General features: G+C 70.6%; 52 protein-coding genes and 2 tRNA genes (2 of these 54 running past the window's edge). 16 read left to right on the top strand and 38 right to left on the bottom strand.

Annotation, left to right across the window (positions count from 1 at the left end):
• Positions 1–618, top strand: the 3' portion of a protein-coding gene (locus tag ACQYVW_RS11945) for an inositol monophosphatase family protein (RefSeq protein ID WP_434947124.1). It extends 213 nt beyond the left edge of the window; 618 of the gene's 831 nt are visible here — the last part of the coding sequence; the start codon falls outside the window, past its left edge; it ends in the stop codon at positions 616–618.
• 1105 nt (positions 619–1723) lie between these two features.
• Here the strand turns inward: ACQYVW_RS11945 and secF are convergent.
• From secF to ACQYVW_RS11900, 9 genes are all read right to left on the bottom strand, one after another.
• Positions 1724–2689 carry a protein translocase subunit SecF gene (gene secF, locus ACQYVW_RS11940; protein ID WP_434947123.1) on the bottom strand — a complete coding sequence of 322 codons (966 nt, stop codon included), beginning with the start codon at positions 2687–2689 and terminating at the stop codon, positions 1724–1726.
• A 23-nt stretch (positions 2690–2712) separates the two neighbouring features.
• Positions 2713–4599 carry a protein translocase subunit SecD gene (gene secD / locus ACQYVW_RS11935; protein ID WP_434934202.1) on the bottom strand — a complete coding sequence of 629 codons (1887 nt, stop codon included), beginning with the start codon at positions 4597–4599 and terminating at the stop codon, positions 2713–2715.
• Positions 4600–4715: 116 nt separating this feature from the next.
• Complete coding sequence (yajC, locus tag ACQYVW_RS11930) at positions 4716–5057, bottom strand: preprotein translocase subunit YajC (RefSeq protein ID WP_434934201.1); 342 nt, start codon at positions 5055–5057, stop codon at positions 4716–4718.
• A gap of 149 nt (positions 5058–5206) precedes the next feature.
• Entirely contained in the window at positions 5207–6334 is a 1128-nt protein-coding gene (gene tgt / locus ACQYVW_RS11925) for a tRNA guanosine(34) transglycosylase Tgt (RefSeq protein ID WP_434947122.1), read from the bottom strand.
• 218 nt (positions 6335–6552) lie between these two features.
• Entirely contained in the window at positions 6553–7560 is a 1008-nt protein-coding gene (locus ACQYVW_RS11920) for an ABC transporter ATP-binding protein (protein WP_434947121.1), read from the bottom strand.
• On the bottom strand, positions 7557–9257 hold the full coding sequence (locus tag ACQYVW_RS11915) for an ABC transporter permease (protein ID WP_434947120.1): 1701 nt from the start codon (positions 9255–9257) through the stop codon (positions 7557–7559). The genes ACQYVW_RS11920 and ACQYVW_RS11915 overlap by 4 nt, the downstream gene beginning before the upstream one ends.
• 173 nt (positions 9258–9430) lie before the next feature.
• Entirely contained in the window at positions 9431–10513 is a 1083-nt protein-coding gene (locus tag ACQYVW_RS11910) for a Fe(3+) ABC transporter substrate-binding protein (RefSeq protein WP_434947119.1), read from the bottom strand.
• Positions 10514–10630: 117 nt separating this feature from the next.
• Positions 10631–11668 carry a tRNA preQ1(34) S-adenosylmethionine ribosyltransferase-isomerase QueA gene (gene queA / locus ACQYVW_RS11905; RefSeq protein WP_434947118.1) on the bottom strand — a complete coding sequence of 346 codons (1038 nt, stop codon included), beginning with the start codon at positions 11666–11668 and terminating at the stop codon, positions 10631–10633.
• Positions 11669–12105: 437 nt separating this feature from the next.
• On the bottom strand, positions 12106–12537 hold the full coding sequence (locus tag ACQYVW_RS11900; RefSeq protein WP_434936233.1) for an Lrp/AsnC family transcriptional regulator: 432 nt from the start codon (positions 12535–12537) through the stop codon (positions 12106–12108).
• Between the two features lie 177 nt (positions 12538–12714).
• Here ACQYVW_RS11900 and ACQYVW_RS11895 point away from each other — a divergent pair, with 177 nt between their 5' ends.
• Positions 12715–14211, top strand: a complete 1497-nt coding sequence (locus ACQYVW_RS11895) for an aminotransferase class III-fold pyridoxal phosphate-dependent enzyme (protein WP_434936235.1) — start codon at positions 12715–12717, stop codon at positions 14209–14211.
• Between the two features lie 120 nt (positions 14212–14331).
• Here ACQYVW_RS11895 and ACQYVW_RS11890 read toward each other — a convergent pair whose 3' ends face one another.
• The 4 genes from ACQYVW_RS11890 to ACQYVW_RS11875 all read right to left on the bottom strand — a co-directional run bounded on the left by ACQYVW_RS11890 (position 14332) and on the right by ACQYVW_RS11875 (position 20086).
• Complete coding sequence (locus tag ACQYVW_RS11890) at positions 14332–14964, bottom strand: inorganic diphosphatase (RefSeq protein ID WP_434935057.1); 633 nt, start codon at positions 14962–14964, stop codon at positions 14332–14334.
• On the bottom strand, positions 14961–16283 hold the full coding sequence (locus tag ACQYVW_RS11885) for a purple acid phosphatase family protein (protein WP_434935085.1): 1323 nt from the start codon (positions 16281–16283) through the stop codon (positions 14961–14963). The genes ACQYVW_RS11890 and ACQYVW_RS11885 overlap by 4 nt, the downstream gene beginning before the upstream one ends.
• A gap of 69 nt (positions 16284–16352) precedes the next feature.
• Positions 16353–17522, bottom strand: coding sequence for an NHL repeat-containing protein (locus ACQYVW_RS11880; protein ID WP_434935059.1), 1170 nt, complete (start codon positions 17520–17522; stop codon positions 16353–16355).
• 8 nt (positions 17523–17530) lie between these two features.
• A complete protein-coding gene (locus ACQYVW_RS11875; RefSeq protein ID WP_434935061.1) occupies positions 17531–20086 on the bottom strand; it encodes a TonB-dependent receptor in 2556 nt (851 codons plus the stop codon).
• A gap of 125 nt (positions 20087–20211) precedes the next feature.
• Between ACQYVW_RS11875 and upp the strand changes: the two genes are divergently transcribed.
• Positions 20212–20844 (top strand): uracil phosphoribosyltransferase, encoded by a 633-nt coding sequence (gene upp / locus ACQYVW_RS11870; protein WP_434947117.1) that lies wholly within the window; start codon positions 20212–20214, stop codon positions 20842–20844.
• Positions 20845–20913: 69 nt separating this feature from the next.
• Here the strand turns inward: upp and ACQYVW_RS11865 are convergent, their stop codons facing one another.
• Positions 20914–22680, bottom strand: coding sequence for a glycoside hydrolase family 9 protein (locus ACQYVW_RS11865; protein WP_434935065.1), 1767 nt, complete (start codon positions 22678–22680; stop codon positions 20914–20916).
• Between the two features lie 396 nt (positions 22681–23076).
• Here ACQYVW_RS11865 and ACQYVW_RS11860 point away from each other — a divergent pair, with 396 nt between their 5' ends.
• Positions 23077–23463 (top strand): helix-turn-helix transcriptional regulator, encoded by a 387-nt coding sequence (locus ACQYVW_RS11860; RefSeq protein WP_434935067.1) that lies wholly within the window; start codon positions 23077–23079, stop codon positions 23461–23463.
• Positions 23464–23473: 10 nt separating this feature from the next.
• Here the strand turns inward: ACQYVW_RS11860 and ACQYVW_RS11855 are convergent, their stop codons facing one another.
• From ACQYVW_RS11855 to ACQYVW_RS11820, 8 genes are all read right to left on the bottom strand, one after another.
• Positions 23474–23875, bottom strand: coding sequence for an MAPEG family protein (locus ACQYVW_RS11855; protein ID WP_434935069.1), 402 nt, complete (start codon positions 23873–23875; stop codon positions 23474–23476).
• A complete protein-coding gene (locus ACQYVW_RS11850; protein ID WP_434935071.1) occupies positions 23872–24774 on the bottom strand; it encodes an MBL fold metallo-hydrolase in 903 nt (300 codons plus the stop codon). The genes ACQYVW_RS11855 and ACQYVW_RS11850 overlap by 4 nt, the downstream gene beginning before the upstream one ends.
• A 130-nt stretch (positions 24775–24904) precedes the next feature.
• Entirely contained in the window at positions 24905–26641 is a 1737-nt protein-coding gene (gene ggt, locus ACQYVW_RS11845; RefSeq protein WP_434935073.1) for a gamma-glutamyltransferase, read from the bottom strand.
• On the bottom strand, positions 26638–26919 hold the full coding sequence (locus ACQYVW_RS11840; protein WP_434935075.1) for a YfhL family 4Fe-4S dicluster ferredoxin: 282 nt from the start codon (positions 26917–26919) through the stop codon (positions 26638–26640). The genes ggt and ACQYVW_RS11840 overlap by 4 nt, the downstream gene beginning before the upstream one ends.
• A gap of 377 nt (positions 26920–27296) precedes the next feature.
• Positions 27297–27782, bottom strand: a complete 486-nt coding sequence (locus ACQYVW_RS11835) for a hypothetical protein (RefSeq protein ID WP_434947116.1) — start codon at positions 27780–27782, stop codon at positions 27297–27299.
• 36 nt (positions 27783–27818) lie between these two features.
• Positions 27819–28322, bottom strand: a complete 504-nt coding sequence (gene coaD / locus ACQYVW_RS11830) for a pantetheine-phosphate adenylyltransferase (RefSeq protein WP_434935079.1) — start codon at positions 28320–28322, stop codon at positions 27819–27821.
• Positions 28323–28389: 67 nt separating this feature from the next.
• Positions 28390–28947, bottom strand: coding sequence for a 16S rRNA (guanine(966)-N(2))-methyltransferase RsmD (gene rsmD, locus ACQYVW_RS11825; protein ID WP_434947115.1), 558 nt, complete (start codon positions 28945–28947; stop codon positions 28390–28392).
• Complete coding sequence (locus ACQYVW_RS11820) at positions 28944–30734, bottom strand: DUF885 domain-containing protein (RefSeq protein ID WP_434935083.1); 1791 nt, start codon at positions 30732–30734, stop codon at positions 28944–28946. The genes rsmD and ACQYVW_RS11820 overlap by 4 nt, the downstream gene beginning before the upstream one ends.
• A gap of 148 nt (positions 30735–30882) precedes the next feature.
• Here ACQYVW_RS11820 and ftsY point away from each other — a divergent pair, with 148 nt between their 5' ends.
• The 4 genes from ftsY (at position 30883) to ACQYVW_RS11800 (ending at position 34956) form a co-directional block, all read left to right on the top strand.
• Entirely contained in the window at positions 30883–32220 is a 1338-nt protein-coding gene (ftsY, locus tag ACQYVW_RS11815) for a signal recognition particle-docking protein FtsY (RefSeq protein ID WP_434947114.1), read from the top strand.
• Entirely contained in the window at positions 32217–33503 is a 1287-nt protein-coding gene (locus tag ACQYVW_RS11810; protein ID WP_434947224.1) for an AsmA family protein, read from the top strand. The genes ftsY and ACQYVW_RS11810 overlap by 4 nt, the downstream gene beginning before the upstream one ends.
• Complete coding sequence (mutY, locus tag ACQYVW_RS11805; protein ID WP_434947113.1) at positions 33500–34588, top strand: A/G-specific adenine glycosylase; 1089 nt, start codon at positions 33500–33502, stop codon at positions 34586–34588. Before ACQYVW_RS11810 ends, mutY begins: the two co-directional genes overlap by 4 nt.
• Positions 34589–34686: 98 nt before the next feature.
• Positions 34687–34956: an oxidative damage protection protein gene (locus ACQYVW_RS11800; RefSeq protein ID WP_434935778.1), complete on the top strand. Its 270-nt coding sequence runs from the start codon at positions 34687–34689 to the stop codon at positions 34954–34956.
• Between the two features lie 36 nt (positions 34957–34992).
• Here ACQYVW_RS11800 and ACQYVW_RS11795 read toward each other — a convergent pair whose 3' ends face one another.
• The gene (locus ACQYVW_RS11795) at positions 34993–35454 is read right to left on the bottom strand and encodes a DUF6491 family protein (RefSeq protein ID WP_434935785.1); all 462 of its coding nucleotides are present in this window, start codon (positions 35452–35454) and stop codon (positions 34993–34995) included.
• Positions 35455–35619: 165 nt separating this feature from the next.
• On the opposite strand from ACQYVW_RS11795, the gene ACQYVW_RS11790 reads away from it, so the two are divergent.
• Positions 35620–37002 carry an FAD/NAD(P)-binding protein gene (locus tag ACQYVW_RS11790; protein WP_434947112.1) on the top strand — a complete coding sequence of 461 codons (1383 nt, stop codon included), beginning with the start codon at positions 35620–35622 and terminating at the stop codon, positions 37000–37002.
• Positions 37003–37143: 141 nt separating this feature from the next.
• Here the strand turns inward: ACQYVW_RS11790 and ACQYVW_RS11785 are convergent, their stop codons facing one another.
• On the bottom strand, positions 37144–37365 hold the full coding sequence (locus tag ACQYVW_RS11785) for a hypothetical protein (protein ID WP_434947111.1): 222 nt from the start codon (positions 37363–37365) through the stop codon (positions 37144–37146).
• A 242-nt stretch (positions 37366–37607) separates the two neighbouring features.
• A tRNA-Phe gene (locus ACQYVW_RS11780) sits at positions 37608–37683 on the bottom strand.
• Positions 37684–37894: 211 nt separating this feature from the next.
• Between ACQYVW_RS11780 and ACQYVW_RS11775 the strand changes: the two genes are divergently transcribed.
• The 7 genes from ACQYVW_RS11775 (at position 37895) to ACQYVW_RS11745 (ending at position 45468) form a co-directional block, all read left to right on the top strand.
• A complete protein-coding gene (locus ACQYVW_RS11775; RefSeq protein WP_434947110.1) occupies positions 37895–38371 on the top strand; it encodes an LEA/WHy family protein in 477 nt (158 codons plus the stop codon).
• Positions 38372–38402: 31 nt separating this feature from the next.
• Positions 38403–40193: an acyl-CoA dehydrogenase C-terminal domain-containing protein gene (locus ACQYVW_RS11770; RefSeq protein WP_434947109.1), complete on the top strand. Its 1791-nt coding sequence runs from the start codon at positions 38403–38405 to the stop codon at positions 40191–40193.
• A gap of 61 nt (positions 40194–40254) precedes the next feature.
• Complete coding sequence (locus tag ACQYVW_RS11765) at positions 40255–40422, top strand: hypothetical protein (RefSeq protein ID WP_434935769.1); 168 nt, start codon at positions 40255–40257, stop codon at positions 40420–40422.
• Between the two features lie 85 nt (positions 40423–40507).
• Positions 40508–41182: an HNH endonuclease gene (locus ACQYVW_RS11760; protein WP_434947108.1), complete on the top strand. Its 675-nt coding sequence runs from the start codon at positions 40508–40510 to the stop codon at positions 41180–41182.
• A gap of 120 nt (positions 41183–41302) precedes the next feature.
• Positions 41303–42349 (top strand): hypothetical protein, encoded by a 1047-nt coding sequence (locus ACQYVW_RS11755; protein ID WP_434947107.1) that lies wholly within the window; start codon positions 41303–41305, stop codon positions 42347–42349.
• Positions 42350–42398: 49 nt separating this feature from the next.
• Entirely contained in the window at positions 42399–44321 is a 1923-nt protein-coding gene (dxs, locus tag ACQYVW_RS11750; protein ID WP_434947106.1) for a 1-deoxy-D-xylulose-5-phosphate synthase, read from the top strand.
• Positions 44322–44400: 79 nt separating this feature from the next.
• The gene (locus ACQYVW_RS11745; protein ID WP_434934251.1) at positions 44401–45468 is read left to right on the top strand and encodes a GGDEF domain-containing protein; all 1068 of its coding nucleotides are present in this window, start codon (positions 44401–44403) and stop codon (positions 45466–45468) included.
• A gap of 7 nt (positions 45469–45475) precedes the next feature.
• Here ACQYVW_RS11745 and ACQYVW_RS11740 read toward each other — a convergent pair whose 3' ends face one another.
• The 13 genes from ACQYVW_RS11740 to thrS form a co-directional block, all read right to left on the bottom strand.
• Positions 45476–46504 carry a TraB/GumN family protein gene (locus ACQYVW_RS11740; protein ID WP_434947105.1) on the bottom strand — a complete coding sequence of 343 codons (1029 nt, stop codon included), beginning with the start codon at positions 46502–46504 and terminating at the stop codon, positions 45476–45478.
• 32 nt (positions 46505–46536) lie between these two features.
• Positions 46537–47004, bottom strand: a complete 468-nt coding sequence (locus ACQYVW_RS11735; RefSeq protein WP_434947104.1) for a cupin domain-containing protein — start codon at positions 47002–47004, stop codon at positions 46537–46539.
• A gap of 52 nt (positions 47005–47056) precedes the next feature.
• Entirely contained in the window at positions 47057–47251 is a 195-nt protein-coding gene (locus ACQYVW_RS11730; RefSeq protein ID WP_434934254.1) for a hypothetical protein, read from the bottom strand.
• Positions 47252–47320: 69 nt separating this feature from the next.
• Positions 47321–48259 (bottom strand): manganese catalase family protein, encoded by a 939-nt coding sequence (locus ACQYVW_RS11725; RefSeq protein WP_434947103.1) that lies wholly within the window; start codon positions 48257–48259, stop codon positions 47321–47323.
• 428 nt (positions 48260–48687) lie between these two features.
• Positions 48688–48764: transfer RNA gene (locus ACQYVW_RS11720), tRNA-Pro, on the bottom strand.
• Between the two features lie 82 nt (positions 48765–48846).
• On the bottom strand, positions 48847–49203 hold the full coding sequence (locus ACQYVW_RS11715; protein WP_434934256.1) for a MerR family transcriptional regulator: 357 nt from the start codon (positions 49201–49203) through the stop codon (positions 48847–48849).
• Positions 49196–49498: an integration host factor subunit alpha gene (locus ACQYVW_RS11710; protein ID WP_280942356.1), complete on the bottom strand. Its 303-nt coding sequence runs from the start codon at positions 49496–49498 to the stop codon at positions 49196–49198. Before ACQYVW_RS11710 ends, ACQYVW_RS11715 begins: the two co-directional genes overlap by 8 nt.
• Before the next feature lie 20 nt (positions 49499–49518).
• Positions 49519–51903 carry a phenylalanine--tRNA ligase subunit beta gene (gene pheT, locus ACQYVW_RS11705; RefSeq protein ID WP_434947102.1) on the bottom strand — a complete coding sequence of 795 codons (2385 nt, stop codon included), beginning with the start codon at positions 51901–51903 and terminating at the stop codon, positions 49519–49521.
• Positions 51904–52041: 138 nt separating this feature from the next.
• Positions 52042–53037 (bottom strand): phenylalanine--tRNA ligase subunit alpha, encoded by a 996-nt coding sequence (pheS, locus tag ACQYVW_RS11700; RefSeq protein WP_434934258.1) that lies wholly within the window; start codon positions 53035–53037, stop codon positions 52042–52044.
• Positions 53038–53248: 211 nt separating this feature from the next.
• Complete coding sequence (gene rplT, locus ACQYVW_RS11695; protein ID WP_434934259.1) at positions 53249–53608, bottom strand: 50S ribosomal protein L20; 360 nt, start codon at positions 53606–53608, stop codon at positions 53249–53251.
• 13 nt (positions 53609–53621) lie between these two features.
• Complete coding sequence (rpmI, locus tag ACQYVW_RS11690; RefSeq protein WP_280942360.1) at positions 53622–53825, bottom strand: 50S ribosomal protein L35; 204 nt, start codon at positions 53823–53825, stop codon at positions 53622–53624.
• 468 nt (positions 53826–54293) lie between these two features.
• Positions 54294–54830, bottom strand: coding sequence for a translation initiation factor IF-3 (infC, locus tag ACQYVW_RS11685; protein ID WP_434934266.1), 537 nt, complete (start codon positions 54828–54830; stop codon positions 54294–54296).
• A 78-nt stretch (positions 54831–54908) separates the two neighbouring features.
• On the bottom strand, positions 54909–55462 hold the end of the coding sequence (gene thrS, locus ACQYVW_RS11680) for a threonine--tRNA ligase (protein ID WP_434947101.1). 1348 nt of this gene lie beyond the right edge of the window; only the last 554 of its 1902 coding nucleotides appear in the window; its start codon lies beyond the right edge, outside the window — the gene reads right to left on this strand; it ends in the stop codon at positions 54909–54911.

Below are 55462 nucleotides of genomic sequence, written 5' to 3'. Positions count from 1 at the left end.
GCACAGAAGGGCAACCGCGGCCCCAGCCGCTACACCTGGGTCATCGATCCGCTCGACGGCACCAGCAACTACCTGCACGGAATCCCGCACTGGTGCGTTTCGATCGCGCTGTGCGAAGGGCCTGAGCCGCTGCACGCGGTGGTGTTCGATCCGCTGCGCAACGAACTGTTCACCGCGTCCCGCGGCGCCGGCGCCCAGCTCAACGAGAAGCGCGTGCGCGTCTCCGAGCGCAAGGAGCTGTCCGGCGCCATGCTGGTCACCGGCTTCCCGCCGCGCGAACGCAAGCGCGCCGATGCGCAGCTGGACTGCCTGAAGGTGCTGCTGCGCGAGGCCGAGGACGTGCGCCGCACCGGCTCGGCCGCCCTCGACCTGGCGTGGGTGGCCGCAGGCCGCTGCGACGCCTATTTCGAAGCCGGGGTCCAGCCCTGGGACATCGCCGCGGGCGTGCTGCTGGTGCGCGAGGCAGGCGGCCGCGTAACCGACTTCCGCGGTGCGCCGACCGGGCCGATGCACGTGGCGATGGGCACGGGCCGGCCGCTGATGGCCGGCAACCTCCGGGTCACCGAGGCGCTGCAGAAGGTCATCGTGTCCTCCGGCTACGCGGCGACGTTCGACTGAGGTTTGCTGCGGCGAAGACCAGGCGATCGGGCCGCCCTGCAACCTGCGTCCAGGTCGGCGCCCGTCGCCCCGGCCTGAGCGGAACAGCCTTTCGCCTTGTCCGACATGGGTGGGATCGACGTGCTCCCGCCGCGCATTGCAGACCGGGCAGAAGACACAAGCGTCTGGCTCTGCCGGGCGTCGGCTACGGACATCCCCAGCTGCGAATGTCCTCCGGCAACGGCCTTCGGCCGTCGCCTCCCCCTTGATTTCGCAGCTGGGGGTGTCCGCATCCGCCTGTGGAGTCCTCGGACTCCTTGCTGATCGCTGCGCCAGGTCCGCATGGCGACTGCCGCATCCGAAGCCCGATGCCGACGCCCTCAGTGAGCGTCTTCCTCTTGATTTCACAGGCGGGGCATTCGCATCCGCCCGCAAACACCCCAGGCGCGTCGTAGATCGTCCAGCCGCGCCGGAGCGGCAACCACTGCCTCCGGAGTCATGTGACGCTGCGGCCGGCAAGCCTGCGCAGCGAAATCAAGGAGGAGGCATCCGCCGCAGGCGGATGGCGGGGGACATTCGCGGAGCAGGCCTGCCGGTCGCAGCGGCTCCCAAGTTCGCGACGCCGTGTGGCGAAGCGCTCCGCGGATTGACGAACCCACTGGCCAACCGAGACAGCAGGAATGAGCAAGAATGTCCTCAAGCAACGGTCTTAGGTGTTCGCCGCCCCTTGATTTCGCAGCCGGGGGTATCCGCATCCGCCTGCAAACACCACAGGCGCGTTGGAAATCGTCCAGCCGCGCCGGTGCGGCAACCACTGGCTCCGGAGCCATGTGACGCTGCGCCCGGCAGGCCTGCGCAGCGAAATCAAGGAGAAGGCATCCGCCGCAGGCGGATGCCGGGGGACATTCGCGGAGCAGGCCTGCCGGCTGCAGCGGCTCCCCGAGTTCGCAACGCCACGCGACCAAGCGGCCCACGACGGACTCGCGAACGCCCACCACGCCGCCCGCAAGAACAGTTCATACGAACAGGAAGGCCGCGCAATGCGCGGCCTTCTGCGTTGCGGCGTCCGGTCGCAGTGCCCCGCCCTTCCGGATCACCCATCACGGACCGCCATCCGCACCGGCCCTCACGGCCTGCGCGCGAGCGCCTCCTCGTCGCGGGCCTTGGGCAGCAGGTCCTGCTTGCTCACTCGCAGCACGCCGAAGGTGAGCAACGGACAGGCCACCAGGATCGAGGACGCGGTGCCGATCACGATGCCGATCATCATCGCCTCGGACATGCCCTCCAGCGAACCGCCGCCGTAGATGTACAGCGCCAGCACGGTCAGGAACGCCACCACCGAGGTGATGATCGTGCGCGACAGGGTCTGGTTGATCGACATGTTGAGAATCTCCAGCGACTCGCCGCGCATGCCCCGGAAGTTCTCGCGCACGCGGTCGAAGACCACGATGGTGTCGTTGATCGAGAAGCCCATCACCGTCAGCAGGCCCGCCAGCAGGGTCAGGTCGAACTCGCGGCCCGCCAGCGAGAACCAGCCGGCCACGATCACCACGTCGCCCAGCGTGGTGACGATCGCCGACACCGCGAACTTCCATTCGAAGCGGAAGGCGATGTAGATCAGGAAACCCAGCACCACGAACACGATCGCGTAGATGCCCTTCTTCGCCAGGTCCTGGCCTACCTGCGGACCGACGAACGAACGTCCCTTGATCGTGGCCGGGTTGTCCTCGGTGCCGGCGGCGCGAAGCACGTCGTCCGCGGTCCGGTTGATCGCCTCCGCGTCGCTGCCACCGTCCTTGGGCTGCAGCCGGATCATCAGGTCCGAGCCGGTGCCCATGGTCTGCACCTGCGCGCCGGGATAGCCGGCGGCCTCCAGGCGCTCGCGCACCGCGTCCACGTCGGCCGGCTTCTCGAACAGCAGCTCTACCGAGGTGCCGCCGGTGAAGTCCAGCGCGTAGTTGAAGCCGTTGACCGCGATCTGCACGATCGAGGCGACCATCATCACCAGCATGAAGATGACCGTAATCCAGCGCCAGCGCATGAAGTCGATGCGGGTGTTGGCCGGGATGAGCTGAATCGGGAAAAGTGCCATGTGTCTTCCAGTGGGTCCGGCGATCAGATGGCGATCGACTTGAGCTTGCGACGGCCGCCGTAGAGCAGCGTGGCCACGCCCCGGGAAACGGTGACCGCGGTGAACACCGAGGTCAGGATGCCGATCAACATCGTCACCGCGAAGCCGCGCAGCGGGCCGGTGCCGAAGGCGTACAGCGCCACGCCCGCCAGCAGCGCGGTCATGTTGGAGTCGAAGATGGTGCCCGAGGCCTTGTCGTAGCCGGTGGCGATGGCGGTGCGTGGCGGCAGACCGGCGCGCAACTCCTCGCGGATACGCTCGTTGATGAGCACGTTCGCATCCACCGACATGCCGATCGACAGCGCCAGGCCGGCAAAGCCCGGCAGGGTCATGGTGGCGCCGAACATCGACATCACCGCCACCACCATCAGCAGGTTGAGCAGCAGCGCCACGCAGGTGATCAGGCCGAACATGCGGTAGTACAGCGCGAAGAACACCAGGGTGAACATGAATGCGTACATCACCGCCTGGGTGCCGCGCGCCACGTTCTCGGCGCCGAGCGTCGGCCCGATCACGCCTTCCTCCACGAAGTCCATCGGCGCGGCCAGCGCACCGGCCTTGAGCTGCTTGGCCAGCGCGGCGGCTTCCTCGCGGCTCAGGCCGGTGGTCTGGAAGTCCTTGCCGAACACGCCGCGGATGGTCGAGGAGCTGATCACGCGCTCCTCGGTGCGCGACGAGCGCACCTCCTCGCCGTTGACCATGGTCACGGTCGGGATGCGCTCGACGTAGACGATACCGAGGCGATTGCCCACGTTCTCGAGGGTGTGGTCGAGCATCCGCTTGCCGCCCGCCGCATTGAGCGTGATCGAGACCGCAGGCATGCCGGTCTGCGGATCGACCTGCGGCTGCGCGTTGACCAGTTCGTCGCCGGCCACCAGCAGGCGCCGCGACAGCAGCAGCGGCTGCCCGTTCTGGTCGTAGTAGATGCGCGAGCCGGCCGGCACGTTGTTGTCGGCCAGGGCCGCCGCGGCCTGGTTCTCGTCGCCGGTGACGGCGCGGAACTCCAGGGTGGCGGTGGCGCCGATCAGGCGCTTGGCCTCCGCGGTGTCCTGCAGGCCCGGCAGCTGGATCACCAGGCGGTCCTCGCCCTGGCGCTGCAGCGAGGGCTCGGCCACGCCGATGGCGTTGATGCGGTTGGCGATGACGTTGCGGTTCTGCTCGATGGCGTCGGTGGCGATACGGTTCAACTCGCCCTCCGACAGGCGCACGCTGATGCGGTTGCCGTCGACGTCCAGGGTCGGGCCGCTGGTGGCCAGCGCCGCGCCGCCGCCGAGGCCGCCCATCGCCGTGACGATCTCGCTGCGCGCGCGCGCGGCATCGGCGGCGTTGGCCAGGGTGACCAGGATGCTGCCGTCCGGCCGCCGGTCGGCGCCGGTGTAGCCGATCCGGGCCTCGCGCAGCGCCGTGCGGATGGCGTCGGCGTAGCCGTCGAGGCGCTTTTCCAGCGCCGCCTTCTGGTCGACCTGCATCATGAAGTGCACGCCGCCCTGCAGGTCCAAGCCCAGCGACATCGGCCGTGCGCCCAGCTTTTCGAGCCAGGCCGGCGTGGTCGGCACCAGGTTCAGCGCGGCCGAGTAGTCCTGCCCCAGCGCAGGGCGCAGCACGTCGGAGGCGCGGGTCTGGGTGGACGCATCGGGCAGGCGCACCAGTACCTGGTCGCCCTCCAGCGTGATCGAGCGAGCGCTCACGCCGGCTTCGGTCAGCAGCCCTTCCACGCGCTGTACCAGGGCCTCGTCCACCACCGCCGCCGGGCGGTTCTTGGTGACCTGCACCGAGGGATCCTTCTGGTAAAGGTTCGGCAGCGCATAGAGCGCGCTGAACAGCACCACGATCAGGATGAGGGCGTATTTCCAGCGGGGAAATTCAAGCATTGCAGGTATCGCCTGGCGAAAGGGGGCGCACCCCCGGGGGCCGGTCCCCGACGCATCGGGGAACCGTCACGGCATCGCGCCGTCCGCGGGACTGCCGCGGTGATGGGTCCTCGGCCTCAGGCCGACTTGAGCGTGCCCTTGGGCAGCACGTTGCCGATGGCGCCGCGCTGCAGGCGGATCTCGACGCGATCGGCGATCTCCACGGTCACGAAGCTCTCGCCCAGCGCGCGCACCACGCCTGCGATGCCGCCGCTGGTGATCACCTCGTCGCCGACCGCCAGCTTGTCGATCATGGCGCGGTGTTCCTTCTGCTTCTTCATCTGCGGGCGGATCATCAGGAAGTACATGACCGCGAACAGGATCAGGAACGGCAGCACGGCGCCCATCAGGCTCGGGGCGGCGGGCGCACCGGCGGCCTGGGCGTGGGCCGGGGCGATGAGCAGGTCAAGCAGGTTCATGGCGACATCCGTCGGAAAAATAGCGGGGAATTATGCCACGGCCCCGGCGCGCCCCGACGCGGGACCCGGGCGGCCGGCGGCCGGCGGCCGGCGGACCTGCGGCCCGGGGCCGGGCGCCGCGGCGCAGGCCGGGACGGTCCCGGCAGCCGCTAGCGCGGCAGCCGCAGCGCGTGGAAGGACTCGCGGAAGGCGGAGAAGGTTCCCGCCGCGATGGCCGCGCGCATGTCGGCCATGAGCTTCTGGTAGTGCCACAGGTTGTGCAGGGTGCCCAGGATCGGGCCGAGCATCTCGTTGCAGCGATCCAGGTGCCGCAGGTAGGCGCGGCTGTAGCCGCCGGCGCAGGCCGGGCAGCCGCAGCCCTCCTCGATCGGCCGCAGGTCCCGCTCGTACTTCGCGTTGCGCACCCGCACCACGCCGGTGGACGTGAAATAGTGGCCGTTGCGCGCGTTGCGGGTCGGCATCACGCAGTCGAACATGTCCACCCCGCGGGCCACGGCCTCGACCAGGTCCTCCGGCCGCCCCACGCCCATCAGGTAGCGCGGGCGGTCGCTCGGCAGCTGCGGACAGGTGTGCTCGAGCATGGCGTTGCGCTCGTCCTCGGTCTCGCCCACCGCCAGGCCGCCGATGGCGTAACCGTCGAAACCGATCCGCTGCAGGCCCTCGGCCGAGCGCGTGCGCAGATCGTGGTGCACGCCGCCCTGCACGATCCCGAACAGGGCCGCGTCATTGCCCTCGTGGGCACGTCGGGACCGCTCCGCCCAGCGCAGCGACAGCTCCATCGAGCGCTCGATCACGCGCTTGTCGACCGGCTTGCCGTCGACGTTCACCGGCGGGCACTCGTCGAAGATCATGACGATGTCGCTGCCCAGCACCTTCTGGATGTGCATCGACTCCTCGGGACCGAGGAAGACCTTCGAGCCATCGGTCGGCGCCGCGAAGGTGGCGCCGGCCTCGGTGATCTTGCGCCGGTGCGCCAGCGAGAACACCTGGAAGCCGCCGGAGTCGGTCAGGATCGGGCCATCCCAGCGCGCGAATCCATGCAGGCCGCCATGCGCCTGGATCACCTCCAGGCCGGGGCGCAGGAACAGGTGGAAGGTGTTGCCCAGGATGATCTGCGCGCCGGTCTCGCGCACCTGCTCCGGCAGCATGCCCTTGACCGTCCCATAGGTGCCCACCGGCATGAAGGCCGGCGTCTCCACCACCCCGCGCGGAAACGTGAGCCGGCCGCGGCGCGCGGCGCCGTCGGTGCTGAGGAGATCGAACTGGAGGCGGGACATGGGCTGGGCAGGGTTCAATGGGTGATGGACGCAGGGCGCGCGGCACCCCGCGGCCGGCTTGCGCCGGCGCCTCCGTGCGGCGGCGAGCCGCGACCGGCGTCGCGGCACGGGGGCGGCGCAGGCCGTGCGCTGGAAGATGAGGGGGGCGACGCCCCGGCACGGGCGATGTGCACGGCAGGGGGGCGCATATTGTAGGCGCAGCACCGCGACCGCCGCGGCTACGCGAATCGCACCAGCCCGTCCTGCAGCAGCCGCAGCGCCAGCCGGGCCCCGGCCGGATGCGTGATGCCCTCCGGCAGGTCGGCCTCGACCGTCTGCCCGCCCGCCAGGCGCAGCAGCGCCACCCGGCCCGGTCCACGGAAGGAGACCGCCACCACCTCGGCCTCGATCGTGCCGTCCGGATCGGGCAGCAGCCGATCCGGACGCAGCAGCACCCGGCCGCCGCCCGCCAGGCCCAGCGCGGACGCCGGAACCACGCAGCCGCGCCCGATGAAACCGGCCACGAACGGATCGACTGGCCGGGCGTACAGCGTGGCCGCGTCGGCCCACTGCAGGATGCGTCCCCGGTCCATCACGCCGATCGCATCGGCCATCGCGAAGGCCTCGGCCTGGTCATGCGTGACCAGCAGCGCGGTGGTCCCGGTACGGCGCAGGATCGCGCGCAGCTCCGCGGCCAGGTGCTCGCGGGTATCGATGTCCAGGTTGGAGAAGGGCTCGTCGAGCAGCAGCAGCGCGGGCGACGGGGCCAGCGCGCGCGCCAGCGCCACGCGCTGCTGCTGGCCACCGGACAGCTCGTGCGGCCAGGCGCCTGCACGATCGGGCAGGCCCACCAGCGCCAACATCTCGGCCACGCGCGCCTCGCGTTCGCGGTGCGGCCACCGCACCAGCCCGAAGCCGACGTTGCGCGCCACGTCTAGGTGCGGGAACAGCGCATAGTCCTGGAACATCATGCCGACCCCGCGCCGTTCCGGCGCCAAGGTCAGTCCGACTGCCGACAGCACCGTTCCGTCCAGCGCGAGCTCGCCGGCCTGCAGGGGTTCGAATCCTGCGATCGCGCGCAGCACCGTGGTCTTGCCGCAGCCCGAGGGGCCGAGCAGGCACCCGACCTCGCCCCGCGCCAGGTCCAGCGACAGCCCGTCGACCACGGTCCTGGGGCCGGCCGGCGTCGGGTACGCCACGCGGATATCGCGCAGTTCAAGCAGCGCCGCGCCTGCCGCTCCGCTCATCGCACCGCCCCCTCGCGCGCGTAGGCCAGGCCGGTGCGCGCCAGCAGGATGACCGGCAGCAGGCCGGCCAGCACGATCAGCAGGGCGGCCACCGCGCCGTCCTCGTAGGCGCCGCGGGCGGCATCGGCGTAGAGCCAGGTGGCCAGGGTTTCGAAGTTCAGCGGCCTCAGCAGGAGGGTGGCCGGCAGCTCCTTCATCGCGTCGACGAACACCAGCAGCGCCGCCGCCGCGAGCGCCGGACGCAGCAGCGGCAGGTGCACGTGCCACAGCATCGCCGCAGGCGCATGGCCCAGGCCGCGCGCGGCCTGGTCGAGCGATACCGGAATCCGCGCGAGGCCGGCCTCGGTGCCGCCGGCGGCGATGATCGCGAAACGCAGCGCATAGGCCAGCACCAGGGCCGACACCGAGCCCATCAGCAGCATCCGCGGCGGGATCCCGGCCCATTCCAGCAACTGGTTGCCGCCTGCGTCGAACCAGGCCAGCGGCGCCAGCAGACCGATCGCCAGCACCGTGCCCGGCACCGCATATCCCAGGCTGCCCGCACGCAGCGCAAGCTCGGCCAGGCGCGGCGCGCGGCGCGCCTGCGCCAGGCGCAGCGCCCAGGCCAGCACCAGGCCGGCGCCCACGGTCAGGGCGGTGGCCAGCGCCGCCACCCGCAGCGTGTTCCATGCGCTGGACCACAGCATCGGCGAGACGCCGCCGCCCTGCCCCAGCCGCTGCCAGGTTTCGGCCAGCAGGTAGGCGGTGGGCGCGACGAAGCCGACCAGGACCGGCAGCACCGCCAGGGCCAACGCCAGCCAGGCCGCGGCCCCATCCAGGCGCTGGCGCTGCATCGGCCTCGGCCGTAGCGTGCTGGCATAGCGCTGGCGGCTGCGTCCATGCCGTTCCAGCGCGATCAGCGCCATCACCAGCAGCAGCATGGCCAGCGCGATCTGGGCCGCGCCCGGCAGGTCGCTGCGCGTGATCCAGGTGGTGTAGACCGAGACGGTGAGCGTCTGCACGCCGAGGAACTCCGAGGCGCCGATGTCGTTGAGCGTCTCCAGCAGGGCCAGCGCCGCGCCGATCGCGATCGCCGGCCGCGCCAGGGGCAGCGCCACCCGCCCGAACAGCGCCACCCGCCCGGCGCCGAGCGTGCGCGCCGCTTCCAGCAGGCTGGCCGCCTGGGTCATGAACATCGCGCGGGTGGTCATGTACACGTAGGGATAAAGCACGAAGCCCAGCAGCACGATGCAGCCAGCCAGGCCGCGGATGTCGGGCAGGCGGAAGTCGCGCGGGCTGTCCACGCCCAGCAGCGTGCGCAGCAGCGACTGCACCGGCCCTAGCGGGTGCAGCAGGTCGAGGTAGGCGTAGGCGACGATGTAGGTCGGCACCGCGAGCGGCAGCAGCAGCGCCCAGGCCATGGTCGCGCGGCCGGGAAATTCGTAGGCGGTCACCAGCCAGGCCGCACCGGTGCCCAGCGCCACCACCAGCGTGCCCACGCCCAGCAGCAGCAGCAGCGTGTTCCAGGCCGCGCGGGGCAGCACATTGGCCGCGATATGGGACCAGAGTCCCTCGCTGCCCTGCGCCGCGGTCCAGGCCAGCGCCAGCAGCGGCAGCAGGACCCCGAGAGCGATCAGCACCGCCGCCAGCAGCCAGCCGTCCACGCGCGGGCGGGCGCGCGGGACGCGGGAGGGCACGGCGACGGCCAGGGCGGTCATTGCGGCACTACGGCGGGGTGGTGGCGGTCAGGTCGATAGCGGGAGGAGGCAGCGGCCGCCGGGCTGGCGCGTCATCGACGAGACCGCGCGGGCTTGGGCAGTCCGGGCACCGCACGGACTGCCGCCACCGGCCGCAGGGCACGCCCGGCTTGGCCGCGAGCCACCATCAGGCATCAATTGTCGAACCCGACACGGTCCACCAGCTCGCTGGCCTGCTTGCGGTAGCGCGCGACCTCGGTCAACGGCAGCGCGTCGATCTTCATCTCGCCGAAGCTGGCCACCACTGGATCGAGTTCCACGCCGGCCTTCACCGGATACTCGTAGTTGGCCTTCGCATACAGGCTCTGCGCCTCGTCCGAGACCAGGTATTCGAGCAGCTTCACCGCGTTGTCGCGGTTGGGTGCGTGCGCCGCCACCGCAGCGCCGCTGATGTTGACATGGGTTCCGCCATCGGCAGCACTGGCGAACACCGGGCGGACCACCTGGATCGCCTCGCCCCACTGGTGCTGCTCGCTGCCGGGCTCGGCGTTCTTCATGCGGCCGACGTAGTAGGCGTTGGCGATGCCGATGTCGCAGATCCCGGCCAGGATGTCGCGGGCCACGTCGCGGTCGCCGCCGGCGGCCTTGCGCGCCAGGTTGTCCTTGACTCCGCGCAGCCATTCCTCGGTCTTTTCCGCGCCGGCGTGGGCGATCATCGCCGCGATCAGGCTGGTGTTGTACGGGTGCTGGCCGGAACGGATGCACACGCGGCCCTTCCACTGCGGATCGGCCAGCTGCTCGTAGCTGAAGCCGTCGAGCTGCAGGTCCTTGTCGGCGTACAGGATGCGGTCGCGCAGCGACAGCGCGAACCACTGTCCTTCGGCGCCGCGCAGGTGGGCGGGCACCGCGTCGGCAAGAACCTGCGACTGCACCGGCTGGGTCTGGCCGTTGTCCACCAGGTCCAGCAGGTTGCCGGTGTCGACCGTCATCAGCACGTCGGCCGGCGAACGCTGCCCTTCCGCGCGTACGCGCTCGAGCAGGCCATCGCGCACGAACACGGTATTGACCTTGACCCCCGAGGATGCGGTAAAAGCGTCCAGCAGCGGCTGGATCAGGCCCGGCTCGCGGGTGGTGTAGAGGTTGACCTCGCCGGGCGCGGCCTGGGCGGCATCGGCCGCCGGTGCCGATGCAGGCGCCTGGGGCTCGCGCTGCCCGCAGGCGGCCAGCAGGACCAGGGCCGCGAGTGCGGGTACGCGGACGGCAAAGGCAGGACGCATCATCGACTCCTCAGTGTTCGGGGGCGCAGGGCCGAGGGGCCGCCGCGGAAATGAGAATTGTACTCATCCGCTTCCTTCACGGCACCCTGCCCGGCCCTGGCACGGACAATCCGTCCATCAGGCGGCGAAGCGGTGCCCCAGCAACAGCATCGCGTCGCCGTAGGAGAAGAACCGGTACCGCTCGCGTACCGCGTGCGCATACGTGGCCAGGATCCGTTCGCGCCCGGCGAAGGCCGACACCAGCATCAGCAGGGTCGATTCCGGCAGGTGGAAGTTGGTCAGCAGCGCGTCCACGCTGCGGATCCGGTAGCCGGGGAAGATGAAGATGTTGGTCTCGCCCGAGTGCGGATGCAGTTCACCATCGACCGAGGCGCTCTCCAGCGCGCGCACCACGGTGGTGCCGACCGCGACCACCCTGCCACCTGCCTCGCGCGTGCGCCGCACCTGCGCCACCAGGCCGGCCCCGACGTTGATCCATTCGCTGTGCATCGCGTGCTGGCGCAGGTCGTCGGCGCGCACCGGCTGGAAGGTGCCGGCGCCGACGTGCAGGGTCACGTGGCCCGCTTCGATCCCGCGTGCGCGCAGGTCGGCCAGCAGCGCATCGTCGAAATGCAGCCCAGCGGTCGGCGCCGCCACCGCGCCGACCTCGCGCGCGAACACGGTCTGGTAGCGCTCGGCATCGTCCCGGCCCGGCGCGCGACGGATGTAGGGCGGCAGGGGCAGCCGTCCGGCGCCCAGCAGCCAGGATTCCAGCGCGCCCTCCACCTCGAACTGCAGCTGGTAAAAGCCGCCGTCGCGCTCGAGCACTACCGCCGTGCCGCCAGCATCCAGCGCGATGCGCGCACCCGGCCGGGGCGGCTTGCTCACGCCCAGCTGGGCGCGCGCCCGGTTGCCCGGCAGCAGGCGCTCGATCAGGATCTCGACCCGCCCACCGGTCTCCTTCTGCCCGAACAGCCGCGCCGGGATCACCCGGGTGTCGTTGAACACGAGCAGGTCGCCGGGGCGCAGCCAGTCGCCCAGCTGGCGGATCGTCGCGTCCAGCAGCGGCGCTTCGCCCGGCGGCACCACCAGCATGCGGCTGGCCGAGCGTTCCGGCAGCGGCTCCTGCGCGATCAGTTCGGGCGGCAGGTCGTAGTGGAAGTCGGATTTCTTCATCGGGGAATTGTAGGGCCCGGACTGCACCGCGATTGTCTGGTCCGATCCGGCGCGGTCGGGTTTTCCTTTGCTGGATCGTGCCTTCGCATCGCAAGGAAGGCCGGGCTCCGGACGCCGCGTGGCCGCCTGGGGGGCGCTGCGACCGGCGGGCCTGCTCCGCGAATGTCCCCCGGCATCCGCCTGCAGGCGGATGCCTCCTCCTTGATTTCGCTGCGCAGGCCCACCTGTCGCAGCGCAGGGCTTCGGACACCAGGGTCGCATCGCCGCGCGGACGGTCAGTAGCGCACTCCATGGCACGACAGGCGGCTGGCGGCTGGCGGCTGGCGGCTGGCGCATCCTCATATCGCTGCGCTGGCGCGGCGTTGCCGCGCATGGCGTCGGAGGCGGCGGTGCATCGCCCCGTGTGGCGTCCGGCCCAGTCCTCGAGTTCGCCCTCTTTACCGCTCGAATTTCGTCGACAGGATCACCGCCGAGGTCGTGCGCTCCACCCCATCCAGCGCGCCGATGCGGTCGGTGAGCTCGTCCATGTCGACGACGGTGGGCACCACGCCCATCGCCACCAGGTCGTGGGCGCCGCTCACCGAATGCAGGCTGCGCACCTGCGGCATCGCGTGCAGGGCCTGGACCACCGCGGGCATCTGCTTGGGCAGCACCGTGATCAGGATGTGGGCGCGGATATGTCCGCGCTCGACTTCCTCGTCGACCCGCACGGTATAGCCGCGGATCACGCCTTCGCGCTCGAGCCGCTCGATCCGGCTCTGCACCGTGGTGCGCGACAGCCCCAGCCGCCGCGCGATCTGGGCGGTGGACGCGCGGGCGTTCTCGCGCAGGGCGGACAGCAGTTGGGCATCGGCCGGGGTGATCTTCATGGAATACGCAAAAACCTTCGTCGATTCGCCGAAATCATACGGAAATTCGCGCAGATCCACCCTGTCTTGCGACGAAGGGATCGAGATAATAGGAATCTGGCCGCCTCTTCGGTGGCCTTCCCCACCCCCGCGTGGCGCCCGGTCCAGACGGCGCCTGCCCGTCCCACAGGAGTAGCCATGTCGATCACACGTGCCCTCGCCCCCCTGCGCGCCCACGGCGGCCTGCGTCGCACCACTGGCCTGGACGACGCCACGATCGAGCGCCTGGCCGCGCGCCATCCGGAGCTGGGCGAAGCCATCGAGGCCGCCGCCGCCGAATACGCGCGCGTGCGCGACGACTTCGCCGAGCTGCTCGAACTCGATGAAGCGGCGCAGATGGAGGCGGTGCAGGCGGGCTACGTGAACTTCTACCCCACCGACGCGGTGAACCCCTACGTCGCACTGACCGCGCGCGGGCCCTGGATCGTGACCCTCAAGGGCGCGGTGGTCCACGACTCGGGCGGCTACGGCATGCTCGGCTTCGGCCACGCGCCCAAGGCGGTGCTGGAGGCGATGGCCCGACCGCAGGTCCTGGCCAACGTGATGACGCCCAGCCTGTCGCAGCTGCGCATGGATCGCGCCCTGCGCCGCGAGATCGGGCACAGCGCCGGCGGCTGTCCGTTCGCGCGCTTCCTGTGCCTGAACTCCGGTTCCGAAGCGGTGGGTCTGGCCGCGCGCATCGCCGACGTCAACAGCAAGCTGATGACCGATGCGGGCGGCCGCCACGCCGGCGCCAGGATCAAGCGCGTCGTGGTCAAGGGCAGCTTCCACGGCCGTACCGAGCGCCCGGCGCTGTATTCGGACTCCACCCGCAAGACCTACCAGCAGCACCTGGCCAGCTTCCGCGGCGAGGATTCGGTGATCGCCATCGAGCCCTACGACGCCGACGCGCTGCGCCGCGCCTTCGCCGATGCGCAAGCCAATGGCTGGTTCATCGAGGCGGTGTTCCTGGAGCCGGTGATGGGCGAAGGCGATCCCGGCCGCGCCCTGCCGCGTGCGTTCTACGATGTCGCGCGCGAACTCACCGCCGCGCACGGCAGCCTGCTGCTGGTCGACTCGATCCAGGCGGGCCTGCGCGCGCACGGCGTGCTGTCGATCGTCGACTATCCCGGCTTCGAGGGGATCGCGGCGCCCGACATGGAGACCTACTCCAAGGCACTCAACGCCGGGCAGTACCCGCTCTCGGTGCTGGCGGTGACCGAGGCGGCCGCACAGCTCTACCGCACCGGCGTGTACGGCAACACCATGACCACCAATCCGCGCGCGCTGGACGTGGCCTGCGCGGTGCTCGAGGCGATCACGCCCGAGCTGCGCGCCAACATCCGCGAGCGCGGCAAGGAAGCGGTCGCCCGCCTCGAGGCGCTCAGGGCCGAACTGGGTGGCCTGATCACCGGCGTGCAGGGCACCGGCCTGCTGTTCTCCTGCGAACTGGCGCCGCAGTTCAAGTGCTATGGCGCAGGTTCCACCGAGGAATGGCTGCGCGAACACGGCATCGGCGTGATCCACGGCGGCGCCAACTCGCTGCGTTTCACCCCGCGGTTCGAGACCACGACCGACGAGCTCGAGCTGCTGGTGTCGATGGTCGGCAGGGCTCTGCGCGAAGGGCCGCGGCGCCAGGCGGCCGAAGCCGCCTGAGGCCCCGCGCCTGCGCGACGCGGCCTGGTCCCGCGCCGCGCAGGCGCTTACGCGCCGGCTTCGCCCGCCGCGGCCTGCGGGGGAGCGCGAGCGAACCACAGCCGCCACGACCGTGCGCTGTCATTGCCCCGTACCCGCGAACCGCACCATCGCCTCGGCAACCAGCGCCTTCGCTTCGCGGGCATCGCCGAATCCGTCCAGCGCCACATCGCCGCGCCCCGCCGGCAGCGCCTTGTACACCCGGAAGAACGCTTCGATCCGCGCGCGCGTCGCCGCCGGCAGGCCGTCGATGTCGCGGACGTCGGCGAAGGCGGCGTCGACCGCGTCCACCGGCACGCCGATGATCTTGTCGTCCTGCGCCCCGCCATCGCGCATGCGCAGCACGCCCACCGGCCGGAACCGCAGCAGCACGCCTGGCTGCAGCGGCGCCTGCGTCAGCACCAGCGCATCGAGCGGATCGCCGTCGCCGGCAAGCGTGCGCGGCAGCGAGCCGTAGTTGGCCGGATAGGCCACCGGCATGGCCAGGACCCGGTCCACGTACACCAGGCCGTCCTCGCCGATCTCGTACTTGATGGCACCGCCCGCGGGAATCTCCACCGCCAGCAGGACTTCTTCCGGCGCCTGCGCAGGCTGGGCGGCCTGCAGCGGATGCGCGACCGTGTCGCGCGCCTGCAGCGGGGCCGACAGGCACAGCGCGAGCAGCAGCGGCCATGGCCCGCAGCGACCCGCTGGAGACCGCTGCGCCGACCTCATTCCCAGCACCGGTCTGCGCGGCCGGCGAGCGTGCGTTCGCGCGCACAGCGGCGCTCCGCCATGCGACCCTCGACCTGCTCCTCGATGCGCTTGGCGCCCGCGCCGGCATCGACCAGGGTGAAGGCGTCGTACAGCTGCCCGGTCGTGGTGCGCGCCTCGTAGGACAGGCGCTCGCCCTCCAGGCGCAGGATCTGGAACAGCTGCAGGTCTTCGCCGACCGGCGACATGCTCGCGCGCGCCGCCTCCGACACGCGGTACTGCTTCGGCCCGGCGACGGACACCACGTACTGCGGCGTGGCCGACCCGGTCCGGCCGGCGCGGCGCCCGTAGGTGTGGTCGTGCCCCTGCAGCACCAGGTCCACGCCATGGCGTTCGATCACCGGCTGCAGGTGCTGCTGCAGCGCCCGGCTGTCGCGTCCCGCGCGCATGGCATGCACCGGCTGGTGCAGCAGAACGATGCTCCAGCGCAGCGGATTGTCCGCCAGCACGCGGTCCAGCCACGCCGCCTGGGCGGGGCCGCCCTCGAGATCCAGGACCGCCGTTGCGTCGAGCACCACGATCCGGATGCCCTGATAGTCGAACCAGTACGTGGTGCGCTCCACGCCCGACGCGCCGTTGCCCGCCAGAGCGAAATGCGCCTGCCAGGGCTGCCCCAGCACCCGCCGCTCGCGCGGCGTGTCCTCGAACTCCTCGAAGAACTCGTGGTTGCCCGCGGCCGGCGCGAACAGCGTCGTCGCCGACAGCGGCGCGGTGGCATCGAACCACTCGCCCCATTCGATATCGTCCACCGCTTCGCTGACCAGGTCGCCGGCGAACAGCGCCAGGTTGGCGCGCGGCGCGTGGCGCACGGCCTCGTGCATCACCCGCGTGACCAGGCTGGCGTTCTTGTTCTGGGTGTCGCCGAAGTACAGCAGCTCCAGCGGCGCGCCCGCCGGCGACGCCGTGCGCAGTTGCCGCCACGGACTCCAGGTGCCCTGCCCCTGCACGCGCCACGCATACAGCGTTCCGGGCTGCAGCCCGTCGACGATCGCCTGGTGGTGATGCGCCATGCCATTGCCGCCCGTGAGCGCGCGCGTGACCGCGGCAATGCGTCGCGGCGGACGGCCTTGCCGCCACTGGTCGGGCGAGTCGCTGGCCAACGCGATCTCGAGCAGCGGCGCGCGCACGCCTGGACCGGTGCGCCATGCCACCTGGAAGCCGGTGGCCGCATCGGCTGCGGGCGAAGCGACGATGCGGTCGGGAAATTCCGAGGGCGCGTAGCGGAGCGCACCGGCCGGCACCAGCGTATTGGGCTCGGGTGCGCGCGTCTCCCCCGCCATGCCGGCCGCCAGGGCAGGCCACAGCAGCAGCGCCGCCAGCACCTGTCCCGGGTGCACGCGCCTGCGCATTCAGGGCGATCCGCAGGTGGGCAGGGACAGCGCCTGGGCGATCCCGCGCCAGTCGAAGGCCACCATGCCCTGGTCGTCATGCACCGCGTACAGCGCGCCCTCGGGGAAGCGCTGCGAGGGGGCGTCGTGCAGCCAGATGCCGTCGGTGTTGGCCACGGACGGGCCGGTTATCGCACCGACGTGCGCCAGCGTGGCGCGATCGAACAGATGGAACAGGGTGCGGCCCTTGCCCTGCTCGGTGGTGATCCACCAGCCACCGCCGCCGGCGCAGGTCTTGAGCATGATCCCTTCCGCCTGCGCGCGCAGGAACTCGGCGCCGATGGTGCGGCCGCTGAAACGGCCCTGGAGATCGTAGACCTTGAACTCGTTGGCGTAGGTTTCGTCCTCCTCCGCCACCAGCAGGCGGTCGTTGTCCGGATCGCCCCACAGCGATTCGACCACCCGCAGCGCACCGGCCGGCGAGGTGTCGCCGAAGGCGGCGACATGGCGCACGTCGAATCCCCCGCCGTCGCGCGCCAGCGCGAACCGCTGCACGCGGCGGTCGAGCTGCTCCAGCGGTGGCAGGATGTCCTCGCCCTGCGCGTCTTCACCGGCCATGTAGGCATCGGTCACATAGACCTCGTAGGCCTCGCCGCTGCGATGCACCCACAGCCCGTAGGGCAGCTGCAGCACGTCCGCGCCGAACTGCGCCACGCTGCGCATGTCCGGCAGTTGCAGCACCTGCACGCGGCGGTTGTCGCGTTCGACCACGAAGGCCAGGTCGTCGACCACGGCGATGCCGTTGGGACGGTCGAACTGGCCGAGGCCGGGCCCGCGTGTTCCGACATGGCGCACGAAGGCGCCGGTCGCGCCGTCGTACACCACCAGCCGGTGCGTGGCCTTGGCCGTGGCCAGCACCAGCACCCGGCCGTCGGGCGCGGCCCAGCTGGCCACCGAATCGATGTTGTCCTCCGGCGTCATCGGCGTGGCGAAGGCCTCGGGCACGGACACCGCGCTGGCGTCCGGTGCGGAACGCAAGGCCTCGCGACGCAGGTCGGCGCGATCCTCCGCATCCGCAACCGGCGTGGCGTCGGGCGCAGGACCTGCGCCGCAGGCAGCCAGGGCGAACGCGAGCGATGCACCGGCGAGAAGACGGGCGCGCGCCGCGCGCCGGAGTGAGTCGGGTTGCATGGACATCCTCAGAAGTTGACCTTGGCCCCGAGCGCATAGCTGCGCCCGTAGAGTTCGTTCTGCAGGGTGAATCCGCGCGAGCCCTGGTACAGCTCCAGCGGTTCGTCCAGCAGGTTGGACGCTTCGAAGTACAGGCTCCAGCGTGCCCCGATGCGATAGTCCAGGCTGAAGTCGAGTTGCGTATGCGGCGCGACCCACAGGTCGTAGCGCGCATCGTCGCCGATCCCGTCGAGGTACTCGCTGCGATGCACCGCGGCCAGGCGCGTGCTCAGGCGGTCGTTCTCCCAGCCCAGGTGTGCGCTGTACAGGCGCTCGGAGGACAGCGGCAGGGAGAAGGTCTCGCCCGCGCGGTCTGCGGTGCCGGCCACGAACTCGGTCTCGAGCCAGGTGCCGCCCAGTCCCACCAGCAGGCCGCTCCAGGCGCCGGGCAGGAAGTCGAGCTTCTGCTGCCAGTTCAGTTCCAGGCCCAGCACCTGCGCGTCCTCGCCGTTCACCGGACGGGTGACGTCGTAGCCGGGGAAAGCGGGATCGCTGCCGGTCCAGGTCTCGACGATGTAGCCGTCGATCGACTTGTGGAACAGACCGGCCGAGAAGAGGCCGGCGTCGCCGATGTAACGCTCGAACGAGAGATCGAGGTTGAGCGACTCGTAGGGATCGAGCTGCGGGTTGCCCAGCTCCACTTCCCCGTCGTCGCGGTTGATGCTGGCGCGCGGCGAAATGTCGCCGAACGTCGGGCGGGCGATGGTCTTGGTGACCGCGCCGCGCAGCACCCAGTCGCCATCGGTGTCGTAGCGCAGGTGCAGGCCCGGCAGCACGTTGGTGTAACTGCTGGCGGCGCTGGTGCGCGAGGTGGACAGCACGCCGTCCGCGTCCAGGTCCACCATCCAGCCGCCGGCCTCGAATTCGGTGCGTTCCACACGGGCGCCGGCGATCACGCGCAACGCGCCCACGTCCACCGTGGCCATCAGGTAGCCGGCGAGCACATCCTCGCTGGCGGTGTAGTCCTCCACCAGCGAGACCATGGTGTTCTCGGCCGCGTCGCCCGGGCGTTCGGAGAACAGGGCGCGGTTGCCGGCCAGCCAGTCGCGCATGGCGCGCGAGGACATGCCGTCGCCAAGATGGCCGTGGCGGTAGGACGGCGAAGGCGTGGTCCAGCCTGCCAGGTCGACCTCGGGGCCGATGCGGTATTCGGCCTCGTCCACGTTGACGTCGCGGTCGCGCCAGCGACCGAGGATGCCGGCCTTCCACGTCACCGAGTCGCCGGTGTGGGTGACATCGAACTGGGCGCTCAGCGATTCGTCGTCCACCTGCTTGGGCGCCACCACCAGGCGGTCGAGTCCGTAGTTCGCATTGCGCAGCCAGGCATCGGCGCCCGCGGGATCGAGCACATCGAAGGCCGGCACGCCGCCGGGTCCGACGCGCACCGCCATGTCGTCCTCGCCCAGGTACTCGAAGCGCATCTCGACCTCGTCGTCGACGCGCTCGCGCACCTTGGTCCAGCCGATCCGGTAGTCCAGCTGCGTGGCATCGATGCGGTTCATGCCGCCCGCGCTGGCGGTGAAGGTGTCCTCGGCCTTGGTGCGGTAGCGCAGCCGGCGGCCGAAATCGTCGGCGGCGATGTCTTCCACCATCCAGCGCGCGCCGTCGTAGCCCGCGATATCGCCCTCTCCGAGCGGGATGATGTGGTTCTGGCGGGTTTCGGCGTCGGTGAAGTCGGTGTACAGCGTGCGCAGGAAGTACTGGTTGTCGCGGTCGGGCCGCCAGTCCAGATTGAGGTTGACGCCCGTGCGCTCGCGGTTGATGGCGTACTTGCGGCGCTGCATCTCCAGCGGCATCAGGCGCTCGCCGGCCACGTCCTCGAACTGGTCGTCGTACTCCACCTCGACGTTGTCGGACTCGTAGTCGCGGTCCTGCCAGCTCAGACCCAGCGCCACGCCGAACGTCTCTCCATAGACCTCGCTGAAATTGAACGCGGCCTTGGGACTGGTCTGGCCGCTGAGCGCCTGGTGGCTGGCCTCGAGCTTGGCCCGCAGGCTGCGGCCCCTGCGGTCGAAGGCCGATGCCGATTCGACCACGATCGTGCCGCCCAGCGAGTCGCCGGGCATGTCGGGGGTCGGTGCCTTGACCACGGTGAGGCGCTCGGTGGACTCGGAGGGAATCACGTCCAGCGGCGCGGCGCGGCTGCTGTCCTCCGGCGTGCCCATGGCGATGCCGTCCACCGACACCGCGTTCTGCGCGGCATCGAGGCCGCGGATCACCACGTAGCGGCCCTCGCCCTGGTCACGGGTGACGCTGATGCCGGGCAGGCGCGACAGCGATTCGCCGACGTTCTGGTCCGGGTACTGGCCCATCGAGTCGGACGACACGCCGTCCTGGATCGTGTCCGCGCTGCGCTTGGCATCCACCGCGCGCAGCTGCGATTCGTACTGGGCGCGCACGACGACCGCATCCAGATCGACCGCATCGGGGCCAGGCATCGGCGGCGCGGGCTGCTGCGCGACGGCCGGGGAAGAAGCGGCCAGCGCCAGCGAGATGGCGAGGCGGAGCGGATGGCGACGCGGCATATGCGGATCCGGGTGTGAATACCGGATGGGCACGCTATTGCGCCCGGGTTGCAGGGCGATGACAGCCTCCCCTGGGCCCGGCTCCCGCGCTTCCGGCTCCGACACGATTGCGTCACACTGGCCCGATGAAGACGATCGAAGTCCAGCACCCCCTGGTGCAGCACAAGATCGGCCTGCTGCGCGACGCCTCGCTCAGCACCAAGGCCTTCCGCGAACTGGTGACCGAACTGGGCACCCTGCTCGCGTACGAGGCCACGGCCGACCTCGAGACGGAAGCGGCCACGATGTCCGGCTGGGCCGGCGCGGTGACCGTCCGCCGCATCGCCGGGGCCAAGATCACCCTGGTCCCGATCCTGCGCGCCGGCCTGGGCATGCTGCCGGGCGTGCTGGCGGTGATCCCGGCGGCGAAGGTGAGCGTGGTGGGCCTGCAGCGCGACGAGGAAACGCTGCAGCCGGTTCCCTACTTCGAGCGGCTCACCGGGCGCCTGGACGAGCGCGACGCGCTGATCCTCGACCCGATGCTGGCGACCGGCGGCACCCTGGTCGCCACCATCGACATGCTCAAGCGCGCCGGTGCCCGCCGGATCAAGGGCATTTTCCTGGTCGCCGCGCCCGAGGGCCTGGCCGCGCTTGCAGCCGCGCATCCGGACGTGGAGGTCTACACCGCGTCCATCGACGAGCGGCTCAACGAGAAGGGCTACATCCTGCCCGGCCTGGGCGACGCCGGCGACCGCATCTTCGGCACCTGCGTGGATTGATCCACGCGCAGGAAGGCTGGCGTCGCCAGCGACAGCCTGAGCATGCGGAGCCGAACGCGCCGGCGCGCCTCAGCGCGCGGCAGCGTCGTCCGCCAGCGGCGTCAAGGCTTCGATCGCGGCGGCCACGTACACCAGCGGCGCGTTCCAGTTGATGGCGATCTCGTTGCTGGCGTAGCTGCAGTCGTGATCGATCCACGACAGCGCCGGCAGTTTCGACGGATACGGCATCGGGCAGTCGCCGGCATCCTGCTGGCGCGGGTTGGGGCCGCCGGACAGCAGCCCCGGCACCGGCTCGTCGATCCCATCGGCCTGCGACGGCCGGTGGTGGATGTGCCGCGGCGTGCGCAGGCCATGGCCGGTGACGAACGACACGCCCAGCGGATTGCGGCCCAGCACATAGTCCAGCTGCGATTGCGCGGCATCCAGGTACTCGCGTCGCGGCGACAGGCGGTAGCCCTGGATCAGCATCATCGCCTGGTTGAGCGCCTGCGCGCTGCTGCCCCAGACGAAGTCCTCGTCCTGCATGGCCACGCGCCAGGCCGAGTCCTGCGCCACCGCCGCCAGGCGCGCCGCAAGCGCTTCCACCTCTCGCTCCACGCGCGTGCGCATGGCCGCGGGCAGGCGTTCGCGGTGGCGCGCCAGCGAGTTCCATCCCAGGCTGCCCACCTGCGCCCACGAGGGCACCACCGGCGCGGCGGCATGTCGTTCGAACGCAGCCAGGTAGGCCTCGTCCCCGTCCAGCAGGAACAGTTCCGCCGCGGCCCAGGCGAACTCGTCCTGGAGCGAGGCATCGCCATAGGCGCCGGTGTGCACATCCTCCGGCTGGCGGTAGACGACGTCGGGATGCGTCTGCGCCCAGTTCCAGGCGCGCACCGCTGCCTCGCGCATGCGCGCGGGGACGCCGGGAAACTGCGCCTCGAAGGGGGCGTACACCCGTGCCGCCACCGCCATCACGGCGGCGAAATCCAGCGCGGCGGACGTGCTCTTCTGCACCACGTATCGCGTTTCCACCGCGGCCTCGGGCATCACCACGCCATCGAAGCGCAGGTTGGTGAGCTTGTGGTAGACGCCGCCATCGCCCGGATCCTGCATCTCCAGCATCCAGCGCAGGTTCCACCAGGCTTCGTCGAGCAGGTCGGGCACGGCGTCGCCGCTTTCGGGAATGTCCAGGTCGCGGGCGCGGAAGAACTCCGGGAAGTCCTCCCATGCCGCCAGCAACGTGTAGGTCGCGATGCCGGAGTTGACCACGTACTTGTTGTAGTCGCCCGCGTCGTACCAGCCGCCCGGCGCGGCGATCACGGTCCCTGCCGCGCGTCCGCGGCTGGCGGCCGAGGCGTGCACTTCCACGCGCGTGTCCGGATGCCCGCCTGCGCGCGCGTGGCGCCCGGCATGGGCCGGCGAAAGCGCGGTGCCGGCACGGTTGAAGTAGAAGCCCTTGAGCGCGGCATCGGCCAGGCCGGCATAGGGCCGGATGCTGACGACCACGGGGTCGGCCGCGGTCATGCCGTCGAGCCGGAGCCGGTAGCGCCCTTCGGGCAGGAAGCCAAGATCGGCGATCGCAGCCTCGCGGCCGGCGGGAGTCCACACCGCGCGTGGCGTGAGCTGGCCGGCGTGCACGATGCGTCCGTCGGCGTCGTCGATCACCTGGTAGGCCCCGTCGGCGCTGCCTTCCACCACCGCGAGCTTCGCGGCGCCCGGGTGGAAACCGATCTGGTTGAACCGGACCTGGGCCGGGACCAGCGTCGCCGTGCCGGTGCGAGCCTCGCTGGCAGGCGCTTGGGTGGCCGGCACCAGGGCCAGCGCCAGGGCGCAGAAGAAAGCGGATGGCGTATGCATGTCCCGATGCTGACCCGGGAAAGCAGAGGCGCGCAAGTCGGAAGCGCGTGTGGGCGGCGGACCGATCCGGCTGGGCCGGCGTACGCCGACCCAGCCGAACCTGCGCTTAGCATCCAGCATTTCCCTGCGGAACCGCTCCTGATGGCATCCTTCCCTGGAGCCGACGCGACCACGGAGCAACAGTCGGCGAAACCGCCCTTGCAAGCAACGGGCCAAGTACCCGAAAACCCGACAGTATCGCTGACAGTCCAAAATACAGCCCTGTTACATCAACTGGTTGTGGAATAATGCCAACGAAGCTGGACAAGCGTTGTCAATGTCACTGACTCGACAGAATCACTGACACCCTCCGCGTTCCGGCGTGCAATATCGACCTCGCGAACATCGGAGACAGGCATGAAGTTGAGTACACGCATCCGGACGTCGCGGGTGCGCGCGGGCCTATCGCAGGCGGAACTGGCCGAGAGCCTTGGCGTCAGCCGCAGCGCGGTAGGCAACTGGGAGAGCGCGCGCGGCGGCGTGCACCCCTCCAGCGAGCGGCTGGCCGAACTGGCGCTGGCCACGGGCGTGTCCTACGAATGGCTGGCCACCGGGCGCGGCACGCCCATGACGCCCAGCGACGGGATTCCCGCGGCCGATGCCGAGTTCGTCGACGACCTGGTCGAGCGCCGCCTGCTGCAGGGCTTCCGCGCCTGCGGCGAACCGCTCAAGCAGGCGATCCTGGTGCTGGTGGAAGCGCAGTTGCCGGCGCAGCGCGCGCGGCGCCCGCGCAGCGGAGGCTGAGCCTGGCGGCTCAGACCAGCTGCAACGCGACCATCTGCCACAGCCCCGCCAGCGCCATCGCCAGCAGCACCAGGAAGGTCAGCAGGGTCCCTGCAAAGCGCCCGAACGAATAGCCCGCCGAGCCGCCCAGGCCTATCGCGTGCAGCAGGCGGGCGGCCAGCAGGAGCAGGCCGCAGCTCCAGACCAGGACAGGGCTGCTGCCGCACAGCTCCAGCAGGGCCAGCAACAGCAGGGCCAGCGGCACGTACTCGCCGAAGTTGGCGTGCACCCGCACCCGGCGCGACAGCACCTCGTCGCCGCCGCTGCCCACGCCGATCCGGCTGGCGCGGCGGCGCAGCACCACCCGCAGCGCCAACCCCAGGTAAAGCAGGGCATGCAGTGCGGCGATGAACAGGCTGATGCGCGGCGTCATGGTGCGGTTTCCTGCGACAGGGCGCGCGCCGCCAGCCGCGCATGCTGGTGCACCGGAACGAAGCGGCCGCGCTCGTCGCGCGCGAGCTGGACCAGGGCGATCTCCGGATCGTGGGTGAGGAACAGGTGCACGTCGCGCGCCAGCTTGTCCTCGAGGAACGCCTGCTTCTCGTCGATCAGCAGCTCCGGGCAGCGGTCGTAGCCCATCGTGATCGGGACATGCACCCAGGGCAGTCCCGGCACCAGGTCGGCGCAGAACACCACGCCGCCGTGCGGCAGCCCTTCGCGCCGGTCGGGACCCAGGATCTCGGCCAGCATCATGCCCGGGGTGTGTCCGTCGCTGTAATGGAAACGCACCGCATCGCCGAGGCAGGCGGCGCGGTCGCCTTCGACGAATTCGATGCGGCCGCTGGCCTCGAGCAGGGCCGGCAGTTCGGGAACGAAGCTCGCGCGGTCGCGCGCATGCGGGCGGCAGGCGCGCATCCAGTGCCGGCGGCCGACCACGAAGGTCGCGTTGGGGAACAGCAGCTCCGGCTCGCGCCCTTCCGCCCACGGCGCCAGCAGGCCACCGGCGTGGTCGAAGTGCAGGTGGCTGAGCACCACCACGTCGATGTCGCCGTGCTCGAAACCGGCCTCGCGCAGCGAATCGAGCAGCACGTGGCGGCTTTCGGCCACGCCGAAGCGCTCGCGCATCTCCGGCGCGAAGAACGCGCCGATGCCGGTCTCGAACAGCACCGTGCGGCCATTGAGCGGCGTCGCCAGCAGCGCGCGCGTGGCCAGACGGATGCGGTTGAGCGCGTCGGGCTCGGCCCACCGGCTCCACATCGCGCGGGGCGCGTTGCCGAACATCGAGCCGCCGTCCAGGCGCTGGGAATTGCCTTCGATCGACCAGAGTTTCATGACCGCCTCCTGATGGCCGGCGCCCGCGCCGCCGTCACCGTGCGTGCGCGGGTCCCGCGCATGCGCCGGCTTCCGGGGCGCGCAGCAGGGCAGCGCTGCGTCCGACCGGCCGCCGACGCAGCATTCGCGCTCAGCGCACCGCCGCCGGCATCGCCTGCACCGCGGCCTTGCCCACCGGGTTGCGCGGGTCGCTGCCGCCGTGGAGCGAGTTGTCGGACAGCTTCCACTCGACCGTCTGCAGGTTGCCCCACACATGGCTGGACCCGCGTCCGCCCGCCGCCTCGTCGCCCGGCAGCTTCAGCGTGTGGCCCAGTTCGCGCAGCCGTTGTGCGACCTGCGGGCTGAACGTCCCGCTCTCGGCCTCGATCACGTCGGGCATCCACTGGTGGTGATAGCGCGGCAGCGCGGCCACGGCCTGCGCGTCCAGACCCGCGTCGTAGCCCAGGATGCCCAGCAGCACCATGGTGATGATGCGGCTGCCGCCGGGCGTGCCGAGCGCGACGATGCGATCGGCCGACTGCATGAAGGTCGGCGTCATCGAACTGAGCATGCGCTTGCCCGGTTCCGGCGCGTTGGCGTCGTATCCCATCACCCCGAATGCGTTGGGCGTGCCGGGCTTGAGAGCGAAGTCGTCCATCTCGTTGTTGAGCAGCACCCCGGTACCCGGGGGCACCAGGCCCGAACCGAACAGCAGGTTCACCGTCTGGGTCACCGCGACACGATTGCCCTCGGCGTCGATCACGGAGAAATGCGTGGTTTCCTCGTCCTCCAGTGGGGTCTGCTCGCCCGAGAGCAGGTCGCTGGGCGTGGCGCGCGCGGGATTGATCGTCGCGCGCAGGCCGGCGGCGTAGTCGGCGCTGGTCAGCAGGCGCTGCGGCACCTGCACGAAATCCGGGTCGCCGAGGTAGAAGGTGCGGTCGCGGAAGGCCCGGCGCATCGATTCGACGACCAGGTGCGTGCGCGCGGCGGCGTCGAGCTCCTGCAGCTCCCAGCCTTCCAGGATCTGCAGCATCTGCGCCAGCGCGATGCCGCCGGACGACGGCGGCGGCGCGGTGACGATGTCCCAGTCGCGGTAGCGGAAGCGGATCGGCTCGCGCTCCTTGACCGTGTATGCGGCCAGTTCTTCGGCCGTCCAGTGCCCGCCCTCGGCGTTCACGCCCGCCACCAGCTTCTCGCCCACCTCGCCGCGATAGAAGCCGTCGAAGCCGTGCTCGGCCAGCAGTTCGAGCGTGCGCGCGAGATCGGGCTGCCGGAACAGCTCGCCTTCTACCGGCGCCGCACCACCGGCCAGGAACACCTCGCGCGTGCCGGGATAGCGCTCCATCACCTCGCGGCGCTGCTGGTAACCGCGCGCGAGCCGCGCGTAGACGGGGAAGCCCTCGCGCGCCACCCGGATCGCCGGCGCCAGCGAGGTCGACAGCGGCAACTGGCCGTACTTCTCCGCCACGTGCACGAAGGCCGCGGGCAGGCCCGGGATTCCGGCCGACCAGGCACCATTGACCGCACGGTCGCGATCGAAGGAACCATCGGGCTTGAGATAGCGCGCCTGGGTGGCGGACGCCGGCGCGGTCTCGCGCGCATCCACGAACACGTCGCGCCCGGTGTCGGCATCGTGCAGCAGGAAGAAACCGCCGCCGCCCAGGCCCGACGAGATCGGCTCGACCACCGACAGCACCGCCGACACCGCGATCGCCGCGTCGAAGGCGTTGCCGCCCGCGCGCAGGGTTTCGAAGCCTGCATCGGTCGCCAGCGCATGCGCCGAGGCGATGGCCGCGCCTGGCGGATGCGCCGGACGCGATTCGCGCGCCAGCGCGGCCGGCGAGGCGAGGAAGGCCAGCAGCAGGATCGTGCGGAACACGCTGGTCACGGATGGGTCTCCGGCGGATGGGGATCGGGGGTGCCGCCCTGCAGGCGCAGCAACTTGGCCAGCAGTTGCTGCTCGCTCTCGGGGTGCTCCGGGTCCGGGTCGATGCACTCGACCGGGCAGACCATCACGCACTGCGGCTCGTCGAAGTGGCCCACGCATTCGGTGCACAGGGCCGGGTCGATCACGTAGACGGTTTCGCCCTGGGTGATCGCGCTGTTCGGGCAGGCCGGCTCGCAGACGTCGCAGTTGACGCAAAGCTCATTGATCTTCAGGGCCATGCGCGCATTGTAAGCGCTGCGGCGGGCGGGACCCGTTCCACCGGTGGAATGCATGCCAGTCTGGACGGGAGGATCGGCGCCCTGCGGCTCCGAGCGCGGGCAGGCCAAGCGCTTGCCCGGGCGCAGCCCGCTCGCACGGGCATGGGCCGTTCCCCCGCACCGGATCCCCGCCTGCGGCGGGATGACATTCCGGCATCCACGCCTGCCTGCAGCGGGCGTGAGCCGTTCTCCTGAACGGGATCCCCGTCTGCGTGGATGACATTCCGGCATCCACGCCTGCGTGGGGCGGGCGTGGGCGTCTCCCGCACTGATTCCCCGCCTGCGCGGGGACGACGTTCCGGCAGCCACGCCCGCGGTACGCGGGCGTGGCCGTCACGTCACTTGGCTTCGACGAATACGTACTCGACGCCGGCCGGTTCGACGGCCGCGCGCACGCGGTCGTTGTTGGCGGCATCGCCGATGTAGACCACGCGCACGCCCTTCATGGTGTTGGGGGTGACGGTCTCGAAAGCCGAGACGATGAGATTGGCGGTCTTGGTCGGATCGAGGCCGGCATAGGCCAGGATGTTGCCCTTCACGATGCCGCGGGCCACGTCCATCTTGGCCTTGTCCAGGAGACGGTTGTACTCCTCCGGATCCTCGGGGTTGTCGCTGGCCGGGACGCGATAGACGTAGGGCTGCGCGGTGATGCCTTCCATGTGGCGCGGCACCTGGTCGTTCAGGTATGCCTGCCATGCAGCCTTGTCATCGGTGGTCGGCGCGACGACGGGCGCCTGCTCGACCGGTGCGGCCTCTTCCTTGTTGCATGCGGCGAGTGGCAGCACCAGGCAGGCGGCCAGCGCCAGGCGGTTCAACAGTTTCATCTCGAAGACTCCGGGTGTGGTGTGGGGATGACGATATCAGGGGACGTCGCGTCGCCATTCGGCCTGCAGCGCCTCGGCCACGGCCGCGGGCACGAAACCCGAGACGTCCCCGCCGAGGCGCGAGATCTCGCGCACCAGCGACGAAGAAATGAAGCCGTGCTGCTCGGCCGGCGTGAGGAACAGGGTTTCGACTTCGGGGATCAGGTGGCGGTTCATGCTCGCCATCTGGAACTCGTACTCGAAATCCGAGACCGCGCGCAGGCCGCGCAGCAGGATGCCGCCGCCGACTTCGCGCACGAAGTGCGCGAGCAGGCAATCGAAGCCCCGTACCTCCACGTTGGAATGCCTGGCCAGCGCCTCGCGCGCCAGTTGCACGCGCAGCTCCAGCGACAGCGTGGGCCTCTTGGACGGACTGGCGGCGACTCCCACCACCAGCCGCTCGCACAGCGGCGCGGCACGATCGACCAGGTCGATATGCCCGTTGGTGATCGGGTCGAAGGTTCCGGGATAGACCGCGGTACGTGTGCGGGCCGGGCTCATGATCGGTGGCGGTCTTGCAGTCGTTGTCCGGGATCGCCGGCAGTGTAGCAGCGCAGCCGGCCGCCGTTCAGCCGCGGCGGTACAGCGCGTGGCGCGTTTCGCGCGTGCTGCCCTCGCGGTGCAGCCGCCAGTCCGCGCCTGGGTCGATGCTGCGCTGCAACGGAGCCTCGACATACAGCCAGGCCTGCTCCGCCATCCAGGCATCGAGCGCGGCGAGCGCGGGCTCCCACAGCCCGGCCGCGAAGGGAGGATCGACGAACGCGATATCGAAGCGGCCATGCAGCGGCGCGCGCAGGAACGCCAGCGCATCGGCCTGCACGACCGTGGCCGCATCGCCGCCCTGCAGACGCGCGGCCACCGCGCGCAGCGATTCGCACTGGCGCCCGTCGCGCTCCACCAGCAGCGCCTGTCGCGCGCCGCGCGACAGCGCTTCCAGTCCCAGCGCACCGCTGCCCGCGAACAGGTCCAGCACGCGCGCGCCCGGCAGCACCGGCTGCAGCCAGTTGAACAGGGTTTCGCGCGTGCGGTCGGAGGTCGGACGCAGGCCATCGGCATCCGCGACCGGCAGGCGGGTGCCCCGCCAGTGGCCGCCGATGATGCGCACGCTGCCGGCAGCGCGCTTCACGGTGCGGGCGCGGCCTTCTGCGCGGCGATGAAGCCGCGCACCTCGTCTTCCAGCACCGGCAGCGGCACCGAACCCAGGTTGAGCACGGTGTCGTGGAAGCTGCGCTGGTCGAAGCGCGCACCGAGCTCACGCTCGGCTTCCGCGCGCAGGTCGAGGATCGTGCGATAGCCCAGGTAATAGGCCAGCGCCTGCCCGGGCCAGGAGATGTAGCGGTCGACCTCGGTCACCACGTCGTGGCGGGCCAGCGCGGTATGGCTGGCGAGGTAGTCGATCGCCTGCTCGCGGCTCCATCCGAACTCGTGCACGCCGGTGTCGATCACCAGCCGCGCCGCGCGCCACATCTCGAAGGTCAGCCGGCCGAACTCCTCGTAGGGCGTCTCGTAGATGCCCATCTGCATCCCCAGCCACTCGGTGTACAGGCCCCAGCCTTCTCCGTAGCCGGAGAAGTAGGTCTGCTGGCGGAAATCGGGCCGCGCCGGCGCCTCCAGCGCGAGCGCGGCCTGGAAGCTGTGCCCGGGCGCGCATTCGTGCACCACCAATGCCGGCAGGTTGTAGAGCGGCCGCGACGGCAGGTCGTAGGTGTTGAACAGGCAGGCGTCCAGGCCGCCGCGGCCGGAGGTGTAGATCGGCGCGATGTCGTCGGGCACCGGCAGGATGGTGAAGCGGTAGCGCGGCAGCGTGTTGAACGCGTACTTGAGCTGTCCGTCGACCTTCTTGGCGATGTAGGACGCGGTGGCCAGCAGTTCGCGCGGGCTGCGCGCGTAGAACTTCGGGTCGGTGCGCAGGTACTGCAGGAACTCCTCGAACGTGCCTTCGAACCCGGCGCGCCCCATCACCTCGCGCATCTCCGCCTGGATACGCGCCACCTCGCGAAGGCCGGTTTCGTGGATCTCGCGCGGATCCATGTCGCGGGTGACGTATTCCCGCACCTGGGTGCGGTAGAACGCGCGGCCATCGGGCAGGTCGCTGGCCGCGATCGTGGTGCGCGCCTGCGGCATGTACTCCTCACGGACGAACGACAGCAGCCGCGCGTAGGCGGGCACCACCTGTTCCAGCACCAGCGCGCGTCCCTCGGCCTGCAACTGGCCGCGCAGCGGTTCCGGAATCGAGGCCGGCATCGCCCCGAGCGACGCCAGAAAGGGGTTGGACGCGTCGGTGCGGGTGTAGGGCTCGATGGTGTCGTCGCGCCCCTCGATGCTCACCCGGGGCACGCTCCAGCCACGCGCCAGGCCCTGGCGCATGTTGGCGATGTGCTGGTCGAAATGGCCGGGCAGATCGCGCAGCCGGCCGAACAGACGCCGCCAGTCGGCCTCGCGCGCGTAGGGCTGGCGCGGCACGAGATAGCCCCAGAAGAACGAGTCGCTGTTGAACGGGGCTTCCCAGGTGCGCCAGGTGGCCGAGTTGTAGTCGGCCTCGACCATGCTGCGGAACACCGCGGCATTGATGCGTTCCTGCGGCGACAGCGCCGCGGGGTCGATCGCATCCAGCGCCTGCAGCACCTCCTGCCAGTAAGCTGCGCGGCGCTCCCAGTCGGCGGGCGCGATCGCCGGCATGCGCCCGCCAGCCTGCCAGCGGCCGTCGATCTTCTCGCGCGCGAACTCCTGCTGGCGCCAGGCCCACTCCTGCGTGTACAGCGCGCGCAGCGCTTCGTCCGCGGCGCTCGCCACGGGCTGCGTCCCCTCCTCCTGCATCGTCGCTGGCTCCTGCGCCAGCACCCCCTGGCCAAGCGGCAGCGACAGGGCCAGCGACAGCGCGATGGCGATGCGGCGGGCACGGGAATTGGGCATTGCAGGCTCCGGGAACGGACGGCGTCGAGGCCGCCGATGGAACCCGATCCGGCCGCGGATGCCAAGGGCCTGCGGTCACGGCCGGCCACACCCCCGGTGGTAGCATGTCCGGCCCCTCGACCGCCCCCTGCCGGTCCGCATTCCGCTGATGATCCGACTGTTCGGCCGCAAGAAACCAGAATCCGGGACTGCCGCCGACGACCGCGGCGAGGGCGGTGCTGGCGGGCGCCGGAGCGGTTTCAGCATCGAGGAACTGGCGGCCGCCTTCCCGGACGCGGCACAGGAGCCGGCGCCTGCGCAGACGGAGGAAACCGTTGCGGCGCCTGCGGCGCCGGTGTCCGAGGCCCTGCCGGTCGAGCCTCCCTCGACGGCTCCCGCACAGATGCAGCAGCCGCAGGCCGAAGCCCCTGCTCCGGAGCCGCGGGCCGAAGCGCCCGCCGCTGCTGCGCGCGCGGACGCGGCTCCGTTGCCCGCCGAACCTCCCGCCGCAGCGCCCGCATTGAGTCCGCCGTCCCCGCGTGCGGCCGAACCGGCCCTGGCCGAAGACGGCAGCCTGCCGCCAGCCGCCGCCGGCAGGCCCGGCTGGCGCGAGCGGCTGCGCGGCAGCGTGTTCGCGCGCAGCGTAGGCGGCCTGTTCTCGCGCAATCCCAGGCTCGATGACGACCTGCTCGACGAGATCGAAACCGCCCTGCTCACCGCCGACGTCGGCGTCGCCGCGACCACCACGCTGGTCGAGGGCCTGCGCAAGCGGATGAAGGCGCGCGAGTTCGCCGACGCGCGCGCATTGCTCACCGCCCTGCGCGGCGAGCTGGTGGCGATGCTGCAGCCGATCGCCCGCCCGCTGCAGATCGACGGGCAGGCCAGGCCCTTCGTGATCCTCACCGTCGGCGTCAACGGCGTGGGCAAGACCACCACCATCGGCAAGCTGGCGCGCCGCTTCCGCGACGAAGGCCGCAGCCTGATGCTGGCGGCCGGCGATACCTTCCGCGCCGCCGCCGTCGCGCAGCTGCAGGCCTGGGGCGAGCGCAATGGCGTGGCGGTGATCGCGCAGGGCCAGGATGCCGATCCTGCGTCGGTCGCGTTCGACGCGCTGCAGGCGGCGAAGTCGCGCGCCACCGAGGTCCTGATCGCAGACACCGCCGGCCGCCTGCATACCCAGCAGGGGCTGATGGCCGAGCTGGGCAAAATCCGCCGCGTGCTGGGCAAGATCGACGCGTCCGCGCCGCACGAGGTGCTGATGGTGATCGACGGCACCACCGGCCAGAACGCGCTGTCGCAGCTGCGCCAGTTCCACGCTGCGGTGAATGTCACCGGCCTGGTGGTCACCAAGCTCGACGGCACCGCGAAGGGCGGCGTGGTGTTCGCGCTGGCGCGCGAGTTCGGCATCCCGATCCGGTTTGCCGGCATCGGCGAGCGGCCCGAGGACCTGCGCGTGTTCGACGCCGAGGCCTTCGTCGACGCGCTGTTGCCCGACAGCCTCGGGTGAGCGGCGACCCGCGCCAGGCCGGGCCGCCGCGTGCGCGCCGGCGCTGGTGGCGGATGCTCCTCCTGCTGCCGCTGCTGCTCCTCGCGCTGCTGGCGCTGCTGGCCCTGGCGCTCTGGCTTGCGCTGCCGCCAGAGCGCGCCGTGCCGATGCTGCTGACGCGCATCGGGGCGACGATGGGCCTGGAGATCAGCGCCGAAGGCGACGCGGCCACGCGCCTTGGGCGTCATCCGGTGATCGTGGTGCGCGACCTGGTGGCGCGCGCGCCGGGAGCGTCGCGCCCACTGCTGCGTGCGCGACGGATGGAGGTGGCAGTGCCTTGGCGGACCATCCGCGGCCTGGGCGATCCACTGGAACTGGTCCGCATCGAACTCGATGCGCCCGAGCTCGACCTGCCGGCGCTGCAGCACTGGCTGGCGTCGCGCCCGCCCGGCACCGGCCGCCTGCCCGTGCTCGACGAGGGCCTGCAGGTCCGCGACGGACGCATCGAGGGCGACGGCTGGCGCCTGGACGCGCTGGCGCTGTCGCTCGGAACACTGCGCCACGACGCACCGGTCCGTGCGCGGATCTCGGGCCGTTATGCGGATAGCGGCACCCGCGCGCCGTTCGCGCTCGCCGCGACGCTGCAGCGGCCGGACAGCGGACGCGGCTTCGCGGTCGTGGGTGGCGTGTCGCCGGCACGCGACGGGTGGAGCCTGCCGTCGCGCGTGACCCTTTCCGGCGCGCTGCACTGGGAGGGCGGCCTGGCGCTGCTGCCGGCCAGGTTCGGCGCGGCCGGGCGCTATCTCTCGGGAGACACATCGATCCCCTTCGCGCTGGGCCTGCACGGGCCGCTGCGCGGCCACGGCAGCGCATGGACCCTGCTTCCCGCGGGCGTGGCCTTGCGCGGCGGCGGCATGGTGCCCGAACTCGATGCCTGTGGACGACTGGCGCTGGGCCGCCGGCTGCTGCTGGAGATCGACGGTCGCATCGCGCAATGGCCGGCCGGGTGGCCGGTGCTGCCGCCGCCGCTGGGCGCATCGCGGCAGCCGCTTGCGCTGACCGCCCGCTACCTCGGCCCGCTGGATCTACGCGCGCCGCTGGGCCTGGGCGTGGCGCGCGACGATCTGCGCTTCGACGGTCGCCTCGACGTGCCCGGGCTCGTGGCCTGGGCCTCGAACCCGGGACAGGGGAGCCTGCTGCCGCCCGTCGATGGCCAGCTCGAGGCCGAGGCGATGGAGATTTCAGGCGCGCGGCTCGAAGGCGTGCGCATCGAGTTCGAGGACGAGGCCTCGCCCACGCCATGAGCGCCCTGCCGCCCATCGAGGACGGAGTCGGCGACCGCTACGCCAGCCGCCTGCTGCAGTGGTTCGACGTCTCCGGCCGCCACGACCTGCCCTGGCAGCATCCACGCACGCCCTACCGCGTGTGGCTGTCGGAGATCATGCTGCAGCAGACGCAGGTGCGCGTGGTGGTGCCCTACTTCGAGCGGTTCGTGGCGGCGTTGCCGGATGTGCGCGCACTCGCGGCCGCGTCGCTCGACGAGGTTCTGGCGCTGTGGTCGGGCCTGGGCTACTACGCCCGCGCGCGCAACCTGCATGCGGCCGCGCAACGCTGCGTCGAGCATCACGGCGGCGAACTGCCGCGCGATCACGACGCCCTGCTCGCCCTGCCCGGCATCGGCCGCAGCACCGCGGCCGCGATCCTTTCGCAGGCCTGGGGCGAGCGCTTCGCGATCCTCGACGGCAACGTCAAGCGCGTGCTGTGCCGGGTGCACGGCGTGGAAGGATGGTCGGGGCTGCCCGCCGTCGAGAAGCGGCTGTGGGCCATCGCCGACGCGCAGCTGCCGGGCGTGCCCGAGGGGCGCATGGCCGACTACACCCAGGCGCAGATGGACCTCGGTGCGACGCTCTGCGCCCGCCACGCGCCCTCGTGCATGCTGTGTCCGCTACAGGCGGACTGCGTGGCGCAGCGCAGTGGCCGCGTCGAGGACCTGCCCACGCCCAAGCCCGGCAAGCCGCTGCCGCAACGCCAGGCCATCGCCCTGCTGCTGCGCGACGCGCAGGGCCGCGTGCTGATACAGCGTCGCCCGCCCACCGGCATCTGGGCCGCGCTGTGGTCGCTGCCCGAGCACGTCGAGATCGCCGCCGCACGGGGCTGGTTCGAGCGCAACATCGGGACCGGTTTCGACGATGGCGAAGCCATGCCCGCGGTCGCCCATGCCTTCACCCACTTCCGCCTCAGCCTGCAGCCGCTGCGATGGTCGGGCGTGTCGCTGCGCGCAAGCGTGCGCGACGATCCCGACCTGCGCTGGCTGACGCGCGACGAGCTGCCGTCGCTCGGCATCCCGGCCCCGGTTCGCAGCCTGCTCGAAGCCGCATTTGACAGCTAGGCGCGCGCCCTCGCGCTCTGGCCGCCCGCGCCGCGGGCCCGGCAGCATCGGGCGGAGGCTCCTACAATGGACGCCGGCAATCCTTCCGAGCGCACGCCATGGCCCGCACCGTCTTCTGCAGCTACGAACAACGCGACACCGAAGGCCTGGACTTCGTGCCCTGGCCGGGCGAACTGGGCAAGCGCGTGTTCGCCAGCGTCGGCAAGTCCGCCTGGGCCGCCTGGCTGTCGCACCAGACCATGCTGATCAACGAGAACCGGCTCTCCCCGCTCGATCCGAAGCATCGCGCCTTCCTCGAAGAGGAAATGCAGAAGTTCCTGTTCGGCGGCGGCGCCGAGAAGCCCGCGGGCTACGTGCCCGAGGCCTGATCGTCCAAGTCGACGGGCCGACGCGTCGTTCGCGCCTCAGGAGCCGGCTTCGCTTGCGCGCTCCTGCGCGCGCGCCTCGCGCAGCTCCTTTTCCGAAGTCCGCAGCGCCCTGACGTCGAGCGGCCGGATCTCGCGGATGTGGCAGGGCAGCTGCATCGCACCGCTGCCGTGCGCGATGACCTTGTCGAAGCGCGCATGCACCTGGTTCATCTGGCTGGTCAGGCCGATGGCCGGGGCGAACTCCAGGTCGTGGCACGGCCCCTGCAAGGCCAGCAGCCAGGCCTCCGAGGGCCGGGTCCAGACCGCCAGCGTGCTGTCGTCGAGCGGCGTCCAGCCGTTGATGCTGCCGAAGAAACGGAAGCTGGAGACCGGCTCACCGGCGTGCGACTGGTAGAGGGCCAGCTTCTCGGCCGCGCGCGCGCCGCCATCCGAGGCGCACGCCGACAGCGCCAGCATTGCCGCCAGCGCGGCCCCGACTCCGTGTGTCCTGTTGTCCATCGTGGCCTCCCGCGGCAACGCCGCCTCGGTGGTGGTGACCTCATGATGCGCTGCCACGCGCCGCCCATGCGCCGCGCGACCGCCCGCGGTTCAGGACCGGGTCGGCATCGCCGTCGCGCGGGCCGGATGCGACAATGGCGGGCATGCACCCATCGCACAGTCGGCATGACGTCTTCTCCTGGTGACTTCCGCTTCGGCACCGTCATCGTCGGTGGCGGTGCCGCCGGCACCCTGGTCGCGATCCGGCTGCTGAAAGACGAAGGCCACACGGGCCCCGTGGCCATCGTCGAACCCGACGAAGTGCTGGCGCGTGGTGCCGCCTATGGCACCGGACGCGCCGAGCACCTGCTCAATGTCGTCGCCGGCCGGATGAGCGCGCTGGCCGAACAGCCCGGACATTTCGTGCAGTTCCTGGCGCAGGACGGCGCGGGCGACGCGGAAGGGCTGGGCGACAGTTTCGCCAGCCGTCGCGACTACGGTCGCTACCTGCGCCATACGCTCGAATCGCTGCCGCGCAGCCCGGTGCATCTGCGCGAGCGCGTCGTCGACATCGAGCGCGCCGATGGCGGGTTCCGCCTGCACCTGGCCTCGGGGGCCGGCGTTCTCGCCCGCCACGTGGTGCTGGCCGTGGGCAATGCACCGCGTCCCCTGCCCGACTATCTGCTGCATCCCGGGATGCGGCTGGCGGAAGCCTGGGACTATGACGCCATCCAGGGCATCGAGGCCGATGCCAGCGTCTGCATCCTCGGCTCGGGCCTGAGCATGGTCGACGCTGCGCTCAGTTTGGCCGCCGCCGACCATCGCGGCCCGATCCACGTGCTCTCGCGTCACGGCCTGATGCCCTTGCCGCATGCGCGGACCGGCCCGCAGCATGGCGCGGGCGTGGACGATCTGCTGCCGCTGGGCGTTCGCGACCGCTGGCGCGTGCTGCGCCGGCGCGTCGCCGACGCAGTCGCCGGCGGCGAACCCTGGCAGTGGAGTTTCGACCGCCTGCGCCATCACGGCCAGGCACTGTGGCAATCGCTCGACGACGGCCAGCGCCGCCGCTTCCTGCGCCACGCTGTGCGCTACTGGGACATCCATCGCCACCGCATCGCGCCGCACGTGGCAGCGACGCTCGATCGCCTGCGCGGCAGCGGCCAGCTGCGGATCGAGGCCGGCCGGCTGCGCTCGATCTCCGCCGCTCCCGCAGGCGGCAGCCTCGTGGGCTTCCGCCCGCGCCACGCCGAGGCCGAAAAAGCGCTGCATGCCGACTGGATCGTCAACGCCACCGGCGTGGAAACCAATATCGACCTGCGCCCCGGCACCCTGCTGACCGCCCTGCGCGAACGCGGCCTGGCCCTGCCCGGTCCGCAAGGGCTGGGGCTGGCGAGCAGCGGCATCGGCCAGATGGTCGACTGCCGCGGCCGGCCCGATCCCGCGCTCTACGTGCTGGGCGCGCTGCGCATCGGCGACCTGTGGGAAAGCATTGCCATCCCGGAACTGCGCGAGCAGGCCCGCGGGATCGCCGAGCACATTCTCGCGTCGGGCGCTTCAGCGGCAGATTGATTGCGGTACGCGCGCCCGAAGGGCCGCATCGCCAGCATGGTGATCGCGAGCCGCGGGCCGCGGGCACGGCGTGCGAGGCGCGATCGCGGCGCTCCTTTGAGCGTGCGCGCCGGGCCGGGCGGCGCCCAGCAGTACTCGCGATCAGCCGCAGGTCGCAATCACCACCGATCGTCCGGCGCCCATCGGCACCAGCACCGCCGTCGGACGGCCGGTTTCCACATAGCGGCGCGAGGCCAGCGTATGCGCCTCCTCGATCGCCTGCAGCTTGGTCGGACGGTACAGCGCCTCGGCTTCGGCCACACCCTGGCCGCGCACCCGCCAGCCTCCGGCGGAGGCTTCGATCTCGAACAGTTCGCGAATCATGGTCCGGCACCTTCGAAAGAAAGGTGCCCCGGCTGGTTTGGCGATCTCCGGCCCAACCCGCGTCCCTGCAGCGCCATACTCCGATGCGCGCTGCCGGGGCGGAGGGAAGCTTGCGCCACGACTCGTCTCCGCGCCGTCGGGCGGATCCCCGACGTGATGTAGGAAAAGTCCTACAGCGCGCGGAAGCCGGCGCTCGGGCAACAAAAAACCGCCCCGGAGGCGGTCTTGTCCACGCTTCGAAATGGTGGCCGGGGAGGGAATCGAACCCCCGACACGGGGATTTTCAATCCCCTGCTCTACCAACTGAGCTACCCGGCCACGCGCTCCGGCGCTGGGCCGTGCGAGCCGCGCATGATACGGGCGCTTGTCCGTCCGGGCAAGCAGGAGGGCGGAGCTTCGCTGCGGATCGGGTCGCTAAGGCGCCTGGGGCGCGGCCCGGCGGCGCTGGCCGGCAGGCCGGCGGGCGGTCCGGCGGCCTCCGTACCTCGTAGTATCCTCCAACAGGTCCGTGACGAAGGTGGGGGGCGCGATGAAGCTTGGATGGCGTGTGCCGGCGATGTTGCTGGCGGTGTTCCTGGTGGCGTGCTCGAGCGGCGTGCCGCGGCGGGTATCGGAGCCGGCCGCCAGCCTGCAGCAGCTGACGGTCGAGGCCGATGGCCGCTGGTCGATCGAACTGCGGCTGCAGAACTACAGCAGCATCCCGATGCGCTTCGAGGCGGTGTCGCTGGAGCTCACCGTCGAGGACCAGGCGGCAGGCACGCTGACCGCACGGCCGGCGCTGGTCATCGGCCCCGAATCGCCCGACGTGATCACGGTGATGTTCGACCCCTCCGCCGATGCCCGCCTGCTGATGGCGGGCCGGCTGGCCGACGGCCGTGGCGTGCAGTACCGCTTCGAGGGCACGGTCGACGCCGCCCCCACCGACCGCGGCAAGGTCCGCGACTACAAGGTCAAGCGCGACAGCCGCCTGAGCCCGGTCCCCGGCCTGCCGGGCGTGCTGCGCTGACCGCTTCCGACAAGACTGGCGAGCTGAAACGATGAGCAGTTATTCCGCGCCGCTGCGCGAGATCCGCTTCACCCTGTTCGACCTGCTGGACGTCGAGTCCACCTTCTCGAAAACCGGCTTCGACGAGGCCGGGCGCGACCTCATCGATCCGATGCTCGACGAGGCCGCGCGCTTCAGTGGCACCGTGCTGGCGCCGCTGAACAAGGCCGGCGATACGCACGGCGTGCGGTACGACAAGGACAGCGGCAGCGTCACCACCGCGCCGGGCTTTGCCGAGGCCTACCGGCAGTTCACCGAGGGCGGCTGGAGCGGGCTGTCGGCGCCGGCCGAGTTCGGCGGCATGGGCCTGCCGCACGTGGTCGGCATGCCGCTGGAGGAAATGATCAACTCGGCCAACCTGGCCTGGGGCAACTTCCCGCTGCTTTCGCATGGCGCGGCCAATGCGCTGCAGCACCATGGCGAGGCGTGGCTGCAGCAGGTGTTCCTCGGCAAGCTGGTCACCGGCGAGTGGACCGGCACCATGTGCCTGACCGAACCGCACTGCGGCACCGACCTGGGTCTGCTCAAGACCCGCGCCGAGCCCGCGGCCGATGGTGCGTACGCGATCAGCGGCACCAAGATCTTCATCACCGCCGGCGAGCACGACCTGACGCCGAACATCGTCCATCTCGTGCTGGCGCGCCTGCCGGACGCGCCGGCCGGCAGCAAGGGCATTTCGCTGTTCGTGGTGCCGAAGTTCAAGGTGGGCCGCGATGGCGCGATGGGCGAGCGCAACGCAGTGCGCTGCGGCGCGGTCGAGCACAAGATGGGCATCCATGGCTCTGCCACCTGCGTGATGAACTTCGACGGCGCGCAGGGCTGGCTGGTCGGCCAGCCGCATCGCGGCCTGATGGCCATGTTCACCATGATGAATACCGCGCGCCTGGGCGTCGGCCTGCAGGGCCTGGGCCTGGCCGAGCGCGCACTGCAGAACGGGCTGCGCTATGCACGCGAGCGCCTGCAGTCGCGCGCGCTCTCGGGTCCGAAATATCCCGACAAGCCTGCCGATCCGATCATCGTCCAGCCCGACGTGCGCCGCATGCTGCTGACCTGCAAGGCGCTGGTCGAAGGCGGCCGCGCGCTCGGCTACCACGCCGGCCTGCAGGTGGACCTCGCCGCGCACGCCGGCAGCGAGGAAGAACGCAAGCAGGCCGACGACCTGCTCGGCTTCCTCACCCCGATCGTGAAGGGATGCCTGACCGAATGGGGCGTGGAGTGCACCTACCACGCACTGCAGTGCTTCGGCGGCCACGGCTACATCGCCGAGCACGGGATGGAGCAACTGGCGCGCGATGCGCGCATCACCACGCTGTACGAGGGCACCACCGGCATCCAGGCGCTGGACCTGATGGGCCGCAAGACGATGCAGCTGCAGGGCGGGGGGCTGAAGGTGTTCCTCGGCCTGGTGCAGACGTTCTGCGAGCAGCAGGCCGGCAACGCGGCGGTGGCCGAGTTCGTCGCTCCGCTGGCGCAGAAGGCCAAGGAGTGGCAGGCGCTGACGATGACGATTGCCCAGCGCGCGGCCGCGGACCCGGAGGAAATCGGCGCTGCCGCGCACGACTACCTGTTCTACTCGGGCTATGTGGTGCTGGCCTACTGGTGGGCGCGCAGCGTTGCCGCGGTCGAGGCCTCCATGCAGCCGCAGGCCTTCAAGGAGGCCAAGCGCGAGACCGCGCGCTTCTATTTCGCCCGGCTGCTGCCGCGCACCCTCGCCCACAAGGCGGCGATCGAAAGCGGCCCGGCGCCGCTGCTGGCGCTGGACGAGGCTGCATTCGACGCCTGATGCGTGGGGTCGGCCGGCGCTGGCGCGTTGCAATGAGTCCTGGGGCGCCGGCGCCCGGGCCGTGATGGCCTGCGCAGCGGCGCTGCCGATGTCGCTGGGCCATCGCCTGATGGCGCTGGTCATCACCAGCGACATCCTGCCCGCAATGAAGGCCGGGGAGCGCGACGTGGCCGCGGCCTACGACGCCCCTCGCGACGACCAGCGCTGCGTCCCTGTCGCGTCGGCATGACTGACGCCAGGGTCCGCAAAGACCGGCCGCAGCCCCCGCGGGCAGTCGCGCAATCGTCACCGAATCGCGTTATGCTCGGTGCCCGATGGAGCCTGACAGAGCGCAGCTTCGCGTGGTTCCCACCGGGATCCCTGGGATTCCGGACGGTGTCGTCGCTTCCGGACTTCCTGTCGCGCATGCCCTGCCGCACCGCCTGGATTCGGTCCGGCTGCTCTCGCTCGATGCCCACGGCCGCGCGCTGAACTGGATCAGCTGGCAGGATGCGGCCTGCCTGTACGCGCGCGAGGCGGTCGCCTGGACCCTCGGCGACCCCTGCCTGAACGTACGTGGCGGCACCAGCCGGGAGACCGGTGCGCGCAGCACCCTGGACCTGCATCCGATCATCGCCGCGCGCGGCCAGGTGCGCCCGCAGGCACTCGACCCCACGCCGGCACTCACCAATGCCTCGCTGTTCGCCCGCGACCAGCACCTGTGCATGTATTGCGGCAAGGGCTACAGCCGCCAGCTGCTCACCCGCGACCACGTGGTGCCGCTCTCGCGCGGCGGCCGCGACATCTGGGAGAACGTGGTCTGCGCCTGCTTCCACTGCAATTCGCGCAAGGGCGGGCGCACGCCGCAACAGGCCTCGATGCCCCTGCTGGCGATCCCTTACCGGCCGAGCTGGATCGAACATCTGATCCTGTCCAACCGCAACATCCTGGCCGACCAGATGGCCTTCCTGCGCTCGCACCTGCCCAAGCGCAGGCGCCCGCGCCAGTAGCAGCGGGCAGGCGCGACCCCGCGGCGTGCCGGCCCGGCCAGACCATGCCGCCGGTTCGCGCCCGGCGAGGCCGCGCTGCGGTCGGCTACACTCGCCCGATCCTCCGGAGCGGATCCACGCATGCCCCTGACCATCGGCCTGGCCGGGATGGACCCTGCAACCGAAACCGCGCTCAAGGCGGCTTTCCTCGACGCCAACCAGCGGCTCGGCGAAAGCTGGCAGCTGCTCCCTGAAACCCAGGCCGACCACATCGTGGTCGACATGGACAGCATGTACGGTCCGATGAGCTGGCTGCGCCTGCATGCCTCGGGCAAGCGGGTGGTGGGGCTGACTTCGGCTGCGCGCGCGCAGACCGACTTCCGCCTGGGCCGACCGTTCAGCGCGGACTCGCTGACCGCGCTGCTGCGCGAGATCGCCGCGCAGGACGGGGCACCGGTCGCGCCCGACGCACCGACGGCTCCGCAGGCCCCGGCGGTCGAGACCGCGGCGGCTCCCCAGCCTGCGCCGGCGGCGGTCCCGGAGCCCGCCTCAGCGGCACCACAGGCGGCTGCGCCGGAGGTCGCGCCCGAGGCCGCGCCGGCGGCGGCGATCCAGGCACCTGAACCGACCACCCTGTTCGGCCGGCTCGCGGCCGGCACGTTGACCGGCCAGCGCCGTTACCGCCGCCCCAGCGGCCCCACCCTGCTGATCGACGCCGAGGCCCGCAGCTACCACGGTCCGGCCGCGCTGAAGCCGCTACTGCCCTATTTCGAGGGCGAACTGGCCGAAGAAGCGCTGGAACCGGTGGATGCGGAGACCTTCCAACGCGAGGCCGAGGCCGTCGGGCCGGCCCAGCCGCTGTCGCGCCTGCTCTGGCTCGGCGCCCTGGCCAGCGGCCAGGGACAGCTGCTGCCCGGCCATGATCCGGAAGCGAAGTACCGGCTCAACCGCTGGCCGCAGACCGAACGGGAATTTCCGCGCCACTTCCGCATCGCCACGGCCATGATGAAGGCGCCGTCGACCCTGGCCGAGGTGGCTGCCGCCAGCGGCATCGCGCTGGGGGAAATCGTCGATTTCGTGAATGCCAACCTGGCGACCGGCGTGGCCGAGGCCGTTGTCGAGGCGCCCCCCGAGCCGGCTGCGCAGCCGCGCGCGGGCGGCCTGCTGGGACGCCTGCGCGGGCGCTGATTCCGGGCGCCTGCACGTCCTGCGCGCGGCGCGGGATTACAATGCCGGGATGATCGATTCCCAGCGCTATCCGCGCCTTGCGCGCATCGGCAGTCCTGCCGACCTGCGCGCGTTCGACGAGGCGGAACTGCCCGCCATCGCCGACGAGCTGCGCAACTACCTGATCGAGTCCGTCGGCAAGTCCGGCGGGCATTTCGGCGCCGGCCTGGGCGTGGTCGAACTGACCACCGCCCTGCACTGGATCTACGACACGCCCGGCGACCGCATCGTCTGGGACGTGGGTCACCAGTGCTACCCGCACAAGATCCTGACCGGCCGCCGCGACACCATCCATACCGTCAAGCAGGAAGGCGGGGTGGCGCCGTTCCCCAAGCGGGAAGAAAGCGAGTACGACACCTTCGGCGTCGGCCACTCCAGCACCTCGATCTCGGCGGCGCTGGGCATGGCGATCGCGAATGCGAGCGCGGCCTCGGCCGGCGATGGCGCGCCCAGGAAGGTGGTGGCGGTGATCGGCGATGGCGCGATGACCGCCGGGATGGCCTACGAGGCGCTCAACCATGCCGGCGGCATGGATCCCGAGCCGGACATCCTGGTGATCCTCAACGACAACCGCATGTCGATCAGCGAGGCCGTGGGCGGGCTGACCCGCATGCTCGGCCGCATGACCGGCAGCCGCACGCTCAACGCGCTGCGCGAGGGCGGCAAGAAGCTGCTGGGCGACAAGAACAAGCCGCCGGCGAGGTTCGTACGCCGCTGGGAGGAGCACTGGAAGGGCATGTTCGTGCCGTCCACGCTGTTCGAGGAAATGGGCTTCCACTACACCGGCCCGATCGACGGACACGACGTCAAGGCTCTGGTGGACACGCTGCGCACGCTCAAGGGCCTCAAGGGCCCGCAGCTGCTGCACGTGATCACCACCAAGGGCAAGGGCTACGAACTGGCCGAGGGCGACCAGATCGGTTACCACGCGGTGTCGCCGTTCGATCCGTCCAAGGGCCTGGTGCCCAAGGCCGGTGCCTCCGGGCCTACCTACACCGACGTCTTCAGCGACTGGCTGTGCGACATGGCCGCTGCGGATAAACGCCTGATGGGCATCACTCCGGCGATGCGCGAGGGTTCGGGCCTGGTGAGGTTCTCGAAGGAACATCCCGAGCGCTACTTCGACGTGGCCATCGCCGAGCAGCACGCGGTGACGCTGGCCGCGGGCATGGCCTGCGAAGGCGCCAAGCCGGTGGTGGCGATCTATTCGACGTTCCTGCAGCGCGGCTACGACCAGCTGGTGCACGACGTGGCGATCCAGGGCCTGGACGTGCTGTTCGCGATCGACCGCGGCGGCGTGGTCGGGCCCGATGGCGCCACCCACGCCGGCAACCTCGACCTGAGCTACCTGCGCTGCGTGCCGAACATGGTGGTGATGGCCCCGGCGGACGAACGTGAGTGCCGGCAGATGTTGAGCACCGGCTTCCGTCACGAAGGTCCGGCGGCGGTGCGCTACCCGCGCGGCACCGGCCCGGGGGTCGCGGCCGGCGACACGCTCGACACGCTGCCCATCGGCAAGGCGGACCTGCGCCGCCGCGGCGCGCGCATCGCCCTGCTCGCCTTCGGCGCGCTGGTGCCGGCCGCCGAACAGGTGGGCGCGGAACTCGGCCTGACCGTGGTCAACATGCGCTTCATCAAGCCGCTCGACCGCGGCCTCCTGCTGGAGCTGGCGCAGGACCACGAAGGCTTCGTCACGCTGGAGGACAACGTGGTGATGGGCGGTGCCGGATCGGCCGTGCTGGAGCTGCTGCAGGCCGAGGGCATGCTGCTGCCGGTATTGCAGCTCGGCCTGCCCGACGCCTTCCAGCACCACGCCAGCCGCGAGGCGCTGCTGGCCGAGGCCGGCCTGGACGCCGCCGGTATCCGTGCCGCGATCCAGCGGCGCTGGCCGCACGGGGGCGACCAGCGCGCCCGGCTCAGCGCCTCGGGCTGACCTGCTTGGACGTCCGAGGGGGAGGGGGACCCCGACTGGAGCGACGCGGCGCGGCGCGATCCCGGATCCCGGGACCGCCATGACGCGATCCGCCTTGGCGCGCGCGGCGGACGGTCCGCGCAGGGCGCCCTCCGGCACGGATCGCCTACCCTGGCTCACCTATCGTTTCCGGCTGCTGGGCATGGGCCTGGGCGGCCTGTGCATCGGCACGGTGCTGTACGAGAACGGCGCGAGTTGGCCGCAGTGGGTCCTGCTGGCCTTCACCGCGCTGCTGTGGCCGCACCTGGCGCTGCTGTTGTCGACCCGCAGCGCGTCCCCGCCTCGCGCCGAGCGCCGCAACCTGCTGCTGGATTCGGCCCAGACCGGATTCTGGGTGGCGATGATGCAGTTCAACCTGCTGCCCTCGGTGCTGCTGTTCACGCTGGTGACCGTGGACAAGATCAGCACCGGCATCCCTCGCCTGTGGCTGTGGTCGCTGCCCGCATTCGCGGCCGGGCTGCTGTGCGGCGGGCTGGCGAGCGGTTTCGCGCTGCGCCCCGACACCAGCATGGCCGTGGTGCTGTCCGCGCTGCCGGTGATGACCATCCACACCATCGGCGTGGCGCTGGCGGTCAATCACATGGGTCAGAAGATCCGGCACAAGAACCGGCAGCTGGACGAACTCAGCCGCACCGATTCGCTGACCGGCCTGCACGTGCGCCGGCACTGGCTGGAGCAGGCCGAGCGGGCCCTGCGCCGGCACCGCGACGAGGGCGTGCCGATGACGCTGCTGCTGTTGGACGTGGACTACTTCAAGGTCGCCAACGACCGCCACGGTCATTCGGTGGGCGACGAGGTCCTGCGCGCGGTGGCCGGCGCAATCGCCGCCACCCTGCGTGCGTCCGACGCCGCCGGTCGTTACGGCGGCGACGAGTTCGGCGTGCTGCTCGGCGATACCACGCCCGACCAGGCGCGGGCGCTGGCGGAGAAGATGCTGGCCGCCATCCGCGAGGCCCCCATCGGCGGGATGCCCGGGACTCGGGTCACCGCCAGCATCGGCCTGGCGGCCGCGCGCGCGGGCCACGTCACGGTCGAACAGTGGATCGACGAAGCCGACGCCGCGCTCTACCGGGCCAAGCACGCCGGCCGCGACCGGATCGGATCCTGACCCGCACTCAGGGCGCTTCGATCTCGTAGCCCCGTTCGCGCAAGCGCGCCAGGTATCCCGTGGGCGTGGTCACCAGCCCCAGCGGCAGCATGGCCAGACTCACCCGGTCGGTGGCGAGCGCTTCCTCGGCGGCGGCCAGCCACATCGCCTCCAGCCGCGGCCGCAGCTCGACCGCTCCCAGGCGCTGCGCCAGCGCGCTGCCGGTCACCGCGTCGATGCAGGCACCGTACTGGCTCTCCACCGGCAGCGACAGCAGCGCCGCTATATCGCCGGTGGCCCAGGCATTGGCGCGCTGACGCATCGCCTCCAGATCGGTTTCGATGCGTGTCAGCGTGCGCGCGAAGCAGTCGGTGTCGGCCAGCGCCGTGGACTGGAACTCGCGGATCGCGGCCTTGGGATCGTCCACCTGGAGTTTGAAGTTGACCCCGCGCAGCGGCACGTCGTGGCGTTTGGCGATCCGGCGCACTTCCTTGTCCACCACATCGTCCAGCGACAGCCCGGAGCGGCGCATCGCCGACTCGTACAGCTCCTGGGCGGCGAAGATCGGCCGCCAGCGCTCGACTCCGCCGTCGCGGCCGATATAGCGCTGTTTCAGCGGCGACCAGCGCGCGTAGAGCGCGGGTGGAACCACTTCCTGCAGGCTGCGCCCGTCCGGATTGCGCCGCGCCTTGAGCAGCGATGGCACCAGCATCAGGCCGCGGAACACGCCCACGTCGGCATCGAGGGTGAACGAGGGCGGCAGCAGCACCCGCTGCGCGCGCGAGATCACCGATTCGACGCCGGCCGACTCCCATGCCAGGCGCCGCGGCAACGGTGAAAGCGTCGCCAGCACATACAGGGTGTGATCGCCCTTGCGCACCTTCCACAGGCCCGGCCCCGGCAGCGCCCCGGACACCACCACGGTCTCGTGATCGACGATCGAGACGGCGTCCGCGGCTGGCGGGACGATGGTCGTCGGCTCTCCGTTACCGGCAGCGTCGGCCCAGGCCGGGGCAGACAGCAGCAGGCACAGCCAGGGCAGCCATTTCGTTCGCATCGTTCGATTTTCGAGGGACCGGAGCGCCGGCGTCATCGCTGGACCACGGGCAGGCGCGACAGTTCCCGCGCCAGGGCCGAGTCCGGATCGAGCAAGCCGAAGCCTTCCCAGTCGAAACCCGGCGCCACCACGCAAGTTACCAGCGCATACCGGTCCAGCGCGCGCGCCGATTGCCACACGCCTGCGGGCATGACGCAGGACCGGACTTCGCCCGCCCCCGCTCCCAGCACGACGCGCTCCACCAGGCCGCTGCCCTGCCGATGCTGCAGCAGCTCGAGCGCATCGCCCTCGTCCCAATGCCACCATTCGTCGGCATCCACGCGATGCCAGGCACTGCGTTCGCCGCTGTCCAGCAGGTAATGGATGGCGGTCATGGCCGGACGCAGCCGCCCGCCGGCCTCGACCTGGCGGGAAGACGCGTGGATACGACGGTAATGCCCGCCTTCGGGATGCGGCTCCAGTCGCAGCGACCGGATGCGGGAATGCGCGGAATCGTCCATAGCGGAAGTATCCGCCATGGACGATGGACCCGCAGACGGCCGGGGCTGCGCGTCAGGAGCGCTTGCGGTCCCCGCGGTCGCCCTGGCCGGACTTCACCGAGGTTTTCGCCGACTTGCGCACGTCCTGGGCCAGCGACCGCCCCAGATCGTCGCTCTCCTTGAACTTCCCGTCCTCATCGCGGCGCACCAGCCGCTTGTCGCCGTTGGGTGCGATCAGCTCACGCTTGCTGCTCTTCTTGGACGCCATGGATGTCTCCAGCTCTGCGATGACGCCCGCACGCCCGGTGCGGGCCACGTTAGGCCAGGACGCGCAGGATCACTCCTCCGCGCCCGGATCCTGCGCTTCAGCCTCCTCCTTCACCGGCACGGTGCGGGCCATCGTGCCGTCGGCCTTGCCCAGTTCGATGCCGGTGATCGGATTGAAATCGGCGGTGGACGCGAGCCGCGTGGCCATCGCGTCCAGCGTCTTGGCCTCCGCCTCCGGCAGCAGCACCGTCGCCTCGCCATCGCCGCCATCCACGGCGGTGAACTCTTCGGGATCGCTGACGAACCGGAAGTTCTCGTCGCTGTTCCAGGGGCCCCGCATATCGCCCTCGCCCTGCGAGGTATTGACGTACATCTCCTGGAACTGCGGCATGCCCGGCAGCTTGCCCGGCGGGAAGTTCGGCTCGATGGAGTACAGCGCCTTCTCGAAGGACTTCTGGTGCGCCATCTCGCGCGTCATCAGGAAGGTCAGCGCGTCCTTCACGCCCGGATCGGCGGTGACATTGATCAGGCGCTCGTACACGATCTTGGCGCGCGCTTCGGCGGCGATGTTCGAACGCAGGTCGGCGGTAGGCTCGCCGATACTGTCGATATAGCCGGCATTCCACAGCTGGCCGCCGGAATTGATCAGGGCCGGACCACCGCCGTAGAGCACCTGGGTGACGTGCGAACTGCAGCCATTGCCCTGCAGGGAGCGGAACAGTTCCCCTTCTTCCTCCACGGCTTCCGCCAGCCGTCCCTTGGCGCCCTTGTTCAGCATGCCGACGAGGGAGCCGATGACCTCGAGATGGCTCAGCTCCTCCGTGGCGATGTCCAGCAGCATGTCGCGACGGCCCGGGTCCTCGTCGGCCAGTGCCTGGGTGAAGTAGCGCATCGCCGCGGCGAGCTCACCCTGAGGGCCACCGAACTGCTCGAGCAGCAGGTTGGCCAGTGCGGGATTGGGTTCAGATACGCGGACGGTGTACTGCAGCCTCTTGTTGTGCGTGAACATCGCTTTCTCCGTGCGAACGCCGTGGGGGGGCGTGGGCCGAGGACGCTAGCAGGGCGCCTGTCGCGACCATGTGGCGAAAACCGTCCGGCATGCGCTCGCCGCGCGGGCTCTCGGATGTGTCGATCGCGTGCAGGCGACCGTGGACGGTCGTTCCGGTGGAGGCCCTTGCGGCGCAGGGGACGTTTCGCGGCGGACGCGGCAGTGCCGCGCAAGCATCCGCCCTCGGCCCTGGCTGACTTGCATCAGCGTTGCGATCCACGATCCCAGGCCGGACGCCCACGTCCACTGCGCGGCGCGGCGTAGGCAGGCAATCGAAGCAACGCGCCCACGCGGTTGCGGGCGCGTGCCGGCCGGCAGGGGCCGCGCAAAGAAAAACCCCCGGGGCCACCGGGGGTTCTCGTCCGCCCGGACGTCGCCGGACGGTGTATTGGTCGGGGTAGCCGGATTCGAACCGACGACCACTTGTCCCCCAGACAAGTGCGCTACCAGGCTGCGCTATACCCCGGATTGGGTGGCGATTATACGCGACTCGACCGCTCGCGGGCCTGCCCCGCGCCTGAACTGCGCGGGAAACTGCCCGGACGGCGTTATCGCTTCAGCAGCGACAGGATCTCTTCCAGCTCCATGCGCACCTGGCGCACGATCTGGCTGCTCATCGCCGATTCCTGCTTGGCGCCCTCGCCCTCCAGGCGCAGGCGAGCGCCGCCGATGGTGTAGCCCTGCTCGTACAGCAGGCCGCGGATCTGGCGCACCATCAGGACGTCGTGGCGCTGGTAGTAGCGACGGTTGCCGCGGCGCTTGACCGGCTTGAGGCTCGGGAATTCGGTTTCCCAGTAGCGCAGCACATGCGGCTTGACGTCGCACAGCTCGCTGACTTCGCCGATGGTGAAGTAGCGCTTGGCCGGGATCGGCGGGAGTTCGCGGTTGCTGCCGGGATCAAGCATCGCGCGGCCCGGTATAGGTTTCCACGCGTTCCTTGAGCTTCTGGCCCGGACGGAAGGTCACCACGGTGCGGGCGGAGATCGGGATTTCCTCGCCGGTCTTGGGATTGCGGCCCGGGCGCTCGTTCTTGCGGCGCAGGTCGAAATTCCCGAAGCCCGACAGCTTCACCTGCCGCCCCTGCTCCAGTCCTTCACGCAGGACGCCGAAGAACGCGTCGACGAACTCCTTCGCCTCGCGCTTGTTGAGCCCGACTTCCTCGTACAGCTTCTCGGCCATTTCCGCCTTGGTCAACGCCACGCCTTCCCCCTACTGCCACTTCAGCTTCTGATCCTGGCGCCATGCTCCTGCTGCAGCGCAGCGATGACCGCAGCCACCGCGACATCCACGTCGCTCTCGGTGAGAGTGCGCGAATTTTCTTGGAGAATCAAGCCAGTTGCGAGACTTCTGAATCCTGGATCGACCCCCTTTCCGACATAACGGTCGAACAGGCGCAGTTCGGACAGCAGCGGACCGGCCGCGCGTCGGATCGTGGCTTCCAGCGCTGCCCAGGACACGCCCTCCGGCGCGACGAAGGCCAGGTCGCGTCGCACCGACGGGAAGCGCGACAGCCCGGTCGCACGCGGCACGGCGCGGACACGCAGCGCCGCCAGGTCCAGCTCGAACGCAAGCACGGTGCCTTCCACATCCAGCGCGCGCAGCAGCCGCGGATGCAGCTCGCCGATCCAGCCCAGGCGCACGGGCTGCTCGCCGTCCACGCGCACGACTTCCGCGCTGCGCCCCGGATGCCCGTAGGCATCGCTGGCGGAGCGGTACTCCAGGCGCGCGCCGGTGCAGGCCGCCAGGCTCTCGAGGTCGCCCTTGAGATCGTGGAAGTCGGCCGGGCGCGACGCGGCGCCCCACTGCTCCGCCTGTGCATCGCCCTGGATCACGGCGGCAATGCGCGGGGTTTCGACGGGTGCTTCGCCCTCGCGCAGGGCGAATACCTTGCCCAGCTCGAACAGGCGCACGCGCGCCTGCTGGCGCGCCAGGTTGCGCGACGCGGCGGCGACCAGCCCGGGCAGCAGCCGGGTGCGCATCACGCCCAGCTCTGCGCTGAGCGGGTTGGCGAGCGGCACGCCACCTTCTTCGGCCTGCCAGGCCCGGAGCAGGGCCTGGTCGACGAAGGCGAAGTTCACCGCTTCGAAATAGCCGCGCGCCACCATCTGTGCGCGCAGCTCGTCCTCGCCCGCGCGGGTTTCGCTGGGCACGGCAATGCGCGCGGCGCCGCCCGGCAGCGTGGCGGGAATCGCGTCGTAGCCGTGGATGCGGGCCACTTCCTCGATCAGGTCCTCCTCGATCGCGATGTCGAAGCGGCGGCTGGGCGGCACCACGCGCCAGCCCGCGTCCGTCACCGAGACCTCCATGCCCAGCGCGCGCAGGATCCGCGCGACCTCGGCATCGTCCACGGTCAGGCCCAGCACGCGGGCCAGGCGCGCGCGGCGCAGGACAATCGGCCGGGGCTGTGGCAGATGGGCCTCGAGTACCGCCTCGACCACGGGGCCGGGCTGTCCACCGGCGATGTCGAGGACCAGCCGCGTCGCCAGTTCGATCGCGGCGCGCGGCAGCTGCGGATCCACGCCGCGCTCGAAGCGGTGCGCGGCATCGGTATGCATGCCCAGCCGCCGGCTGCGTCCGATGATGGCGGCCGGCGCGAAGTGCGCCGCTTCGAGGAACACGTTGCGCGTGGACTCGGTGACCCGGGTGTCGAGACCGCCCATCACGCCGGCCAGCGCGACCACGCGACCGGCATCGGTGATCGCCAGGAACTCCTCGTCGAGCGCGATGTCGCGTCCGTCGAGCAGCTTGAGCGATTCGCCTGCGCGCGCGCGGCGCACGCCGACCGGGCCCTTCAGCAGGTCGCGATCGAAGGCATGCATCGGCTGGCCCAGCTCGAGCATGACGTACTGGGTGACGTCCACCAGAAGGCTGACCGGGCGGATGCCGCTGCGGCGCAGGCGCTCGGCCATCCACAGCGGCGTCGGGGCGCCGGCATCGACGCCTTCGATCACGCGGCCCAGGTAGCGCGGCGCGTCCTCACCGGCGTCGAGCTCGACCGGCAGCGCGGCCTCGGCCGCGGCCGGCACGGGTTGCGCATCGAACGCGGCGACTTCGCTGCCGGTCGCCGCGGCCACGTCGAACGCGATGCCGCGCAGGCTGAAGCAGTCGGCGCGGTTCGGCGTGAGCTTGATCTCGATGCTGGCGTCGGGCAGGCCGAGGTATCCGGCCAGCGGCGCGCCGACCGGCGCATCGCCCGGCAGCTCCAGCAGGCCGGATGCGTCGGCGTCGATACCGAGTTCCTTCGCCGAGCACAGCATGCCGTTCGACTCGACGCCGCGCAGCTTCGCGGCCTTGATCGTGAGGTCCCCGACCCGCGTGCCGATGGTCGCCAGCGGCGCGATCAGTCCGGCGCGTGCATTGGGCGCGCCGCACACGATCTGCAGCGGCTCGCCGGTGCCGGCATCGACCTGGCACACCTGCAGGCGATCGGCTTCGGGATGCCGCTCGGCCGACACGATCCGCGCCACCACCACGCCGTCCAGCGCTTCGCCCAGCACGGCGACATCCTCCACCTCCAGGCCGATCGCGGTCAGCACCTCGGCCAGTCGCTCGCGCGAGGCCGAGGTGGGCACATGCTGGCGGAGCCAGTTTTCGGAAAATTTCATGGTCGGAGCCGGGAACGGGGAATCGGGATTCGGGATTCGGGATTCGGAACAGCAGGACTTGCTAGGCCGAGACGGGAACCGGAACCGGAAATGTCGATGCCTCACCCATTCTCGATTCCCGATTCCCCATTCCCGTCCTCAGGCGAACTGCTTGAGGAAACGCAGGTCGTTGTCGAAGAACGCGCGCAGGTCGTCGACGCCATAGCGCAGCATCGCCAGGCGCTCCACGCCCATGCCGAAGGCGAATCCGGTATAGCGCTCGGGGTCGATCCCGACCGCGCGCAGCACGTTCGGATGCACCATGCCGCAGCCCAGCACCTCCAGCCAGCGGGTGCTGCCGTCGGGGCGCTGCCAGGCGATGTCGACCTCGGCCCCCGGTTCCACGAACGGGAAGTAGCTGGGGCGGAACCGCATCTCGAAATCGCGCTCGAAGAACGCGCGCACGAACTCGGCGAGGGTGCCCTTGAGGTCGGCGAAGGTGGAGTGCTCATCCACCAGCAGGCCCTCGCACTGGTGGAACATCGGCGAATGGGTCTGGTCGGAGTCGGAACGGTAGACCTTGCCCAGCGCGATCATGCGCAGCGGCGGGGCGTGCTCGCCCATGTAGCGCACCTGCACGCCCGAGGTATGGGTGCGCAGCAGGCGGCCGTCGCCGAAATAGAAGGTGTCGTGCATGGCGCGCGCCGGATGGTGCGGCGGAAAATTCAGCGCCTCGAAGTTGTGCCAGTCGTCCTCGATCTCCGGGCCGTCGGCCAAGTCGTAGCCCAGGCGGGCGAAGATGTCGGCCATGCGCTGCATGGTCCGGCTGATCGGATGGATCCCGCCGCGGCCGCCGTCGCGCCCCGGCAGGGTCACGTCGATGGTTTCGCCGGCCAGGCGCGCATCTAGCTCCGCGTCCTCGAGCGCGGCCTTGCGCGCCGACAGCGCCTGCCCCACCGAGTCGCGCACCCGGTTGATCGCCTCGCCTGCGGCCTTGCGCTGGTCCGCGGGCAGCGCCCCCAGCGACTTGAGCTGCGCGGTGATGCTGCCGCTCTTGCCCAGCAACGCTACGCGCAGCGATTCGAGCGCCTCGGCGCTGGGCGCGGCGTCGATATCGGCCAGCGCCTGCTTCGACAGTGATTCGATGTCGCTCATCTGCAGTCCAGTCACCTGTGGGAGCGCCCTTGGGCGCGATGGGCCTGATGGGAAGCGTCGCGCCCAAGGGCGCTCCCACAAGAAGAAAAAGTCCCGAACAAGGCTCAGAAAAACGAATGGGGAAGGACTTGCGCCCTTCCCCATGCGTGTACCAGCTTGTTTCCCGGATGCCACCAGCGCATGCGCCGGCGGGCATCGCGGGATACCTGCATTACGCCGCGAGCGCGCCCTTCGCCTTTTCGGTCAGGGCGGTAAACCCGGCCGCGTCGTGCACGGCGATGTCCGCCAGCACCTTGCGATCCAGGGTGATGCCCGCCTTCAGCAGGCCGTTCATGAAGCGGCTGTAGCTCATGCCGTTCAGACGGGCCGCCGCATTGATGCGGGTGATCCACAGCGAGCGGAAATTGCGCTTCTTCTGCTTGCGGCCGATGTACGCGTACTGGCCGGCCTTGATGACGGCCTGCTTTGCGACGCGGAAGACCTTGCGGCGGGCGTTGTAATAGCCCTTGGCACGGCCGATGACCTTCTTGTGGCGACGACGCGCCTGCACACCACGCTTGACTCTTGCCATTGTTCAGCCCTCCTCAGAGATACGGAAGCATGCGGTCCAGACGGCCCGCGTCCTCGGCACGAACATGGTTCGTCTGCCGCAGGTTGCGCTTCCGCTTGGTCGCCTTCTTGGTGAGGATGTGGCTGGTGTTGGCGTGGCCCGCCTTGTACTTGCCGGAAGCGGTCTTCCGGAAGCGCTTGGCCGCGCCCCGATGCGTCTTGATCTTGATCTTGGACATTGCGATGGTCCTGGGGTCGTTTCGAGTACTGGCCTGGGCGGCGTCCTTGGCGTCGGGCTTGGCGGCTGCGCCGCGAAGCCGTTCTCTGGAACGCGCTTTCCTTCCTGCCTGGCCGGTGATAAGCCGCTGATTCGGGAGCGAAACAGGGCGGGTCCAAGGTATTGCGTGAAGCTCCCGGACGAACCGGGCCGGCCATTATGCCCGCTGGTGCGGTGCAGCGCAATTGCAGGGCCGTCGACGCCCACGCTGGGGCTGGCGCGCCCGCAGGGATGGAAGCGGGCCCCGGCAGTCCACCGCCCAGCGCGCCCGCGGCATGCTCCACGGCCCTGCCCAGAACCCGGATCGGCCGCGCGATCGCCGGCGGTCGGCTGGAGCGGCGGCGGCCCAAAGACAGAGCGCGCCTCGCGGCGCGCTCGTCTCAGGATGCTTCCGGCCGGATGCCCGAAACGGCACCGGCTCGCGGCAGGATCACTTCTTCTTCGGGGCGATCATCATCACCATCTGCCGCCCTTCCAGGCGCGGGCGCGACTCGATGACGATGTCCTCGCCCAGGTCGGCCTCGATCCGCGCCGCCATCTCGCGTCCGAGCTCCTGGTGGCTCATCTCGCGGCCGCGGAAGCGGATGTTGACCTTGATCTTGTCGCCGTCCTCGAGGAACTCGCGCATCTTGCGCAGCTTGATCTTGTAGTCGCCCTCGTCGGTGACGGGGCGGAACTTCACTTCCTTGATCTCGACCTGCTTGGACTTCTTCTTGGCCTCGTTGGCCTTCTTCTGCAGATCGAACTTGAACTTGCCGAAGTCCATGATCTTGCAGACCGGCGGATCCGCGTTGGGCTGGATCTCCACCAGATCGAGGCCCTCGTCCTGGGCCTTCTGCAATGCTTCGTCGCGCGACAACACGCCGACCATCTCTCCGTCGGAACCGATCACGCGTACGCGCGGTACGCGGATCTCGTTGTTACGGCGATTCTGCTTGTCCTGGGTGCTAATACTGCGTCTCCGGATAGGGGTGGCGAGCGGGTTCTGGCCGCAGGCCGGGGTCTGGGTACGGATTTTTAACGGATTCGGGCCGCGTTACAACCGTCAGCCCCGGGTTTCCGACAGGCGCGCGGCGAACGCCTCGACCGGCATGCTGCCCAGGTCCTCGCCCGTGCGGGTCCGCACGGCGACCGCGCCGGCCTCCTTCTCACGGTCGCCGACCACCAGCAGGTAGGGCACCCGCTGCAGCGTGTGCTCGCGGATCTTGTAGCCGACCTTCTCGTTGCGCAGGTCCGCCTCGACCCGGAATCCCTTCGAATTCAAGGCCTTGGCAACGTCCGCAGCCGCGTCCGCCTGGGCATCGGTGATATTCATCACCACCGCCTGGACCGGCGCCAGCCAGGCCGGGAACGCACCGGCATGGTGCTCGATCAGGATCCCGATGAAGCGCTCCATCGAGCCGACGATGGCCCGGTGCAGCATCACCGGGGTACGACGCTGGCTCTGTTCATCCACGTACTCGGCGCCCAGCCGGCCCGGCATCATGAAATCGACCTGCATGGTACCCAGCTGCCAGGTGCGGCCGATGGCGTCCTTGAGGTGGTATTCGATCTTCGGGCCATAGAACGCGCCCTCGCCAGGAAGCTCCTGCCACTCCA

The sequence above is a fragment of the Luteimonas campi genome (assembly GCF_051162505.1).
In the GTDB taxonomy this organism is placed as follows: domain Bacteria; phylum Pseudomonadota; class Gammaproteobacteria; order Xanthomonadales; family Xanthomonadaceae; genus Luteimonas.
The sequence above is the reverse complement of the archived record's forward strand: the minus strand, read 5'-3'. Positions and strand labels throughout refer to the sequence as shown.

Excerpts from the sequence above, each read along its gene's own strand:
- secF (WP_434947123.1), bottom strand. The coding sequence starts at position 2,689 with ATGGCACTTTTCCCGATTCAGCTCATCCCGGCCAACACCCGCATCGAC.
- secD (WP_434934202.1), bottom strand. The coding sequence starts at position 4,599 with ATGCTTGAATTTCCCCGCTGGAAATACGCCCTCATCCTGATCGTGGTG.
- yajC (WP_434934201.1), bottom strand. The coding sequence starts at position 5,057 with ATGAACCTGCTTGACCTGCTCATCGCCCCGGCCCACGCCCAGGCCGCC.
- tgt (WP_434947122.1), bottom strand. The coding sequence starts at position 6,334 with ATGTCCCGCCTCCAGTTCGATCTCCTCAGCACCGACGGCGCCGCGCGC.
- ACQYVW_RS11920 (WP_434947121.1), bottom strand. The coding sequence starts at position 7,560 with ATGAGCGGAGCGGCAGGCGCGGCGCTGCTTGAACTGCGCGATATCCGC.
- ACQYVW_RS11915 (WP_434947120.1), bottom strand. The coding sequence starts at position 9,257 with ATGACCGCCCTGGCCGTCGCCGTGCCCTCCCGCGTCCCGCGCGCCCGC.
- ACQYVW_RS11910 (WP_434947119.1), bottom strand. The coding sequence starts at position 10,513 with ATGCGTCCTGCCTTTGCCGTCCGCGTACCCGCACTCGCGGCCCTGGTC.
- queA (WP_434947118.1), bottom strand. The coding sequence starts at position 11,668 with ATGAAGAAATCCGACTTCCACTACGACCTGCCGCCCGAACTGATCGCG.
- ACQYVW_RS11900 (WP_434936233.1), bottom strand. The coding sequence starts at position 12,537 with ATGAAGATCACCCCGGCCGATGCCCAACTGCTGTCCGCCCTGCGCGAG.
- ACQYVW_RS11895 (WP_434936235.1), top strand. The coding sequence starts at position 12,715 with ATGTCGATCACACGTGCCCTCGCCCCCCTGCGCGCCCACGGCGGCCTG.
- ACQYVW_RS11890 (WP_434935057.1), bottom strand. The coding sequence starts at position 14,964 with ATGAGGTCGGCGCAGCGGTCTCCAGCGGGTCGCTGCGGGCCATGGCCG.
- ACQYVW_RS11885 (WP_434935085.1), bottom strand. The coding sequence starts at position 16,283 with ATGGCGGGGGAGACGCGCGCACCCGAGCCCAATACGCTGGTGCCGGCC.
- ACQYVW_RS11880 (WP_434935059.1), bottom strand. The coding sequence starts at position 17,522 with ATGCAACCCGACTCACTCCGGCGCGCGGCGCGCGCCCGTCTTCTCGCC.
- ACQYVW_RS11875 (WP_434935061.1), bottom strand. The coding sequence starts at position 20,086 with ATGCCGCGTCGCCATCCGCTCCGCCTCGCCATCTCGCTGGCGCTGGCC.
- upp (WP_434947117.1), top strand. The coding sequence starts at position 20,212 with ATGAAGACGATCGAAGTCCAGCACCCCCTGGTGCAGCACAAGATCGGC.
- ACQYVW_RS11865 (WP_434935065.1), bottom strand. The coding sequence starts at position 22,680 with ATGCATACGCCATCCGCTTTCTTCTGCGCCCTGGCGCTGGCCCTGGTG.
- ACQYVW_RS11860 (WP_434935067.1), top strand. The coding sequence starts at position 23,077 with ATGAAGTTGAGTACACGCATCCGGACGTCGCGGGTGCGCGCGGGCCTA.
- ACQYVW_RS11855 (WP_434935069.1), bottom strand. The coding sequence starts at position 23,875 with ATGACGCCGCGCATCAGCCTGTTCATCGCCGCACTGCATGCCCTGCTT.
- ACQYVW_RS11850 (WP_434935071.1), bottom strand. The coding sequence starts at position 24,774 with ATGAAACTCTGGTCGATCGAAGGCAATTCCCAGCGCCTGGACGGCGGC.
- ACQYVW_RS11840 (WP_434935075.1), bottom strand. The coding sequence starts at position 26,919 with ATGGCCCTGAAGATCAATGAGCTTTGCGTCAACTGCGACGTCTGCGAG.
- ACQYVW_RS11835 (WP_434947116.1), bottom strand. The coding sequence starts at position 27,782 with ATGAAACTGTTGAACCGCCTGGCGCTGGCCGCCTGCCTGGTGCTGCCA.
- coaD (WP_434935079.1), bottom strand. The coding sequence starts at position 28,322 with ATGAGCCCGGCCCGCACACGTACCGCGGTCTATCCCGGAACCTTCGAC.
- ACQYVW_RS11820 (WP_434935083.1), bottom strand. The coding sequence starts at position 30,734 with ATGCCCAATTCCCGTGCCCGCCGCATCGCCATCGCGCTGTCGCTGGCC.
- ftsY (WP_434947114.1), top strand. The coding sequence starts at position 30,883 with ATGATCCGACTGTTCGGCCGCAAGAAACCAGAATCCGGGACTGCCGCC.
- mutY (WP_434947113.1), top strand. The coding sequence starts at position 33,500 with ATGAGCGCCCTGCCGCCCATCGAGGACGGAGTCGGCGACCGCTACGCC.
- ACQYVW_RS11800 (WP_434935778.1), top strand. The coding sequence starts at position 34,687 with ATGGCCCGCACCGTCTTCTGCAGCTACGAACAACGCGACACCGAAGGC.
- ACQYVW_RS11795 (WP_434935785.1), bottom strand. The coding sequence starts at position 35,454 with ATGGACAACAGGACACACGGAGTCGGGGCCGCGCTGGCGGCAATGCTG.
- ACQYVW_RS11790 (WP_434947112.1), top strand. The coding sequence starts at position 35,620 with ATGACGTCTTCTCCTGGTGACTTCCGCTTCGGCACCGTCATCGTCGGT.
- ACQYVW_RS11785 (WP_434947111.1), bottom strand. The coding sequence starts at position 37,365 with ATGATTCGCGAACTGTTCGAGATCGAAGCCTCCGCCGGAGGCTGGCGG.
- ACQYVW_RS11775 (WP_434947110.1), top strand. The coding sequence starts at position 37,895 with ATGAAGCTTGGATGGCGTGTGCCGGCGATGTTGCTGGCGGTGTTCCTG.
- ACQYVW_RS11770 (WP_434947109.1), top strand. The coding sequence starts at position 38,403 with ATGAGCAGTTATTCCGCGCCGCTGCGCGAGATCCGCTTCACCCTGTTC.
- ACQYVW_RS11760 (WP_434947108.1), top strand. The coding sequence starts at position 40,508 with ATGGAGCCTGACAGAGCGCAGCTTCGCGTGGTTCCCACCGGGATCCCT.
- ACQYVW_RS11755 (WP_434947107.1), top strand. The coding sequence starts at position 41,303 with ATGCCCCTGACCATCGGCCTGGCCGGGATGGACCCTGCAACCGAAACC.
- dxs (WP_434947106.1), top strand. The coding sequence starts at position 42,399 with ATGATCGATTCCCAGCGCTATCCGCGCCTTGCGCGCATCGGCAGTCCT.
- ACQYVW_RS11745 (WP_434934251.1), top strand. The coding sequence starts at position 44,401 with ATGACGCGATCCGCCTTGGCGCGCGCGGCGGACGGTCCGCGCAGGGCG.
- ACQYVW_RS11740 (WP_434947105.1), bottom strand. The coding sequence starts at position 46,504 with ATGCGAACGAAATGGCTGCCCTGGCTGTGCCTGCTGCTGTCTGCCCCG.
- ACQYVW_RS11735 (WP_434947104.1), bottom strand. The coding sequence starts at position 47,004 with ATGGACGATTCCGCGCATTCCCGCATCCGGTCGCTGCGACTGGAGCCG.
- ACQYVW_RS11730 (WP_434934254.1), bottom strand. The coding sequence starts at position 47,251 with ATGGCGTCCAAGAAGAGCAGCAAGCGTGAGCTGATCGCACCCAACGGC.
- ACQYVW_RS11725 (WP_434947103.1), bottom strand. The coding sequence starts at position 48,259 with ATGTTCACGCACAACAAGAGGCTGCAGTACACCGTCCGCGTATCTGAA.
- ACQYVW_RS11715 (WP_434934256.1), bottom strand. The coding sequence starts at position 49,203 with ATGCTTGATCCCGGCAGCAACCGCGAACTCCCGCCGATCCCGGCCAAG.
- pheT (WP_434947102.1), bottom strand. The coding sequence starts at position 51,903 with ATGAAATTTTCCGAAAACTGGCTCCGCCAGCATGTGCCCACCTCGGCC.
- pheS (WP_434934258.1), bottom strand. The coding sequence starts at position 53,037 with ATGAGCGACATCGAATCACTGTCGAAGCAGGCGCTGGCCGATATCGAC.
- rplT (WP_434934259.1), bottom strand. The coding sequence starts at position 53,608 with ATGGCAAGAGTCAAGCGTGGTGTGCAGGCGCGTCGTCGCCACAAGAAG.
- rpmI (WP_280942360.1), bottom strand. The coding sequence starts at position 53,825 with ATGTCCAAGATCAAGATCAAGACGCATCGGGGCGCGGCCAAGCGCTTC.